Origin of the sequence: Klebsiella sp. B345 (assembly GCF_051131735.1) — a bacterium.
Classification (GTDB): Bacteria; Pseudomonadota; Gammaproteobacteria; order Enterobacterales; family Enterobacteriaceae; genus Klebsiella.
The window spans coordinates 4,584,098-4,641,237 of record NZ_CP180443.1 but is presented as its reverse complement, the minus strand read 5'-3'; the positions used below and the strand labels follow the sequence as shown (position 1 = coordinate 4,641,237).

Genomic DNA, 57,140 nt, shown 5'->3' with positions numbered 1-57,140 from the left:
AACGCCGCTGGTTTCCGGTGCCGCAATCCGCATGGAAGGCCAGATCAGCGTCTTTACCTGGCAGGAAAGCGAGCCGTGCTATCGTTGCCTGAGCCGCCTGTTTGGTGAAAACGCCCTGACCTGCGTTGAGGCGGGCGTGATGGCGCCACTGGTTGGGATTATCGGCGCGCTCCAGGCGATGGAAGCGATCAAAGTGCTCACCCGCTACGGCACCCCGGCGGCGGGGAAAATCGTGATGTACGATGCGATGACCTGCCAGTTTCGCGAAATGAAGCTGCTGCGTGACCCGCAGTGCGAGGTGTGCGGCACCTCTAATTAGCCAACCGGCGGCGCCCGCCGCCGGATAATTTGTGATCGGATCCGCCTTTCCCTCTTCTTCCCGATCAGATCCCTTCTGCTTGTTGATTTGCATCAATGTTACTTTCATTCGAAAGTAATTTAATCTTCATATGCAAAAAGAGGGCAAATCATGATCTTCAACATTCAGCGCTATTCTACTCATGACGGTCCGGGGATTCGCACCGTCGTCTTCCTGAAAGGCTGTTCGTTGGGTTGCCGCTGGTGTCAAAACCCTGAAAGCCGCGCCCGCGGCGCCGACCTGCTGTACGACGCACGTTTGTGCCTCGACGGGTGCGACCTGTGCCAGCAGGCTGCACCAGACGTGATTAGCCGCACTCTCGACGGTCTGATTATCCATCGCGAAAAGCTCACCGACGACCATTATGCCCGGCTGCGCGAATGCTGCCCGACCACCGCCCTCAGCGTCTGCGGTGAAGAGAAAAGCGTGGCGGAGATTATGGCAACCGTGCTGCGCGATAAACCCTTTTACGATCGCAGCGGCGGCGGGATCACCCTCTCCGGCGGCGAGCCGTTTATGAATCCTGAGCTGGCGCAGCAGCTGTTGCAGGCCAGCCATGAAGCCGGGATCCATACCGCGGTTGAAACCTGCCTGCACGTACCGTGGAAATACATTGCGCCTTCGCTGCCGTGGACAGATCTGTTTCTCGCCGACCTGAAACATGTCAACGAGGCCATTTTCAACCAGTGGACCGACGGCAGCGCGCGTCGGGTGCTGGATAACCTGCAACGGGTGGCGCAGGCCGGCAAGAAAATTATCATTCGCGTGCCGCTGATTCAGGGGTTCAACGCCGATGAAGCCGCCATTACCGCCATCACCGATTTTGCCGCCGACCGCCTGCAGGTCGCGGAGATTCATTTCCTGCCGTACCACACGCTGGGCATGAACAAATACCAGTTACTCAATCAGCCCTATACCGCTCCGGATAAACCGCTTGCTGCACCCGAGCTGCTCGCCTTCGCGCAGCACTATGCTCAGAGCAAAGGTTTAACGGCTACTTTACGAGGATAACCCCATGACCACCCTGAAACTTGATACGCTGAGCGCACGCATTCAGGCGCACAAAATGGCACTGGTACATATCGTTAAGCCGCCGGTGTGTACCGAGCGGGCGCAGCATTACACCACCGCTTATCAGCAGCATCTGGATAAGCCGATCCCGGTACGTCGCGCGCTGGCGCTGTCCCATCACCTGGCAGAGCGCACTATCTGGATCAAGCACGACGAGCTCATCGTCGGCAACCAGGCCAGCGAAGTCCGCGCCGCGCCAATCTTCCCGGAATATACCGTCAGCTGGATCGAAAAAGAGATCGATGACCTCGCCGATCGTCCCGGCGCCGGTTTTGCGGTCAGTGAAGAAAACAAACGGGTACTGCATGAAATCTGCCCGTGGTGGCGTGGACAAACCGTCCAGGATCGCTGCTACGGAATGTTTACCGATGAGCAAAAAGCGCTGCTGGCGACCGGCATTATTAAAGCCGAAGGCAATATGACCTCCGGCGATGCGCACCTCGCGGTTAACTATGCGCTGCTGCTGGAAAAGGGTCTCGACGGGATGCGCGCCAAAGTGGCCGAGCGCCGTTCACGCATCAACCTCACCGTGCTGGAAGATTTGCATGGCGAACAGTTCCTGAAAGCCATTGATATCGTGCTGGAGGCGGTAAGTCAGCACAGCAAGCGCTTTGCCGAACTGGCGCGGACAATGGCGGCGACAGAGACGCGAGCAAGCCGCCGGGACGAGCTGCTGGCAATGGCGGAAAACTGCGACCTTATCGCCCACGAACCGCCGAAAACGTTCTGGCAGGCGTTGCAGCTATGCTACTTCATCCAGCTGATCCTGCAGATTGAATCCAACGGCCACTCGGTCTCCTTTGGCCGCATGGACCAGTATCTCTATCCGTTCTACCGTCGCGACGTCGAGCTGCAGCAATCACTGGAGCGTGAGCAGGCCATTGAATTGTTGCACAGCTGCTGGCTGAAGCTGCTGGAAGTGAACAAAATTCGCTCCGGCTCACACTCAAAAGCTTCGGCGGGCAGCCCGCTGTACCAGAACGTCACCATCGGCGGACAAAACCTGATAAACGGCACCCCGCAGGACGCGGTGAACCCGCTCTCCTACGCAATTCTGGAATCCTGCGGTCGTCTGCGTTCTACTCAGCCGAACCTCAGCGTGCGCTACCATGCCGGGATGAGCAACGACTTCCTCGACGCCTGCGTCCAGGTGATTCGCTGCGGCTTCGGGATGCCGGCGTTCAATAACGACGAGATCGTGATCCCGGAATTCATCAAACTCGGCATCGAGCCACAGGATGCCTATGACTACGCGGCCATCGGCTGCATCGAAACCGCAGTCGGCGGCAAGTGGGGCTATCGCTGCACCGGCATGAGCTTTATTAACTTCGCCCGGGTGATGCTGGCGGCGATGGAAGGCGGTCGCGACGCCACCAGCGGCGAAGTGTTCCTGCCGCAGGTGAAAGCGTTGTCCGCAGGCAACTTCACTGACTTCGACGAAGTGCTGGCAGCATGGGATACGCAAATTCGCTACTACACCCGCAAATCGATCGAAATAGAGTACGTCGTGGATACCATGCTGGAGGAGAACGTCCATGACATTCTCTGCTCAGCGCTGGTGGATGACTGCATCGAGCGGGCGAAAAGCATTAAACAGGGCGGCGCGAAATACGACTGGGTTTCCGGCCTGCAGGTCGGGATCGCCAACCTCGGCAACAGTCTGGTGGCGGTGAAAAAACTGGTGTTCGAGCAAGGGGCAATCGGCCAACAGCAGCTGGCGAAAGCGCTGGCGGAAGATTTCGACGGCCTGACCCACGAGCAGCTGCGTCAGCGTTTAATTAACGGCGCACCAAAATACGGTAACGATGATGACAGCGTGGACACCCTGCTGGCGCGCGCCTACCAGACCTACATCGATGAGCTGAAGCAGTACCACAACCCGCGCTATGGCCGGGGGCCAATTGGCGGCACCTACTATGCCGGGACCTCGTCTATCTCTGCTAACGTGCCGTTTGGTGCCCAGACCATGGCGACGCCGGACGGGCGTAAGGCGCATTCACCGCTGGCGGAAGGAGCCAGCCCGGCCTCCGGGACGGACCATCTGGGGCCAACGGCGGTAATCAGCTCGGTCGGCAAGCTGCCTACCGGTTCGATCCTCGGCGGCGTGCTGCTTAACCAGAAGCTGAACCCCGCGACGCTGGAGAACGAGTCCGATAAGCAGAAACTGATGGTGCTGTTGCGCACCTTCTTCGAGGTGCATAAAGGCTGGCATATCCAGTACAACATCGTGTCGCGTGAAACGCTGCTGGAAGCGAAGAAACACCCCGACCAGTATCGCGATTTAGTGGTCCGCGTCGCCGGGTATTCCGCCTTCTTCACCGCCCTGTCGCCGGATGCCCAGGACGATATCATCGCCCGTACCGAGCATACACTGTAAGTCCTGTTCCCGGAGGCGCTCAGCACCGCCTCCGGGTTAGCCGTTTGTCACAACTGCAGGTTATTCCTGAGAGTTTTCTTCTGCACATCGGTGAAAGCAAACTTTCATTCGAAATAAATTTGTGCTTCAGGTCACATTGTAATTAGAATGTTACTGGTCGAAGTTAGCCAGGAGCATTTGTTATGACCGTTAAAGTTATCGTCACTGATATGGACGGAACTTTTCTCAATGACGCCAAGCAGTACGATCGCCCGCGTTTTCTTGCGCAGTTCGCGCAGCTTCAGCAGCAAGGTATTGAATTTGTTGTCGCCAGCGGCAACCAGTACTACCAGCTGATCTCATTTTTCCCGGAAATCCGCGAGCAGATCTCGTTTGTCGCCGAGAACGGCGCGCTGGTTTACGAACACGGCAAGCAACTGTTCCACGGCGAACTGACCCGTCACGAATCCCAGGTGGTGATTGGCGAACTGCTGAAAGACCGTCAACTGAACTTCGTTGCCTGCGGCCTGGAGAGCGCCTACGTCAGCGATAAAGCCCCTGAGGCATTTGTCGCGTTGATGTCAAAGCACTACCATCGCCTGCAGCGCATCAGCGATTACCAGGCCATTGACGACACGCTGTTCAAGTTCTCCCTGAATCTGCCGGATAGCGAAATCCCGCAGCTTATCGATAAATTGCATGTCTCGCTGGACGGCATCATGAAGCCCGTCACCAGCGGTTTCGGCTTTGTCGATTTAATCATTCCCGGCCTGCACAAAGCCAACGGCATCAGCCGTCTGCTTAAGCGCTGGCAAATCTCGCCGCAGGAGTGCGTCGCCATTGGCGACAGCGGCAACGATGCGGAAATGCTGAAGCTGGTAAAATACGCTTTCGCCACGGGCAATGCCGCTGACAGCATCAAAGCCATCTCGTCATACGCCACCGATGATAACAACCATCACGGGGCGCTGAAGGTCATTCAGGCCGTTCTCGATCGGACCACCCCCTTCACCGACTGACCGCTAACCGGGGCATCCTGCCCCGGCTTTTCCATTTTGTGCGCCCACTCTACTTTTTAAACTTGCATTAACTTTATTTTAACTTAAATTATCGTTTGTAAGATTTAATACTTTCGAATGAAAGATGAGTGAGGTCACCATGGCTGCTATCTATACCCACGAAACATTACCCGCCGACCACAAAACGGCGATTCGACACATGAAACAGCATCTGCGCGCGCAGATCGGCGATGTCCAGGCGGTATTCGACCGGCTGAGCGCGCGGATCGCAGCTCGTCTCGAAGAGATCGACACGCTGAAAGCCCGTGGCGAGGATGTTTGGCCGCTGATCCCGTTCAGCGACATTGCTCAGGGTCAGGTCAGCGACGCCCAACGCGAGGCGGTTAAGCGTCGCGGCTGCGCGGTGATCAAAGGCCACTTCGCACGCGAGCGGGCGCTGGCCTGGGATAATTCGATGCTGGAATATCTCGACCGCAACCATTTCGATGAGGTTTACAAAGGCCCTGGTGACACCTTCTTCGGCTCGCTCGATGCTTCCCGCCCGGAAATTTACCCAATTTACTGGTCACAGGCGCAGATGCAGGCGCGACAAAGTGATGAGATGGCGGCGGTACAATCCTTCCTGAACCGCCTGTGGACCTTTAACCACGACGGCAAGCAGTGGTTTGACCCGGACGTCAGCGTGATTTACCCGGACCGTATCCGCCGTCGTCCGCCGGGCACCACCTCTAAGGGGCTGGGCGCACACACCGATTCCGGGGCGCTGGAACGCTGGTTACTCCCGGCCTATCAGCAGGTCTTTGCCAGCGTCTTTAACGGCAATATTGATGCTTACGACCCGTGGGATGCGGCACACCGCACCGAGGTGGAAGAGTACACCGTCGATAACACCACCAAATGCTCGGTCTTCCGGACCTTCCAGGGCTGGACCGCCCTCTCTGACATGATCCCCGATCAGGGGCTGCTGCACGTCGTGCCGATCCCGGAAGCGATGGCCTATGTCCTGCTGCGCCCGCTGCTGGACGACGTCCCGGACGATGAACTGTGCGGTGTGGCGCCGGGAAAAGTGCTGCCCATTTCAGAGAAATGGCACCCGCTGCTGATCAAAGCGCTCAGCTCCATTCCGGCGCTCAATGCCGGTGATTCGGTCTGGTGGCATTGCGATGTCATTCACTCGGTGGCGCCGGTGGAAAACCAGCAGGGCTGGGGCAACGTGATGTACATTCCCGCCGCGCCGATGTGTGAGAAAAACCTCGCCTACGCGCACAAGGTTAAAGTGGCACTGGAAAACGGCGCATCGCCAGGGGACTTCCCTCGCGAAGATTACGAAGCCGACTGGCAGGAGCGTTTTACCCTTGCCGACCTGAACATCCACGGGAAACGGGCGCTGGGCATAGAAGTCTAGTCGTCATACAACCCAGCCTGCACCACGGCGGTATGGCGGTTACCGGAGCGTATCCGCCGTACCGAATCGCGCACCACCAGCGTGCCGTGCAGCAGCAAAGACCCACGCGGTACATCCGGGCGGATCAGCCGCTGTTGCAGCATGTGCACCGCTTCAATCCCCAGTTCATCCCGTGGTACGTGCACCGCCGTCAGCGGCACATCCTGAATCGCCGCCAGATTAAACCCATCGATGCTCATCACCGAAATATCCTGCGGCACCCGTAATCCGCGCTTTTGCAATGCGTTGACCGTACCGGCGACCATGAAATCACCGCCGACCAGAAACGCCGTCGGCAGCGGCTTACCCGCCTGGGCATCGAGCCACTCCTCTACCCGCGCCTGGGTATCTTTGGCACTAAAACTGGCGACGGTGAGCAGATCCCGCCCATCAGCAAACCGCATATTGCGCCCGCGCCAGGCCTCTTTAATACCGGCCAGCCGCAGTTCCATGGTATAGCGGCGCAGGCACATCACATTCAGCACCGCCCGGTGGCCCATTTCGAACAGATACTGCGCGGCAAACTGGCCGATCAGCCGGTGATCCGGCGCAATCGACGCCAGGCGCATCCCGTCGTCACGGCAGTTGATCAGCACGCAGGGTTTCGCCAGATCCGCCGCCAGATCGTGAATATGCGGATCGTCAATGCCCAGCAGGATTGCCGCTTCGGTTTCGGGTTCGTTCATGCGGGCCAGGAACAGGTTGGCATCGCTGTCGTTTTCCTCCAGCGCGCAGGTTCGCAGGCGCACTTCATGGGCGCTCAGCGCCTGGTGGATGCTCTGGATCACCCGGTAGTAGTAGATATCCGAACGTTCATCAAACGCCCGCTGGGGTGCAAAAACCACCAGGCTATTGAGCAGCATGCGCCCGGCGGCAATGCCGTCCATCACCCCCATCTCACGGGCGCAGGTCAACACCGCCTGTCGGGCCTTTTCACTGGTGTTGGCTTTGCCAGCCAGCACCCGGGAGACGGTGCTCGCCGACATTCCGGTGCGGGCGGCGATATCGGCAATTTTTAGCTTTTTATCCATTTTGTGATCCAGCTCCATCTTCAAAATGAAAGAATTTTCATTGGCGGTAATCCCAGTCTATCAAGCAAAGGTTTGGCTCTGCTGTGAGCATTTCGCCACCTTATGAAAAAGCTTTCATAAATAACGCTACTGCCCACCTGTGTTCTACCTTAACCTGAATTGGTCCGATAACTTCCATACTAGTCACGCGGACAGCGATATAAATAAAACAATATTATTCAATATATTACAAGAATTGGTGTGACAACTCAGGGAATGAGCTGGTCATGTCCCCTACATAAAAATCTTGTGGAGAGTTCTATGAGCCAAGGCCTCAACAACGATATGGCCGCCAGCAAATCTCGCCGGGTGGTCAAAAATTTACGCTGGTGGATGCTGGTCCTGTTTTTACTCGGCGTCACCGTCAACTACATCACCCGCAACTCGCTGGGGATCATTGCCCCGGAACTGAAAGATACGCTGGGCATTACCACCGAGCAGTACTCCTGGATCGTCGGCGCGTTTCAGCTGGCCTATACCCTGTTCCAGCCGCTGTGCGGTTGGTTGATCGACGTGATCGGCCTGAAGCTCGGCTTTATGATCTGTGCCACCCTGTGGGCCATTGCCTGTATCGCCCACGCCGGGGCAGGCAACTGGCTGCACCTGGCGATTTTGCGCTTCTTTATGGGGGGCGCGGAAGCCGCGGCTACGCCGGCCAACGCCAAAACCATCGGCGAATGGTTCCCGAAATCTGAACGCCCGATTGCTGCCGGCTGGGCTGGCGTTGGGTTCTCCATCGGCGCCATGCTGGCCCCGCCGATTATCTATTTCGCCCACGCCTCCTTTGGCTGGCAAGGGGCGTTTATGTTCACCGGGGTGCTGGCCCTGCTGTGGGTGGTGCTGTGGTGGGTGTTTTACAACAACCCTGATAAGCACCCTAATCTCAGCAAAAGTGAACTCGAGTTTATTCGTCAGGATAATGAGCCACCGGCGGTGAAGCTGCCCTTTTTCACCGCGCTGAAAACCGTCTCGAAAAATAAGCGCTTCTATGGGATCGCCATCCCGGCCTTTATGGCGGAACCGGCCTGGGCTGTATTGAGCTTCTGGGTGCCGCTCTACCTGGCAAAAGAGCACGGAATGGATCTGAAACAGATCGCCATGTTCGCCTGGCTGCCGTTCCTCGCCGCCGACCTCGGCAGCGTCGCCAGCGGCTATCTGACAAAACTGTATACCCGCTGGTTCGGCTGTACCCGGGTGAACTCGGTGGTCGCCAGCTCGGTCACCGGCGCCTTTCTGATGATTTCGCTGGCCCTCGTCGCCATTACCCGCGACCCGTATATCACTATCGTGCTGATCTCCATCGGCGGTTTCGGCCACCAGATTATCTCCTGCATGCTCAGCGCGCTGGTGGTGGAGTCATTCGATAAAGGCCAGATGGCCACCGTCAACGGCATGCGCGGTTCCGCCGCCTGGATTGCCAGCTTCCTGTTCTCGCTATTAATCGGGGTGACCGCCGACAAGATTGGCTTCAACCCGCTGTTTATCGCCATGGGCTTCTTTGACCTGATTGGCGCCATCTTCCTGGTGACATTTATTGCAGAACGTCGCGCCAAACGCGCCTGAGAGTGGATATAAAGATGAAAACGCTTAAACATTGGACCTTACATCAACAGCTTGCCCATCACGTTGAGCTGACTATCGACGGGCAGCACACGCTGTGCCTGTATGTGCTGGAAGAGAGCCTGTTCCGCGTGCAGCTGAAACGCAAAGGCGGGCTGGCGCTGGACCGCACCTGGAGCATTGCGCCGCAGCAGGATGTTCCGTGGGAGGGGCGTCAACGCGATGACCTGAGCGGCTTTAGCCTTCCCGCCTGGACCCTTGAACAGCAGGGCGACAGCCTGACGATCGCCACCGAACAACTGCGCGTCACCGTCCACCAGCCGCTGTGGCTGGAGTGGAGCTATCGCCACGACGACGGCGAGTGGCAGCCGCTGGTGAGCGACCGTCCAACCAGCGCCTATTTACTCAATACCCACGGCGACGGCGTGGCGCACTACCTGAGCCGCCGCAAAGACGAACGCTTTTACGGGCTGGGCGAAAAGGCCGGCGATCTGCAGCGCAACGGTAAACGCTATGAGATGCGTAACCTCGATGCGATGGGCTATAACGCGGTCAGCACCGACCCGCTGTATAAGCATGTCCCCTTCACCCTCACCCAGCGCAGCGACATCAGCTACGGCCTGTTCTACGACAACCTGAGCAGCTGCTGGCTGGACCTGGGCAATGAAATTGATAACTATCACACCGCCTACCGCCGCTGGCAGGCGGAAGCCGGCGACATCGATTACTACCTGTTCACCGGCCGCCGCGCCCTCGACGTCACCAAGGCGTTTGTCCGCCTAACCGGTAAAACGCTGTTCGGGCCGAAATGGAGCCTCGGTTACAGCGGTTCCACCATGCATTACACCGATGCGCCGGATGCGCAAAACCAGCTGATGAATTTTATCCGCCTGTGTGAGGAGCACGCGATTCCCTGCGACTCGTTCCAGCTCTCTTCCGGCTACACCTCGATCAACGGCAAGCGCTACGTCTTTAACTGGAACTATGACAAGGTGCCGCAGCCCACGGTGATGAGCCAGCGCTTCCATGACGCCGGGATAAAGCTCGCCGCCAACATTAAGCCCTGCCTGCTCCAGGACCACCCGCGCTATGGCGAAGTAGCGGAAAAAGGATTATTTATCCGCGATTCCGAAATTGATGCGCCGGAACGCTCCAGCTTCTGGGATGACGAAGGTTCGCATCTCGATTTTACCAACCCGCAGGCCGTCGCCTGGTGGCAGGAGGGCGTGACCCGCCAGCTGCTGGAGATGGGTATCGACTCCACCTGGAACGATAACAACGAATTTGAGGTCTGGGACGGCGAAGCGCGCTGTCACGGCTTTGGTCAAACTATCGCCATCAAACATATTCGCCCGGTGATGCCGCTGTTGATGATGCGCGCCTCAATGGAAGCCCAGCAGCGTTTCGCCCCGGAAAAACGGCCGTACCTGATCTCCCGCTCCGGCTGCGCCGGGATGCAGCGCTACGTACAGACCTGGAGCGGTGACAACCGGACCAACTGGGATACCCTGCGCTATAACACCCGTATGGGGTTGGGGATGAGCCTCTCCGGCCTGTATAACGTGGGCCATGACGTCGGGGGTTTCTCCGGCGATAAACCGGATGCCGAGCTGTTCGTGCGCTGGGTCCAGAACGGGGTGATGCATCCGCGCTTTACGATCCACTCGTGGAACGACGATCGGACTGTCAATGAAGCGTGGATGTATCCGGCCGTCACGCCGGCTATTCGCAGCGCGATCGAACTGCGCTATCGCCTGCTGCCCTATCTGTACACTCTGTTGTGGCAGGCCCATGCCGACGATGAACCGATGCTGCGTCCGACCTTCCTCGATCACGAGCACGACCCGCAAACGTTTGAAGAGTGCGACGATTTCCTGCTGGGCCGCGATATTCTGGTCGCAAGCGTAGTGGAGCCAGGCCAGCGTCAACGCCGGGTATGGCTGCCGGATAATGCCTCCGGCTGGTACGATTTTTATTGTGGCGAGTGGTTTGCCGGCGGCCAGTGGATCACCCTGGACGCGCCGCTGGAAAAACTGCCACTGTTGGTACGCGCCGGCGCAGGCCTGCCGCTCAGCGAGTGCATCACACATGTGGATGCGGCTGAGGACGACGGCCGCGAGCTGAAGCTGTTCCCGCTCAAAGGCGTCGGAACCACCAGCGGACTGTTGTTTGAAGACGACGGTGAAAGCTGGGGTTATCAAGAGGGAAATGCGCTATGGCTGGCCTGGGAAATGGTCTGCGACGGCCAGACGATTAACCTGAAGGTGACCCCGCGCGGTCATTATCGCCCGGCGTGGCAAGTATTGAACGTCACCCTGCCAGCAGGTGAAAAGCGCCAGTTGCTGATCAACGGCGAAGCCGCCAGCGAGTGGCGTCCGGCATAACCCTCCCGTGCCCTTGCCGTGCGGGAGGGGCACCACGAATTGATGTCTACCTGTAACTAACTACGCCACAATGGTAAACCCGCGTGGCGTTTTTTATGCGTCAGCTATACCGTAAGAATGCCCCTTCCCTTATTCGGACTTCTGACGATGAAAGTAATGACTGCTCTGCTTGTTTCTCTGTCGTTGTGTTCCGCTAGTGCGCTGGCATTTCAGGAAAAGCCATCACCCGAAATGCCCTTACCATCATCGACATCGGCCAAAACCACGGCCCTCAGCCGTTTTGCAGCCGATGAGAACGATACGGCGATTACTCAGGCTTATGGACCCGGAACGTTTACCAGCAGCACCACAACCAGCGGTGGCTTCTTCGCTCCCGTCGTAACCGTACACCATCGCTAAGATAGGGTCTGTTTTCCGGGCGGGCCGTTTTAGCGTACCGGCCCGGCTGCCCGTCACCTCAAACCGCGGCAATCAGAAAACCAATTACCACACAGCACAGCACCAGAATCAGCACGGTCAAAATAATAATCATTGCACGCCTCTCTGTTCAGCTTCACAGCGCCGGGGATACGGTTGTGCCGTGATGCCACATCAGATTGCTATTTATTCACAGCAATGTGCAGTAAAGATGGAAATATGATGGCAATGCGGGCTGGTTGCGGGAAGGTTGAACAAAAGGCGGGAAAAATAACCCCGGCACGCAGGCGCGCCGGGGAAGCTGACATTAGTTGTCGATGCCTTTGCTACGCAGATAATCTTCGTAGTTACCGGTGAAGTCGATCACGCGTTCCGGCGTAATCTCAATCACGCGGGTGGCGAGCGAGCTGACGAACTCACGGTCGTGAGAGACGAAGATCAGAGTGCCCTGATACATCTCCAGCGCCATGTTCAGCGATTCAATCGATTCCATATCCAGGTGGTTGGTTGGTTCATCCATCACCAGAATGTTCGGTTTTTGCATCATCAGCTTACCGAACAGCATGCGACCTTTCTCACCACCGGACAGCACTTTTGCCGGCTTTTTGATATCGTCCTGGCTGAACAGCAAACGACCGAGGATGCTACGCACCGCCTGCTCGTCATCGCCTTCCTGCTTCCACTGACTCATCCAGTCAAAGACCGTCATGTCGTTGTCGAATTCGTACTCGTGATCCTGCGCGTAGTAGCCAATGTGCGCATTCTCAGACCATTTGACGCTACCGCTGGTGGCTTCCAGCTCGCCCACCAGGGTTTTCAGCAGGGTAGATTTACCCACGCCGTTGGTCCCCAGTACCGCCAGCTTCTCACCAACTTCCAGCAGCAGATTAACCCCTTTGAACAGCGGGCCGTTTTCAAAGCCTTTCGACAGCGCTTCCACTTCCAGCGCATTACGGAACAGCTTCTTATCCTGCTCAAAGCGAATGAACGGGTTTTGACGGCTGGAGGCTTTCACTTCATCCAGCTTGATTTTGTCAATCTGGCGGGCGCGCGAAGTCGCCTGACGAGATTTAGAAGCGTTGGCGCTAAAGCGGCTGACGAAGGATTGCAGGTCAGCGATTTGCGCTTTTTTCTTGGCGTTATCGGCCAGCAGGCGTTCGCGCGCCTGGGTCGCGGCGGTCATGTATTCGTCATAGTTACCCGGATAGACGCGCAGTTCACCGTAGTCGAGATCCGCCATATGGGTGCAGACCATGTTCAGGAAGTGACGGTCGTGCGAAATGATAATCATGGTGCTGTCACGCTCGTTCAGCACCTGCTCCAGCCAGCGAATAGTGTCGATGTCGAGGTTGTTCGTCGGTTCATCGAGCAGCAGAATATCCGGGTTAGAAAACAGCGCCTGTGCCAGCAGCACACGCAGCTTCCAGCCAGGAGCCACTTCGCTCATTGGGCCATAATGTTGCTCGACCGGGATCCCGACACCCAACAGCAGTTCACCGGCGCGGGCTTCAGCAGAATAGCCGTCCATTTCGCCGTAAGTGACTTCCAGATCGGCCACTTTGTAGCCGTCTTCTTCGGTCATTTCGGCCAGAGAATAGATGCGGTCGCGTTCCTGTTTCACTTCCCACAGCTCGCCGTGGCCCATGATGACCGTATCCAGCACGGTGAATTCTTCAAAGGCGAATTGGTCCTGACGCAGCTTACCGATACGTTCATTCGGATCGAGGGAAACGTTGCCCAGCGTCGACTCAAGGTCGCCACCGAGGATCTTCATAAAGGTGGATTTACCGCTACCGTTAGCGCCAATCAGGCCGTAACGGTTGCCGCCGCCAAATTTGACGGAGATATTTTCGAACAGCGGCTTACTGCCAAACTGCATGGTGACGTTGCTGGATACTAGCACGGGGTTATCCTGAAAAAGAGAATGAGAAGTGTGATACATCGGACATTATGCCAGCAAAACCATCACTTTTCACGGTTTGCCATAAAATCATAGGCACAGTCTGTGGTACGGTCTCCGTAATATTGCCCAATTTTTGTGCCTGAAACCTGATTTTTCCCTCAATCTGGAAGGAACCTATGACGACATACTCGCGCCATCCGGCATTCTTATCGCTCCAGGGCGGGATCAATTTTCGCGATCTCGGCGGTGTGTCCACCGTCGACGGTCGCCGTCTGCGCCAGGGAAAATTACTGCGCTCCGGCTCGTTGCATATGCTGACCGCCGAAGACCTTGGCCATCTGGACACCCTACCGCTGACTCAGGTTATTGATTACCGCGATCCGCATGAAGCACAGCGCAGCCCCGATAAACTCAATGGCCGCGCCAGCTATCTCAATGCCCCTGCAAATCCACTTACGCCGTATGTTGATGCCAAAGTCACGGAGCTGAATGCCGCCACGCTGAATGCCATAGATGGCGAACAGTTTATGCTGCAACTCTATCGTCATCTGCCGTTCAACAATGCCGCCTACCGCCAGTTGACCGATTGGCTGATGCAGCCGTTCGAGGGGGCGCTGCTGCAGCACTGCGCGGTGGGGAAAGATCGCACCGGCGTAGGCTGCGCGCTGACGCTGTTCGCCCTCGGCTGCGATAGCCATACTGTAATGGAGGAGTATCTGCTGACCCACGGCATGTTAAGCCAGGTCGAAGCCCATCTGCGCGACACGCTCGGCGATGAACTGAACGATCGTGGGCGGCAGAATCTGACGGACATCATCGCGGTACGCGAGTCCTATCTCGCGGCGGCGCTGTCAGCCATTCATGAGCGTTATGCTAGTGTCGACCTCTGGCTGGAGCAGGAGTATCAACTGACGCCACAGGCGCGAGAGGCGCTGCGCTCAAGGCTTCTGGAGGGATAGTCATCCTGTTTTATCGCATCACGCGATCTCAGGATTGATCAGGCCTGCGCACGAGACTTGAAACAACCGGCAAAAAAGTGTGATTTCGTACACATCTGATTTCCCTGTTGGCGGGAATGCACATATAATGCGCTCCCATCTATTAGCTGAATAATCTGACAAAGGCCTGTGTGGCTTTGACACTGCACACGACATAACGAATATGAAAATATCGACACTTTTAGCGGCAGCCTTCGCTCTCGTTGGCTTTTGCAACACTGCCTCCGCAGTGACTTATCCGCTACCGACCGACGGTAGCCGACTGATTGGTCAGAACCAGGTCATTACGGTTCCTGAAAACAATAAACAGCCGCTGGAGTATTTCGCCGCGAAATATCAGATGGGGCTGTCCAACATGCTGGAAGCGAACCCGGGCGTGGACACCTACCTGCCGAAAGGCGGTACCGTCCTGAATATCCCGCAGCAGCTGATTCTGCCGGACACCGTCCATGAAGGCATCGTGATCAACAGCGCGGAAATGCGTCTTTACTACTACCCGAAAGGCACCAATACCGTGATCGTACTGCCGATCGGTATCGGCCAGTTGGGTAAAGATACGCCGATCAAATGGGTCACCAAAGTAGAACGTAAGAAAGCAGGCCCGACCTGGACTCCGACGGCGAAAATGCACGCAGAATATGCGGCTGATGGTAACCCGCTGCCAGCCGTTGTCCCTGCTGGTCCGGATAACCCGATGGGCCTGTACGCACTGTACATTGGTCGTCTGTACGCCATCCATGGTACCAACGCTAACTTTGGTATCGGTCTGCGCGTGAGCCACGGCTGCGTTCGTCTGCGTAACGAAGACATCAAATTCCTGTTTGAAAACGTGCCGGTCAATACCCGCGTTGAATTTATCGATGAGCCGGTAAAAGCAACCACCGAGCCAGATGGCAGCCGCTATGTGGAAGTCCATAATCCACTGTCCACGACGGAAGCACAGTTCCAGGACGGCGAAGTGGTACCGATTACGCTGACCAAAGAAGTTCAGGCGGTCACCGGTCAGCCTGATGTTGATCAAAATGTGGTTGAGCAGGCAGTCCAGAACCGTTCCGGTATGCCGATTCGTCTGAACTAAGCCTTGCCGCAACGGCCTGATAAAGGCGGCTCTGGCGACGGATGCCCGTCCGCTGGCTGATAGAAAAAGGGTTCATGTTAATCATGAACCCTTTTTTAATGGTAGGCGTACAGCGCGAAGCCTCTGCCATAATCTGCTCTTCCCCGTGGGCCAGGGACTGTTCCACCACCAGTTAAGTTTCCATATTGTCAACTTTATGCAAAGTGCCGTATACTGTTTCCATAATGGAAACGGGAGGTAGGGACGTGCACGTTGTATCAAGAGCCCCTTTTGAGGAAGCTGCGAGACAATATCCAAATGATGCGACCGCGCTGGACGATACCTACCGGACGTTGAAGCGGCTCATTGTGGACAGTCCGGATGAGCTAAAAAAGTACTTTGCCAGTCTGGATCGCATGAAATACAGGGAGAAATGGTGGGTTATCAATATCGGCGGTAACCACTTACGGATGATATTTTTTGCTGATTTTGAACGAGGCAAAATATTTGTTAAGCATATCGCCTCCCACCCAGAATATGACCGACTCACCAAATATTATCGGGAGCACAAAGAATGATTTTCAGCGAAGCAATCAAAGCCGCGAATGATCTGGCCAGCATTGTTCCTTTGCTCGGGGGGAGTACTTCCCGCAAGGACTATGACGAAGCGGTCCGGCTGGTTGAGTACCTGCTGGAAAACGAACCTGACAGCCCGCTTGTGGACATGCTGACGGCTAAAATCGATGCCTATGAAGATTCCGCACCGGAATTCGAAGAGTACAACGCCCGAGTCGCAGCAGGTAAACATGGCGTCTCTCTGCTGCGGGTTCTCATGGAGCAGCATGGCCTGTCGCAGTCTGATTTTGAGAACGAAATTGGCAAAAAATCGCTGGTCAGCCGGGTACTCAGCGGCGAGCGGAGTCTGACTCTGGATCATATGAGGGCGCTGGCTAACCGATTTAAAATCCCCGTTTCGATGTTTGTCGATTAACCAGATAAAACCACTGTAAATCCTCGCCCTGGACGGGGCGAGAGTGCGTCCCGCGAAGACAAAATATCGCACGCCTGCTCCGCGAAAAGAGCAGGCTGCGGAACCCACCGCCAAAACCCCATGGTAAACGGCAACATCAGGCCTGATGCCCGCCCTTTTCTACCCGTTGTTGACCAGAATAATCCCGCCATGATCGTAGCGGTAATGGCAGTGGGCGTACTCTAGCGGCGTCCCGTCTTCCAGATAGATCACCTGCTCGACGCCCAGCACCGGGTCGCTCTCAGTACAACAGAGATACTGCTGATCCAGCGTATCCGGCTTCATGGCCCGCACCACCCGATGCGACCCCATCAGTTTCAGCCCCAGCGTCTCCTGGACGTAGCGAAACACCGAGCTTTCCAGATGGCTTTTATTCAGCCCTGGAACCAATGCCACCGGCATCACCGTCATATCCAGCGACACCGGTTCGCCATTCAGCACCCGCAAGCGGACAAAATCATAGACCGGCGCATCAGCATCGATCAGCAGCGAGCTTTGCTCCTTTTCCGTGGCAAAGCGCAGCTCAAAGCGGATGATCTGGCTGGTCACCTCGCCCAGATGCTCCCAGGTTTTGGTGGCACCAAAGTAGTCGCTCCCCGGCAGTTCCCACTGCGTAAGCTGGAGAAAGTTCTTGCGCACGAAGGTCCCCTGCCCCTTGCGGGTATAGATAAGCCCTTCAACGATCAGCTGGCGGATGGCCTGCTGGATGGTCATCCTGCTGGTGTTAAATTCCGCTGCCAGCGCAAACTGGTCGGGTAACGGGGCGCTGGCGGGATACTGCTGGCTGATAATTCGCTTCTTAATTTCCCGCGCGATCGCAAGATACTTCGCCGTCATTCCCCGTCCTTTTATTGATTGTTTTTACTGGTCTTTCTCTGTTCTCAGATGCGAACAAAGGCAGGCCTAAGCATACACCAAATGCCTGCCTGTCGCTCTGCCTCTACATATCCTGACCCTGGCTACGAATCGCCTGTTTTAACCAGGCATAGCTTTTCTTCGGCACCCGCTTCAGGTCTTTCAGGTCATGATTCTCGCGATTCACGTACACAACGCCGTAGCGCTTGCGCATATCGCCCTGCGAACTAAGGATATCAATCAATCCCCATCCCAGATAACCGATCACCTCGGCGCCATCTTCAAACATCGCCTCTTTCATCGCGTTAATGTGATCGCGGTGATAGGCAATACGGTAATCATCTGCCACCGGCGTTTCGCCATCCCAGGACTCAATCACGCCGATACCGTTTTCAATCGGGAACACCGGCAGCCGCCAGTCGTTGTAATAGCGGGTAATGATCATCCGAAAACCGAGCGGGTCGATCTGCCAGTTCCATTCGGTCGCTTTCAGCCAGGGATTAGGCTTGTCGCCGGACAACATATAATAATTCACCGGCGTACCTGCAGGCAGCGGATCGCTGTCGAGAGTGCGGCTGGCATAGTAGCTGAAGGCCAGATAGTCGACTTTCACCGTCGCCATCAGCGCCAGATCGTCCTCGCGATAGATGTCGCTAAACCCCTCTTTTGCCACAAAGTGCATCACTTCCGGACTGTAACCTTCCCCGGCAAAAGCACGCAGCAGGTTCTGATTGAAGAACTCATCCAACTGCTGGGCGCAGAGTACATCCCGCGGTTTACAGGTCGCCGGATAGACCTGGGCATGCGCCAGCATGCCGCCCATCAGGCACTGCGGCTTCGCCTGATGCAAATAGTCAGTCAGCTGCACATGGGCCATCATGACATGGTGCTGAATCTGGTACAGCTCGCGCAGAGTTTTCTCGCCACGCAGGTAGCCGGTGATCAGAAACGCCTCTGGCATATGGTAGAGATTCTGCTCGTTAAAGGTCAGCCAGTACTTCACCTTATCGCCATAGCACGCGATCATCTTCTGCCCATAACGGATGAACGCCTCCATCACCCGACGGTCGGCGAAACCGTTATAGCGCTCCGCCAGCGACAGCGGCATATCGAAGTGATACAGGCAGATCATCGGCTCAATACCGCGGGCGATCAGCTCGTCGATAAACTGATGGTAGAAGGCGATCCCCTCCTCATTAAACTCACCGTCTCCCTCAGGACACACCCGGCTCCAGGCAATCTGGAAGCGATAGCAGTTCATGCCGAGGTCCTGCATCAGATCGAAATCTTCCCGGTAACGATGATAGGAGTCGGTGGCTACCTTCCAGTCAGAGGCAAATTCGGCAGGCTCGCGAATGTCGTACACCGACATCCCTTTGCCGCCTTCATTCCATGCCCCTTCCGTTTGCATGCTGGAGACCGAGTTACCCCACAAAAAATCAGCCGGCAGTGCTTTGTTCATCTCTCGCCCCTATATGACTAGTCATTTAAATTTCATGACTAGTCATATAGCTGAAATCCCTGAGGCTGGCAAATAAAGGATCGTTTTTTGTGAGCGGCACAAATAAAAAACGCCGGATCGGCGTAAACCGATCCGGCGTGCGATCTGCGCCCCCGGCGAGGGCACGACGGTCGTTTATTGTTGCGCGAGCTGATCGCGACGATATTCGCCCTGACGCTCCAGCATCCAACCCGGATATTCCCGCGGCAACGCGCTGACGGCATCGAGCTGCGCCAGCTCTTCCTGGCTCAGACGAATATCGACCGCGGCGAGATTATCCGCCAGCTGTTCGCGCCGTTTGGCGCCGATAATCACGCTGCTGACCGCCGGCTGATGCAGCAGCCAGGCAAGAGCGACCTGGGCCACCGACACCCCTTTGGCTCCGGCTATCTCCCGCATCACATCGATGCAGTCAAACGCTCGCTCTTTTTCCACCGGCGGGAAATCAAAGGTCTGACGACGACCGCCGTCTTCCCCCTGCCCGTCGCGATCGTACTTGCCGCTTAGCAGCCCCCCGGCCAGCGGGCTCCAGACCATCAATCCAAGCCCTTCGCTCTGCATCATCGGCACCAGTTCACGCTCCAGATCGCGCCCGGCAATGGTGTAGTAGGCCTGCAGCGAGGCAAAGCGCGACAGTCCCAGCCGTTCGGAAATCCCCAACGCTTTAACGATTTGCCAGGCCGCCCAGTTCGACACGCCGATATAGCGCACGTGCCCCTGCTGCACCAGATTATCCAGGGCATACAGCGTCTCTTCGATAGGTGTCGCCGGATCAAAGCCATGCAGTTGATACAGGTCGATGTGATCGAGCTGTAGCCGCCGCAGGCTCTCTTTGATGCTGCCCATGATGTGATAGCGGGAACTGCCGCGGGAATTGACGCCGGCGGTACCGGTTTCCCCGAAGACTTTGGTCGCCACCACCACGTTCTCACGCGGGATTTTCAGGTTTTTCAGCGCCTGGCCGGTTAACATTTCCGAACGGCCTTCAGAATAGACGTTTGCCGTATCAATAAAGTTAATGCCTGCATCCAGCGCGCTGCCCACCAGCTGTTCGGCTTCGGCCTGGCGCAGTTGACCGATTTTGCCCCACATGCCGCCTTCGCCGCCAAAGGTCATCGTGCCCAGGCACAGCTCCGAGACAAACAGACCGGTGTTTCCTAGTTTTTGATAACGCATTGCACTCTCCTCATCAGGATGTTTACGCTCAGCGTGTTAGTTATACGCCAGAGTGAGAGAGTGCGAATGTGATGATTCTGTCTGTTTCTTGCCCAATTCTCTGAACATCAGGCAACGCAGTGCAGCAGGAGATACCCCACCAGCGCCGCCCACAGCAGCATCGGCAGAGAATAAAGGTGGAAACGCCACCAGATCCGCCGGTCTGAGGCCATGCGTAGCGCAATAAGATTCGCCAGCGAGCCGGGCAGCAGACCAAAGCCGCCAACGTTAACCGCCCAGGCCAGCAGCGTTGAAGGGGGAACATAGTTGAGCAGCAAAATAGTGGAAGGTACGTTGCTGATAAACTGCGACAGTCCGATAGACGTCAGCCACAGACCGCCCGCTGACAGCTGGCCGACGCCGCTCAGAACCTGGTGCAGAGCGGGAAGCTGAGTCAGCAGGTGAACGTCGATGAACATCACCATAAAGACCAGTAGCAGCGACCAGTCGACGTGGATAATCACCGCGCGCGCCAGCAGCAGGAAGCCGAGGACAATCAGCCCCAACCCCCACAGCTCAAGCTTCATTTCTAATGCTGCCAGGAAGACCAGATAAAACGCCAGGCAGCTCCATACCAGCTTTGGCTGCCACGACGGCGTCCGGTCCGAATGTTGAAAATGCAGTCGGGTAGCGGAAAAACAACACCAGCACAGCACCAGCAGCGTCAACATCATCGCTACCGCCAGCGGCAGCATCTGCCCGATAAAGCCCAGGAAACTGAGGCCCGAACGCCCCCATAACAAGATATTTTGCGGATTACCGATCGGCGTTAACAGCGAGCCGGCGTTGACCGCCAGCGCCTCAAAAATAATCAGCCGGTTCACCGGGATCGCACACCACTTCTTCAGGGTGAGCGTTAACGGTACGACGATAAACAACGCCACATCGTTGGTCAGAAAGGTCGAGAGCAGCGCCGCCGCCAGCACCATAAACAATGCCAGTTGCCGCTCTGTTGCAAACCGGCGCGCCATTTTGCGGCCCAGCACATCAAAATAGCCGCTGAGTTCAATCCCTTTGGTCAGCAGCATCAGCCCGCTGAGCGTGATAATCGTGTGCCAGTCGATGGCCTGAGGCCAGCTTTTGGGCGCAAAGGGCACAAAAAAGCTTAAGCCGCAGGCAACGATCAGCAGCAGATGCAAAAAGCGGTCGCGAGCCAGCGACTGAACAAAGGGCAGGTTCATTCGCCTTGCGACCCGTGTTTCAGGGTGAACTGATGAAATGCTACCAGGGTTTCTTCACTGACGTGGTGCTCCATCCCTTCGGCATCGCGGCGGGCGATCTCCGGGCTGACGCCGAGCACCAGCAGGAAATTTTCGACGATCTGGTGCCGTTCGCGGCTCTCGTGGGCCAGCTTCTCACCTTCCGGAGTTAAGAATACACCCCGCCACGGGATCTGTTCGATCAGGCCAACGCTGGCCAGTCGTTTGAGCATTTTCGCGACCGTCGGCTGCGATACCCCCAGACGTGCGGCCATATCCACCTGACGGGCTTCACCCACTTCACGAATCAGGTCGGAAATCAGCTCGACATAGTCATCAATCAGCTCCCGACGGTGGGCTTCACGCACCTGGCGAAACCCTTCAACGTGTTCTTCGACATTAACAAGCTGCGTCACTTTTTTTGTTATAGGTTTACCCGCGCGACGGTTCATTGTGCTTCCTCATACCAGTGACGCATCAAGCATCATCTCAAAAGATCCCCATTGTAAATGATTGGGCCCGTAGCACAAAAAATTAACGTTTTAGCCATAGCTATAAGATATAGCCTGTGCTATATCTGTATGTAATGCAGACATCCTTCAAGGAGCGAAGGGCGAAACTACAGGAGGTCCCATGAACGAATTTAAGAGGTGTTTACGCGTGTTTACTCATTCCCCATTCAAGGTTCGCTTAATGCTGATTAGCATGCTGTGCGACATGATGAACGGCAAAAATCGTCAGCAAAAACCCAACCAGTAACGCGGCGTCGCGGCACGCCGCTTCATTTTTCCGTCATAATTGGCCGTCATACTGTCTCGTTCCACCTTTTTCCCGCCACTTTTTTCAAGTTTTGTAAGCTTTCTCTCAAAACAATCCGTTATGCCTGGTTGACCTTATCATTTGCAAGCCCTATCGTTTGTCAGCCCTGCCACTACTGCGGCTCACAGAGACCCTCTTCAGGCACTGTCCAGCAGGTTTTACCCCTTGATGCCAGGGGATGCACATGGCGTCTTTTTGATTACTAACTATGAATGTCACCCTGAAAGAAACGCTGGTCGCCCGGGGATTAGTCCCCAATCCATGGACAGGATTTTATTTTTTACAGTCTCTGTTAATTAACCTGGCCCTCGGCTACGAATTTAGTCTGCTCTATACCGTCGCTTTTACATGCGTGCTACATCTGCTGTGGCGCACGTTCCCGCGCGCGCAAAAAGTCGTGGTGGGATGCTATTCCCTGCTCGCCGCACTCTACTATCCATTCGGGCAGGCCTACGGCGCGCCCAACTTCAATACGCTGCTGGCGCTACATGCCACCAACGTCGAAGAGTCGACGGAAATTCTGACCATTTTCCCCTGGTACAACTACCTGCTGGCGGTCTTTATTTTTGCGCTCGGCGTGATTGCCGTGCGCCGTAAACCGGAAGAACCCAAACGCCTGAATAAAGTAGAAATACTCGGCGTGCTGTTCAGTATCGCGATTTTCTTCCTGCAGCCGGTGCAGAATCTGGCCTGGGGCGGCGTGTTTAAAGTGATCGATACCGGCTACCCTGCCTTTCGCTTCGTGAAAGACGTGGTGGTCAATAATAATGAAGTGCGGGATGAGCAGTCGCGTATGGCGCAGCTCGCCAACATGAAAGACAGCTGGCACGTGATGGCGGTCAAACCCAAATACCATCTCTATGTGGTGGTGATCGGGGAAAGCGCGCGCCGTGATGCGCTCGGGGCCTTTGGCGGACACTGGGACAATACACCGTTTGCCAGTTCCGTAAATGGCTACCTGTTTAATGACTACATTGCCGCCAGCGGCTCGACGCAAAAATCACTTGGGTTGACGCTCAATCGGGTCGTCGACGGGAAACCGCTGTATCAGGATAACTTTGTTACCCTGGCGAACCGCGCAGGCTTTCAGACGTGGTGGTTTTCCAATCAGGGGCAAATTGGCGAATACGATACGGCGATCGCCAGCATTGCTAAACGCGCGGATGAGGTACAGTTCCTCAAAAACGGCGATTTTGAAGCCAATAAAAACACTCAGGATGAGCAGCTCTTAAAGCTGACTGAACAGGTGCTCTCGGTGCAGCGCACTCAGCCGCAGCTGATCGTTCTGCATTTGATGGGGTCGCATCCGCAGGCCTGCGATCGTACCAAGGGCAAATATACCGTCTTCGTACAATCGAAAGAAACCTCCTGTTACCTCTACAGCATGACGCAAACCGATGCGCTGCTGGGCAAGCTCTATCATCAACTGCAAAATTCTGGCGATAGCTTCTCGATGACCTATTTTTCCGATCACGGTCTGGCCTTTAAAGAGCGTGGCAAAGAAGTTCAGTACCTGGCGCACGACGACAAGTATCAGCAAAACTTCCAGGTGCCGTTTATGGTGTTATCCAGCGATGATAAAGCGCATAAGGTCATTAAGGCCCAGCGTTCTGCCAACGATTTCCTCGCCTTTTTCTCGCAGTGGACCGGGATAAGCGCCCAGGAGATTACCCCACGCTATCGTTTTATCTCTGAACAGCGTGCCGGACCAACCTTTATCACCAACTTCCAGTTGCAGAAGGTGGAGTATAGCCATCTGGGTACTGACGCCTTCACCATTCGCTAACGCCGCTCGCCGCTAACCGCCTGAAATCAGCCAGATTTCAGGCAAAAAAAATCCGCCTCTGTGAGGCGGATTTTTTATATCACCGAAGTGATTAGAAGCTGTAACCAACGCCAGCGATCCAGGTACCAACGTCAACGTTACGAATACGAGACTGCTCGTAGGAGAAGTCCAGAGCAACGTTTTCGATCGGGTTGAACTGCATACCAGCACCGTAGGAGAAACCGTAGTCGCTCATGTCGTGCTTGTTCGGGTAGCTGTTGTCCTGGAATTTACCGTGGCCAAGACCAACAACACCGTAGATGCTAGCCCAGTCGTTCAGACGGTAAGCCGGACCTGCAGTGATACCGTAGTACTGGCCTTTCTGGTAAACGCCGCCTTCGGTACGATCTTTTTCAGTGTAGGTGAAGGAACCGATAACACCCAGCGGGCTATTGTCTTGCTCGTAACGGTACTTCAGGTTGAAACCGCCTGCTTTGTTGGCTTCACCCTGCATGTCGCTCTGCGCATAACCACCGGTAACGGTAGAAGTTGCAGCGAAAGCGGTACCTACGGATGCTGCCAGTACAACAGCCAGTGCTGAAAAACGTGCAATTTTATTCATAACCACCTCAAATGTGTTTCTAATAAGTCCTAAGCTTTAAATATATCAAAAACTTTCGAGAAACTCTTTTCACTTTACACTGTCTAACAGTGCTTTTCCTGTAACCAAAAGTTTCCGCAATTTTGTAACAATCTGGAAAACAACCGTTTTAATCGAAGACCCTGCTATTAACGCGCATTACTCACAGGGCGTGCATCCAGATAATTCCTAATCTGATAGTCGTTTAATCTACCTGTTACACAGCATTGTACGCATCTCGTCTGCGTTTTTTTCAACAATAGCTAAACCGTATAAGTGTTCTTCATTTACACTGGAACCTTTACCTCATTTGACAAACCCTGACAGGAGAAAGGATGCCCGGCTCGTCCCGCAAAGTACCGGCATGGCTGCCGATATTGGTTATTTTAATCGCGATGGTTTCTATTCAGAGCGGTGCATCGTTAGCAAAATCACTGTTCCCGCTCGTCGGCGCACCGGGCGTCACCGCGTTGCGTCTGGCGCTAGGCACGCTCATTCTGGCGATCGTCTTCAAGCCCTGGCGTCTGCGCTTTACCGCAGAGCAACGCCTGCCGTTGCTCTTTTACGGCATCTCGCTGGGGGCGATGAACTACCTCTTCTATTTATCCATTCAACGTATTCCGCTGGGGATTGCGGTAGCGCTCGAGTTTACCGGCCCGCTGGCGGTTGCGTTATTTGGCTCGCGGCGTCCGCTCGATTTCGTGTGGGTAGTTCTGGCGGTGCTGGGGCTGTGGTTTTTGCTGCCGCTGGGGCAAGATGTCGCCCAGATTGATCTGACAGGGGCATTGCTGGCGCTCGGCGCCGGAACCTGCTGGGCGGTCTATATCCTGACCGGTCAGCGCGCCGGGGAAGAACACGGACCGGCCACGGTAGCCATGGGATCGCTGATTGCATCGGTGATCTTTGTGCCGCTCGGCATGATCCAGGCCAGCGATACGCTGTTCCAGTGGGCCCTGCTGCCGTTGGGCCTGGCTATCGCAATACTCTCTACGGCGCTGCCTTATTCGCTGGAGATGATTGCCCTCACCCGTATGCCCACCCGAACCTTCGGTACCTTGATGAGTATGGAGCCGGCCCTCGCCGCCCTTTCCGGGATGGTATTCCTCGGTGAGACGCTGACGGCAACGCAAACCCTGGCTCTGGGGGCAATTATTCTTGCCTCGATGGGCTCGACCTTAACCATGCGTCGGGACAGCAAAATCGAAAAAGTCGATATCAGCTAACGTTGCCGGCCGCTCTGCATAGCCACAGGAGCCATGCAGAGCGGCAATATTCACAGTTAATCCATTGATTTTATATACTTTATAGAACAGTCAACAACTCTACGCTATCAAACCGATAGAGACTACCGCCCTCCGCGTTGCCCAATCCGTTGTTATAATGAGTCTCATCAGTGACCGACTACACTTACTCCGGTCAATGCAAAATTGATGTATGACGAGTTTCAATATCAAGAGGAATGACACGATGACGACTGCAAAACTGGTTAAAACGAAAGCATCCAACCTGCTCTATACCCGCAACGATGTGGCAGATCAGGAGAAGAAGGCCACCATTGAGCTGCTCAATCGTCAGGTCGTCCAGTTCATCGACCTGTCGCTGATTACCAAACAGGCCCACTGGAATATGCGCGGCGCTAACTTTATCGCCGTCCATGAAATGCTCGACGGTTTCCGCACCGCGCTGACAGAGCATCTCGATACCATGGCAGAACGTGCCGTCCAGCTTGGTGGCGTCGCGCTGGGCACCACCCAGGTGATTAACAGCCAGACCCCGCTGAAAAGCTATCCGCTGGATATTCACACCGTTCAGGATCACCTGAAAGAACTGGCCGATCGTTACGCCATTGTGGCCAATGACGTGCGTAAAGCGATCGCAGAAACTAAAGACGAAGACACCGCCGATATCTTCACCGCGGCATCTCGCGATCTGGATAAATTCCTGTGGTTCATTGAAGCCAATATCGCCTAATATCCGCCTGTCGCCGTCAGCATCGCTGGCGGCTTTTCAGATTATCCTCAGAGATTCGTCTTTTTATCCCCTCCGCCGTTATCCGCACCATTTCAGTGCATGACATTGAACAAAATGCGCACTAAAGTAAATCAATTGTAATAATTACCTCACACAATCGTTACGGCAAGATTGTTTCCACCTGCTGTTTGCGTTAAAAATGCACTTGTTAAGCGATGCGTTAATGACGCACCAAAACGACGCCCCACAACGGTGCATTTGCCGTTCTTTTTACCCTAAATCGTGCAACAGGATTCGCTTCGTTTGTTATAAAACAACAAGTTGTAAAACTGGCACGATTTTTTCATATGGTTACCCGTTCTCGCAGGGGATCGTCCCGTGGATATAAAAGGAAATGCTATGAAGTCTGTATTTAAAGTTTCACTGGCTGCACTGACCCTGGCTTTTGCGGTTTCTTCCCAGGCCGCTGAAAAGCAACTGATTGTTGCAACCGATACGGCGTTTGTTCCGTTTGAATTTAAACAAGGTGATAAATACGTCGGCTTCGACGTTGACCTGTGGGCCGCGATCGCGAAAGAGCTGAAACTGGACTACACCCTGAAGCCAATGGATTTCAGCGGCATCATCCCGGCGCTGCAAACCAAAAATATCGACCTCGCGCTGGCGGGGATTACCATTACTGAAGAACGCAAGAAAGCGATCGAATTCTCCGATGGCTACTATAAGAGCGGTCTGCTGGTGATGGTGAAAGCTGACAACAACGACATCAAAGACGTGAAAGACCTGAACGGTAAAGTGGTCGCAGTTAAAGGCGGCACCGGTTCCGTTGACTATGCCAAAGCCAACATCAAGACCAAAGACCTGCGTCAGTTCCCGAACATCGATAACGCCTATATGGAGTTAGGTACCGGACGTGCCGATGCGGTCCTGCATGACACCCCGAACATCCTCTACTTCATCAAAACCGCTGGCCAGGGCAAATTCAAAGCTGTCGGAAGCTCTCTGGAAGCGCAAGACTACGGTATCGCCTTCCCGAAAGGCAGCGACGAACTGCGTGAAAAGGTGAACGGCGCGCTGAAAACACTGCGTGAAAACGGCACCTACAACGAAATTTATAAAAAATGGTTCGGTACTGAGCCAAAATAATAATCAGCATCTCTTCTTACAGGTCTGCTGAGGTTTGGCTCCCCGGATATCGCCACAATCCGCTATCCGGGCATCATCTCACCGCAGACCTGAGTCATTTTTTCACAGAGGGTGACCTCTGTTGTTCGACACGGTAACAGGAACACATTATGCAGTTTGACTGGAGTGCCATCTGGCCCGCCATTCCAATTTTGCTGGAAGGCGCCAAAATGACGCTGTGGATTTCCGTCCTCGGCCTGGCTGGCGGCTTGATAATCGGCCTCGTCGCCGGTTTCGCCCGCTGCTTTGGCGGTTGGATTGCGAACCACGTCGCGTTAGTCTTCATTGAGATCATCCGCGGCACCCCCATCGTCGTCCAGGTCATGTTTATCTACTTCGCCTTGCCAATGGCGTTTAATGATTTACGTATTGACCCGTTCTCGGCGGCGGTGGTGACGATCATGATCAACTCCGGTGCCTATATCGCAGAAATCACCCGCGGGGCGGTGCTCTCTATCCACAAAGGCTTCCGTGAAGCTGGTCTGGCCCTCGGCCTGTCCCGTCGCGAAACCATCCGCCACGTGATTCTGCCGTTGGCGCTGCGCCGTATGCTGCCGCCGCTGGGTAACCAGTGGATCATCAGCATCAAAGATACCTCGCTGTTTATCGTCATCGGCGTGGCTGAACTGACCCGCCAGGGCCAGGAGATTATTGCCGGTAACTTCCGCGCGCTGGAAATCTGGAGCGCCGTTGCCGTGATTTATCTGATAATCACCCTGGTGTTGAGCTTTATTCTGCGTCGTCTTGAAAGAAGGATGAAAATCCTGTGATTGAATTTAAAAATGTTTCCAAGCACTTTGGCCCGACCAAGGTGCTGCACGATATCGATCTGAAGATCAACAAAGGTGAAGTAGTGGTGATTATCGGGCCGTCCGGTTCCGGCAAATCAACCCTGCTGCGCTGCATCAACAAGCTGGAAGAGATCACCAGCGGTGAACTGATTGTCGATGGTCTGAAGGTCAATGACCCGAAAGTTGACGAGCGCCTGATTCGTCAGGAAGCGGGCATGGTATTCCAGCAGTTTTACCTGTTCCCACATCTGACCGCGCTGGAGAACGTCATGTTCGGGCCGCTGCGCGTGCGTGGTGCCAACAAACAAGCCGCCGAAAAACTGGCGAAAGATCTGCTGGAGAAAGTCGGCCTCGCCGAACGCGCCCACCACTACCCTTCCGAGCTCTCGGGCGGGCAGCAGCAGCGCGTGGCGATCGCCCGAGCCCTTGCGGTGAAGCCAAAAATGATGCTGTTTGATGAACCGACCTCCGCCCTCGATCCGGAGCTGCGCCACGAAGTACTGAAGGTGATGCAGGATCTGGCCGAAGAAGGCATGACCATGGTTATCGTGACCCACGAAATCGGTTTTGCTGAGAAAGTGGCATCGCGGCTGATCTTTATCGATAAAGGGCGAATTGCCGAAGATGGCGACCCACAGGTGCTGGTGAAGAACCCGCCGAGCCCGCGTCTGCGCGAGTTCCTGCAGCACGTCGCCTGATGTCTCCAACGGCTCCCCACCCAGGGGAGCCGCTTTCCAGATTACTCTCACGCCTTTCAACTTCTATACTTAATCGTTTTGAAGAAGAAAGGAGTCTCCCGTGCCGTGGATCCTGTTATTGCTCGCCTCGCTGTTTGCCGCTCCGCTGTCGGCAGCCACGTTGCCAGGCGTTCCGGCGGCCACCGCTGAACAATCACCCGCCAGCAGCGAACCCGACCTTGAGACCAAAAAAGCGGCCTATGCGGCGCTGGCTGACGTGCTGGAAAATGAGCGCGCGCGCAAGGAGCTAATCGACCAGCTCCGCTCCGCAGCCGCCACGCCGCCGCCGGCCAGCACCCCGGCGCTGACGCCGCCGGAAGTGACCGATGAGCGCACGGTACTGGAAAACGTCACTCAGGTTAGCCGCGAATACGGGGAGCGCTTTGCCTCACGGTTCTCGCAACTGTGGCGCAATATCACCGCCTCGACCCACAAACCTTTCCATGCCGACACCTTCCGCAACGCCGCCAGCTACTTCCTGCTGCTGGCCTCGCTGGTATTTGCCTTCTGGTGGCTGGTGCGGCTGGCGGCCCTGCCGTTGTATCGCAAAATGGGCCAGTGGGGACGGCGTAAAAACCACGACCGCAGCAACTGGCTGCACCTCCCGGCAACCATCGCTGGGGCGTTTATCTTCGACCTGCTGCTGCTGGCACTGACGCTGTTTGTCGGCCAGATGCTCAGCGACCGCTTTAACGGCGGTAACCGGACCATCGCCTTCCAGCAAAGTCTGTTTCTCAACGCTTTCGCCCTGATTGAGTTCTTTAAAGCCATACTGCGGCTGATATTCTGCCCGCGGGTAGCGGAACTTCGGCCCTTTGCGATAAGCGATGAGGGGGCAAAATACTGGAACCTGCGCCTGAGCGCGCTCAGTAGCCTGATCGGCTACGGTCTGATCGTGGCGGTGCCGATTATCTCCAACCAGGTCAATGTGCAGGTTGGGGCATTGGCAAACGTGGTCATCATGCTCTGCATCACCTTGTGGGCACTGTACTTAATTTTCCACAATAAAAAGATGATTACCCTGGGGCTTATTCAGCTGGCGGACCGCTCGCTGGCCTTTTTCAGCCTGTTCATCCGCGCGTTTGCGCTGGTCTGGCACTGGCTGGCCTGCGCCTACTTTATCGTGCTGTTTTTCTTTTCGCTCTTCGACCCCGGCAACAGCCTGAAATTTATGATGGGGGCGACGGTGCGCAGCCTGGCTATCATCGGCGCCGCAGCGCTGCTCTCCGGCATTTTGTCACGCTGGATTGCCAAAACCATCACCCTGTCGGCGCAAACGCAGCGTCTTTATCCGGAACTGCAAAAACGCCTCAACGGCTGGATCTCGGTTTCGCTAAAGGCGGCCCGCATCCTGGTGGTCTGCGTCGCTGTAATGCTGCTGTTGAGCGCCTGGGGTCTGTTCGATTTCTGGAACTGGATACAACACGGTGCCGGGCAAAAAGCGGTGGATGTGCTGATCCGCATTGCACTGATCCTCTTTTTCTCCGCCATCGGCTGGACGCTGCTTGCCAGCCTGATTGAGAACCGCCTGGCTTCCGATATTCACGGTCGCCCGCTTCCCGGCGCCCGTGCCCGTACGCTGTTGACGCTGTTTCGCAACGCGCTGGCGGTCATCATCAGCACTATTACGGTCATGATCCTGCTGTCGGAAGTGGGGGTCAATATTGCCCCGCTGCTGGCCGGTGCCGGCGCGCTGGGTCTGGCCATCTCCTTCGGCGCCCAGACGCTGGTGAAAGATATTATCACCGGCATTTTTATCCAGTTTGAGAATGGGATGAACACCGGGGATCTGGTGACTATCGGTCCGTTGACCGGTACCGTGGAGAGAATGTCCATTCGTTCCGTCGGTGTGCGTCAGGATACCGGTGCGTACCATATTATCCCGTGGTCTTCGATCACCACTTTCGCCAACTTCGTACGCGGTATCGGTTCGGTGGTTGCTAACTACGACGTCGACAGACAGGAAGATTTGGATAAAGCCGCTCAGGCCTTGAAAGCGGCGGTAGCGGATGTGATGGATCAGGAGGAGATTCGTGGGCTGGTGATCGGCGAGCCGTCCTATGCCGGGCTGGTCGGCCTGAGCAATACGGCGTTTACGCTGCGGGTCACCTTCACCACCCTGCCGCTGAAACAGTGGACGGTCCGCTTTGCCCTCGACACCCAGGTGAAAAAGCACTTCGACCTGGCCGGGGTTCGCGCACCAGTGCAAACCTATCAGGTGCTGCCGATGCCCGCGGCGATTTCTGCCCCCGGAGCACCGCCGATGCCCTCAGAGCCAACGTAATAGTGTCAGCCCGCCTGGGCTGACCATCGTCGCTGGCTCGCAGGCCAGTATTACAGTGGACGGCGACGTTTGGCCTCATCCATAAAGGTCCAGGCGATAAAGCGACTCTGCTTCTGCCCCTGGGCCATCTCTTTTTTCACCACCTTCACCGCCCCAACGTCGGTCAGTGCACGGTACAACGGCGGCAGGTTATCGCCACGTGAAACCAGCGAGGTAAACCATTTTACCTGGCGACCAAAGACCTGGCTTTCACGGATCATCTGGGTAATGAACGCCACTTCGCCACCTTCACACCACAGCTCCTGCTGCTGGCCGCCGAAGTTCAACACGCTGTCCGTCCCCAGCCCGAGGTTACGGCGCTTGCGCTCACCGCCGGCCTGCGCGCTGGCGGCAGAGTCGTGGAACGGCGGGTTGCATAACGTCGCCTCGAAGGTCTCGTTTTTATGAATAATTCCGCTAAAGATTGCGCCGCTCTCTTTCTGCCGACGCAGACGGATTTGACGACTGAGCCCAGGATTAGCGCTGATGATCGCCTGCGCGCTGGAGAGCGCCTCCTGGCTGATCTCGCTACCGGTGAAACGCCAGCCATACTCATGTACGCCAATCAACGGATAGATTAAGTTGGCACCGGTCCCGACGTCCAGGATGCTGGCATTCTCGGGGATCGTGCCGCTATCCAGCGCCAGCAGGTCGGCCAGATGGTGGATATAATCCGCCCTTCCCGGCACCGGCGGGCATAAAAAGCCGTCCGGAATATCCCAGTGTTTCACCGCGTAAAAGTGCGCCAGTAGGGCCTTATTCAGCGCTTTCACCGCCAGTGGATTGGCAAAATCAATGGTCTGCTCGCCCACGGGATTCAGGGTGATAAAGCCTTGCAGCTCAGGGTGAGCCTGGCATAGCGCGGGCAAGTCATAACGTTGATGGTGACGGTTACGCGGGTGTAATCCCGGTTTCTGGGCTTTCATGGCAATCTCCTTTGAACAGCCGCGTAAGATACCCGTTGACGGCGGCGCGGTAAATAAGGGAGTCTGGATATCTACTCTTCGGTTACGGGTGTTCTATGTATTTCTATCAACCTTCACAGGGACATGGCCTGCCGCACGACCCGCTAAACGCGATTATCGGACCACGGCCCATCGGCTGGATTTCTTCTCTGGACGCCGCCGGGCAACGCAACCTTGCTCCCTACAGCTTCTTTAACTGCTTTAACTATCGGCCACCAATTATTGGCTTTGCCAGCAGCGGATGGAAAGACAGTGTACAGAATATTGTCGAAACCAAAGAATTTGTCTGGAACCTCGCGACCCGCGAGCTGGCCGAAGCCATGAACGAGACCTCGGCCAGCATTCCGCGCAGCGAAGATGAGTTTGCCCGTGGCGGGTTGACCCCCGCAGCCAGCCGCCTCATCGCCGCACCTCGGGTCGCAGAAAGCCCGGTGAACTTCGAATGTCGGCTATCGCAATGCATTCGCCTGACCACCGCCGACGGGGACGCTGTCGATAGCTGGCTGGTTCTGGGTGAAGTCGTGGCGGTGCATATCGACGATACCCTGCTGGAAAATGGCATTTATCAGACCGCAAAGGCCCGGCCGATTCTGCGCGCCGGTGGGCCGAGCGCCTACTACACGATTGATGAGAGCCTGCGCTTCGATCTGATCCGTCCGGACGCACGCTAGCGCCTGCAGCACCTCCATCCTCTGTTGCCCGGCCGGCTGGTCAGGCAACAGTTTTTTCTGCCAGCCTGATGCCCAAAAAAAACCTTTGGTTTCGCTGATTTATCCCACCGCTGCTGCCAGAAAGACCTAAACTTAAAGTATGTCCCATGCTGTTAATGAGGATATGCTCATGAAAAGACATCCGCTGTTACTCATCCCCTTCGTCTTTGCCACCCTCTCTTTTATTGCCCATGCCGGGACGCTCCCACCGTCGGTCAGCGACGAGAGCGGCCCGTTACGCCCGGTCGGTAGCGTATCGGCTTCCGGCGCCAGCAATCTCGATGATTTAGAAGCGAAACTGGCGGAAAAGGCCCGGGAACAAGGAGCTGTCGCCTGGCGCATCAACGCTGCCAACGGCAGTAATAAAATGTCGGGCACCGCCATTATCTATAAGTAATGTTCATGTTTACGGGCCAGCCCGACTAGCTCGCTGGCCCTGACATAGCCCACAGGCCCGCCGCGGTTCGGTATCTCTATTTATGTAGAAAAATGCAGTTCATGTAAATAAATGTGTTTATTTTTCTATTAATGAGTGATAAAAATTCGCCGTCATTTGATAATAGTTATCAAAATCATTATCAAACGCATTGTTATTTTAACAAATCACCTGCAGTGGACACCACGAAGCATTGCTTTGCTAGTGGTCATAATGACTAATTAAAACAATAAGTTGCTCATTGAAAATGGATAAAAAACATCAGCTACCGTTCAGTAGCTTTAGCTCGCTGACAATTTTCACCGGCCTGTGTCTCAGCCTTTCTCCAACAGGTCAGGTACTGGCAGCCGACAGCACTGAACAACATGCCGACGAAACGCTAGTTGTTGAAGCGCAAACCCCGTCGTTATATGCCCCGGCACAATCCGCCGATCCGAAGTTTTCCCGCCCGATCGTTGACACGACCCGAACGGTTACGGTGGTCTCCGAGCAGGTGATGAAAGATCAAGGCGTCACTAACCTGACCGATGCGCTGAAAAACGTCCCGGGCGTCGGGGCCTTCTATGCCGGTGAAAACGGCAACTCATCGACCGGTGATGCGATCTACATGCGCGGGGCCGACACCTCCAACAGCATTTACGTTGACGGTATTCGCGATATCGGCAGCGTCACCCGCGACACCTTCAATACCGAGCAGGTTGAAGTGATCAAAGGCCCGTCCGGTTCCGACTACGGACGCAGCGCGCCAACCGGCTCGATCAATATGATCAGTAAACAACCTCGTCTTGCCTCCGGCATTGATGCCTCCGTCAGCGCAGGTAGTGCCTGGTCCCGCCGCGGTACACTGGATATTAACCAGGAAATTGGCGACACCAGCGCCGTGCGCCTGAATTTGATGGGTGAGAAAAACCACGATGCCGGACGGGATCGTGTCGAAAATGAGCGTTACGGCGTGGCGCCTTCAATCGCCTTTGGCCTCGACACCGGGACGCGCCTGTATCTTAACTATCTGCATGTCACCCAGCACAATACGCCTGACGGCGGCATCCCGACCATTGGCCTGCCGGGATATTCCGCACCGTCCGCTGGTACCGCCGCCCTCAACAGCTCCGGTAAAGTTGCCACCAGCAATTTCTACGGTACGGATTCCGATTACGACGACTCCACTACCGATACCGTGACCATGCGCTTCGAGCACGATCTTAACGACACCACCACGATCCGCAACACCACCCGCTGGTCACGCGTGAAGCAGGATTACCTGATGACCGCCATCATGGGCGGCGCGTCCAACATCACCCAACCCGATCCGAATGACGTGGGTACCTGGACCTGGTCGCGCAACATGAACACCAAAGACGTCAGCAATAAAATCGTCACCAACCAGACCAACCTGACCTCGAACTTCTACACCGGCACGGTGGAGCATGACGTGAGCACCGGCATCGAGTTCACCCGCGAAACCCAGGTCAACTATGGGGTTTACCCTATTACCGCGCCACCGGTGAACATCTACCACCCGAACAGCGGCGTTTCCGTGGGTGGTCTGAACCCCAGCGGCGCCAATGCCAACGGGCAGACGGATACCTTCGGCGTATATGCCTTCGACACGCTGCAGATCACCCGTGATTTCGAGATTAACGGCGGAATCCGTCTGGACAGCTACCAGACCAAATACGACAGCTCAAGCCTGTGTGGCGGTACCGGCCGTGGTGCCATAGCCTGCCCGACCGGCGTGGCGAAAAATACTCCGGTAACCACCGTCGATACGTCCACCAGCGGCAACCTGGTTAACTGGAAAGCCGGGGCGCTGTATCATCTGACCGATAGCGGCAATATCTACGTCAACTACGCTATCTCGCAGCAACCACCGGGCGGCAACAACTTCGCCCTGGCGCAGAGCGGTACCGGCAACAGCGCCAGCCGCACTGACTTCAAGCCGCAAAAAGCAAAAACCAGCGAAGTGGGCACCAAGTGGGAGCTGTTAGATAAGCGTCTGCTGCTGACGGCGGCGATTTTCCGTACCGACATTGAGAATGAAGTCGAGCAAAATGACGACGGTACTTACTCGCAGTACGGTAAAAAGCGGGTAGAAGGCTATGAGCTGTCTCTGGCCGGCAATATTACCCCGGACTGGCAGGTCATCGGCGGCTATACCCAGCAGCGTGCCAGCATCAGTGAAGGGGCTAACGTGGCCCAGGACGGTACCAGCGCGTTACCGTACACCCCGGAACACGCCTTTACCGTCTGGAGCCAGTACCAGGCCACCGATGCGATTGCGCTTGGCGCAGGCGCACGTTATGTTGGCAGCATGCGTCGCGGAAGCGATGGTGCCGTCGGGACGCCGTCCCATACCGAAGGTTACTGGGTGGCCGATGCCAAAGTTGGCTATCGTATCAACCGTAACGTCGATCTGCAGCTGAACGTCTATAACCTGTTTGATACCCATTACGTCGCCTCCATCAACAAGAGCGGCTATCGTTATCACCCGGGCGAGCCGCGCACGTTCCTGCTAAGCGCCAATGTGCATTTCTGATCCGATACGGGGCGTTAACGCCCCGTTTTCTCTGGAGAAACAAAGATGATGTACCATATTCCTGCCGTCCTCAGCCCGCAGGACGTTGCCGCGTTTAACCAGCGCTTGCAGCAGGCCGAATGGGTAGACGGTCGCGCCACTACCGGCGATCAGGGCGCGCAGGTGAAGAAAAACCAGCAGGTGGATACCCGCAGCCCGCTGTATGACGAACTGCAGAACCACGTGCTGGCGGCGTTAAATCGCAGCGCGCTGTTTTTCGCGGCAGCGTTGCCGAAAACGATCTCCAGCCCGCTGTTTAACCGCTACCAGCAGAGTGAAACCTACGGTTTTCACGTTGACGGCGCGGTACGCAGCCACGCCCAGAACGGCTGGATGCGCACCGATCTTTCCGCCACGCTGTTCCTGAGCGCCCCGGAAAGCTATGAAGGCGGCGAACTGGTGATTAACGACACCTACGGTCAGCATTCGGTCAAACTGCCGGCCGGCGATCTGGTGCTCTACCCTTCCAGCAGCCTGCACTCGGTCATGCCGGTCACTCAAGGCGTGCGCGTGGCCTCTTTTCTGTGGGTACAGTCGATGATTCGCGACGACAAACGGCGCGGCATGCTGTTCGAGCTGGATCGCAATATTCAGACCCTGAAAAGCCGCCACGGCGAAAGTGACGAAGTGCTGTCGCTGCTCAACCTCTATCACAACCTGCTGCGGGAATGGTCAGAAATCTGACCCATATTGATACTTTTTCTGCGCCCACTGTTCTATAGACTGAATCATGCAGGTTGCATGACAACGACGTGTTAGACGTTGTTGAACTTACCGTATGATCAACACGTTGCATGATTGACTAACAATTTTTAGTCGTAGAAATGAAAAAGCCCCAGCAATAAAACACCGGGGCTTTTAAGATACTTTCAAATTAATATTCAAAATTAATCAACTTAATTATTTAATACTACTACTAAGATGTACATGTTTTACAGGATATATCGGTACCTCAGATGCTGCTATCCTCCTGAAATCCTGTTAGATCAACTTCTATCCTGTGTATTTCATCGAGAATTATCCTTACGACATTTCTCAACAAGTACATCGCCCGCGCGATATATACTCTTTGATGCGTTGCCTTACTATCTTCGCTGTTTTTCCGATGTCGTGCCTGTTACCTATCGGACTGCGAAATAACATTCAACAACAAGACCTTACATCATCGCGCCATCGTCCACATTATGCGATTGTAGAGCTTTACTACGCGGCCTTAAATCCTCTTCACACGAGCCTGAACTTTTTGCTCAATGCACAAGAACCCAAACAAAAATACTTCGTGGCCTTTATCGCATCTAACTTACTTAACCTACTAAATCACCGGTTAATAAACTTCTGACTTGATTCCACACCGGTGATAAGGTCAATCTACTCGTTATTAATCATCTGTCAACACTGTATTTTTAAACAGTTCACTTGAGATTATCCTAACCCTGAACAGAGGTGTTTAATCAGTCAACTCAGGGTCAGCGTGATAACGCCAGGAATACTGCAGGGTATATACTGTACATAAGCAACATAGTGTGGAGGTACAGCATGGCATCAGGCTGGACAAACGACGGCGCAGTACAGGATCAAATCGACAGTACCATCGACGATGCGGTCGCGCGGGCGAGAAATGCGCTTCCCAGCGGCGAGAGCCACAAATTTTGTGATGAATGCGGAGAGCCGATTCCGGAGGCCCGCCGTAAGGCGATCCCGGGGGTCAGATTCTGCGTGAAGTGCCAACAGGATAAAGATTTACATAACAATACATTTTCAGGATATAATCGCAGAGGATCCAAGGACAGCCAGCTTCGCTGACTCTCCTTTACCGTTCATTACCGCAGAAGGCGTTATCTTTTCGCGCACGTTTTTTGGCGAATAAAGTAGCAATCTGTGCCCTTCAAAGTTTCTTCACGCCGCTATCGCCTTTGCGGTGACTGTCGTGGAAAATAATTTATTAATATTCAATAAATTAATAATGATTCAAAAAATTTGATGGAGACTGTTAATTTCCTTCGATTTTATATCTCGCAAAAAAACGTGATACTTATCACATCGACGGAACATCGTCCCCTTAACAAAATAACCTGCGAGAGATTGACTATGAAAACCATTAAATATGCTGCCGCTGCTATTGCTCTGTCTGCCCTGTCCTTTGGCGCTTTTGCCGCTCAGCCGGTAACGTCGGCTCAGGCTGAAAGCATGAACAAAATCGGTGTTGTTTCTGCGGAAGGCGCAACGACGCTGGACGGTCTGGAAGCAAAACTGGCTGAGAAAGCAAGTGCTGCTGGCGCAACCGGCTACAGCATCACTTCTGCGAACAGCAACAACAAATTGAGCGGTACCGCGGTTATCTATAAATAAGCGCGACGCACAGTCATACAGTATTACCCCCTGAAAAACCCTTGAAATACCCTTGTTTGCCCGTCCGTGCCACCGGACGGGCTTTTTTTTGCGTGCTATCCGCAAGCGACCAACAAGAGACCCGCGAGCTACCAGTGCTCTGCGACTTTCGCCAGCCCCTGCTCAAGCGTGGCCGATTCGCCAGTCGCAACCAGGCAGCATGCCAGCTGAATACGCAGCGACGGCGGCAGCGGTTCGCTCCCTGCCATGCAGCGCTCGATCCAGCGAGCGGTCACCAACGGATCTTTCGATTCCGGAAGTACCACAGGCGCATCCGCGGCCTCAGTTTGCCGTTCATACAATACCTGCGCTTGCGCCCCCGCGATCAGGCTAATCTGCGGACAACGCTGCGGGTTGGCATACACTTCACCCTCCGTGCCGTGCATCAATAACGCCCGGCCGCCGGTCTCGGCAAAAAAGGCGGCAACCCGGCCGACATACTCCGGATGCGAGACGCTCGACAGACGCAGCGCAGCATCTTCGGCAAACGGCGTCGCCAGTTTCGCCAGAGTATGCGCACTGTTACGCACCCCCATCCGCCAGCGCAGGGCAAGTTGCTTTTCCAGCGGTGGGCAGAATGCGCCGACCGGAATATAGACCGGCTCGTGGCTGTCCAGCCGGGCCTGCGCCTGGCCGGCATGTCTCGTTGCCGGGATACCCATCAGCTCAAAAATCGTTTCGGTCAGTACCCGGGTTGGATCGTGGCTGACGCCATGAACCACCACCGGGAAGCCGAGCTTATGCAGCAGCACCGCCAGCAGCGGCGTCAGGTTGGCCTGTTTACGCGCGCCGTTATAGCTGGGGATCACGATCGGCATCGGCCTGGCGACGGGTGGCGTCAGACGCAAGGTCTTCTGCTGCATGGCTTCATAGAAGCCTTTCATTTCCGCTTCGCCTTCGCCTTTAATGCGCAGGGCGATTAAAATCCCGCCCAGCTCCAGCTCGGCTACGTCGCCGTCGAGCATTCGCGAGTAAAGCGCGCGGGCAGTATCCACATCCAGGTCACGCGCGTGATTTTTCCCGCGCCCGACTTCTTTAATGATCTTGCTGTAGTCCATCGAAGACTCCTGTTAGCTGCTCACATCGCCGACATCGCATTATTATCGCCGTTTACGGCGGGTCTGTTTGGCTTTCGTTTTGCCGGTAACCTCAGGGACGGCAGGCTGTTCTATTGGAAAAACGGGTAATGCATTCAGTAGACGCTTACCATAATTTTTGGTCAACAGACGCTTGTCATAAATCACCACTTCGCCCCAGCAGCTATGACTGCGGATAAGGCGGCCGACCTGCTGAATCAGATTGAAAGAGGCGCTGGGCAGACTTTGCACCTCGAACGGGTAGCGATTCAGGCTTTTGAGCCATTCCCCTTCGGTAATCACCACCGGACTGTCGATCGGCGGAAACGCGATTTTATGAATATGTACCTGGCTGAGCAACTCACCTTTAAGATCCAGCCCTTCGGCAAAGGACTGAAGCCCCACCAGCACGCTGCGTTCGCCACCTTCAACCCGCTTGCGGTGCAGTTCCACCAGCCGGTAACGCGGTTTATCGCCCTGTACCAACAGGAGTAAACGCAGGTCGGTGACGTGCTCCAGAAAACGTTGCATCGCCCGGCCGCTGGCAAACAGCACCAGCATCCCGAGATGTTTTTTACTCTCGACCTGCTCACGGAAATAGGCCGCCATTTCGGCGATATGCTGCTCTTCGGTATCGATCAGCGGCTCGTAGTGCATCTGCGGGATAATGATTTTGCCCTGCTCGACGTGGTTGAAGGGGGAATCCAGCGCCACAAAACGGTCGCCCGCTTTCTCCTTCAGCCCGCTCATCTCCTGCAGACGTGAAAAACTGTTCAACGAGCGCAGCGTCGCGGAGGTGACGACAATATGCGGCACGCTGCGCCACAACAATCTTTCGAGCTGATCGCTGACGCGAATGCCGACGCAGTGGAACCAGATATGCGCCTGCCCGTCACGCATATCGCGCGTGACCCATTTTGTCACCGGCGCACCGGAAGATTGGGCCAGCGATGCCAGCCGCCACAGCTTGCTCTGGCTTTCGAACATCCCCAGCGCGCGGTTCATCTGCAGCAGTACCCGGTGCAGACGGACCACATCGTGGCTGCCGGTTTTCTCACCAAGATCGTTAAGGAACAGCTCTGCCAGCCCGCGCAGCATTTCGGTGAGTTTTGCCAGCCGCTGGCAAATGTCCATCACCTCCTGCGGCAGCTCGCCCATCGGGAAGCGATGCTCGGCTTCCTGAGCGGCGGGCAGATACAGAGAAAGAATGTTATTCAGCGAGGCGATCAGCTCATACAGCTCTTCACAGTGGCTGGTCAGACGCTCGGGGTTCGCCAGCGGCGGCGTGGTTTTAGGGCGGAACTGCTCCATGCAGGTCGCCACCAGCTTGCTGAACAGGTCCAGCTGCAGCCGGTACCAAGGGGCCGTCATCTCGGCGCTCATCTCCAGCGCATCGCGGGCGACGTCCGGGAGATGATGGCCTTCATCAAGCACCAGCAGCAGGTTTTTCGGTTCCGGCAGCACCGCTTCGCTCTCCATCGCCGCCATCACCAGCGCATGGTTAGCCACCACCACTTCCGCCTCCTGGATTTCACGCCGGGCGACGAAAAATGGACATTCGCGATAGTAGTGACAGTTGCGGTTCAGGCAGCTGGCTTTATCAGTGCTCAGACGGCTCCACAGCGCATCGTCGACGGGTTTATCGGTATGATCGCGCAGGCCGTCCCACCGGTAGCTGTCGAGATCGCTTTTCAGCGTAGCGCACAGCACCTGCTCGGCCTGATTCTTCGGCGTCAGGTCGTCATCCAGAAACGCCAGCAGGTCCTGCTGCGTGGGCTCGGTGCTGGCCAGCGCAGTCAGGTTACGCGGACACACGTAGCGACCGCGCCCAAAAGCGGCGGTAAAACGCAGGTCGGGGATGATTTTGCGCAGTAGCGGCAGATCTTTGCTGTAAATCTGATCCTGCAGCGCCACGTTGGCGGTACTCACCACCAGCGTTTTCTGCTCCTCGCGTGCGATAGCAATCCCGGGGATCAGATAAGACAGGGTTTTCCCGACGCCGGTGGGGGCTTCAATTGCCAGGTGTCGCCCTTCTTCCCCGGTGAGCGTTTTCGCCACATCAGCAATCATCTGCCGCTGCGGTGGACGGGGAATAAAGTCCGGAATCTGTTCCTGAAGCGCCTTATACCAGGCGGCGATTTGCGTTTTTAGCGCAGTGGTCAAAGCCATGAGAAAACCTGAATACTGTATAAACAGCCACTATTGTGACACTTTTTGCCTGCCGGGAGGAATTTCTTTCTGCGTAATGTGGAATGAGGCTCGGGATTTGACAACGCCCGAGCGCGAGTCGCAGGGCAAGCAGGAAAACGCCCTGGATGACGGCGTAATTGCCACCATCCAGGGGACGTTTACTTCACCAGGCAACGACCCGATGAAGTAAACTGCGGGAGGTGCCGTTACTCAGCCGCCGCGGGTTTACGCGGACGACGGCGACGCTGCTGCTCGCCGGTCGGCTTCGCATCACCGATACGACGAGAAGGCTTAGCCCCGGCTTTCGGCGCCTCGCCATCCTGACGACGTGGAGCAGACTGCTGGCTGCGGCCCTGACCCTGAGCGCTACGCCCCTGGCCCTGACCACCGCGGCCCTGGCCCTGACCACGACCACCGCCGCCACGTTGCTGGCGACCGTTCTGAATCGGCTCGGCTTTGATCGACGGATCCGGCGCATAGCCCGCAACCGCGATACGGGGGATCTCTTTTTTCAGCAGACGTTCGATGTCATGCAGCAGCTTATGCTCGTCGACGCAGACCAGCGACAGCGCTTCGCCGGTGGCGGCAGCACGACCGGTACGACCGATACGGTGAACATAGTCTTCCGGTACGTTTGGCAGCTCGTAGTTCACCACGTGCGGCAGCTCTTCGATATCCAGACCGCGCGCGGCGATATCGGTAGCCACCAGCACGCGAATGCTGCCGGATTTAAAGTCGGCTAAGGCACGGGTACGGGCGCCCTGGCTCTTGTTACCATGAATGGCTGCGCTGCGAATGCCGTCTTTATTCAGTTGCTCGGCCAGATGGTTGGCGCCGTGCTTGGTGCGGGTGAAGACCAGCACTTGCTGCCAGTTACCTTCGCCGATCATCTGTGACAGCAGTTCCCGCTTGCGCTTCTTATCAACGAAATGCACGTGCTGCGTCACCTGCTCGGAAGCGGTGTTACGGCGAGCCACTTCGATCTCCAGCGGGTTATGCAGCAGCTTTTCCGCCAGAGCCTTAATATCGTCAGAGAAGGTGGCGGAGAACAGCAGGTTCTGCCGTTTGGCCGGCAGCTTCGCCAGTACGCGACGAATATCGTGGATAAAGCCCATGTCCAGCATGCGGTCGGCTTCGTCCAGTACCAGCACTTCAACCTTATCGAGGCTGACAGCATTCTGGTGCTCAAGATCCAGCAAACGCCCAGGAGTCGCCACCAGCACATCAACGCCGCTGCGCAGTTTCATCATCTGCGGGTTAATGCTCACGCCGCCGAAGACCACCAGCGAACGGATGTTCAGGTACTTGCTGTAGTCGCGTACGTTTTCGCCGATCTGGGCAGCCAGCTCACGGGTTGGCGTGAGGATCAGCGCACGCACCGGGCGACGGCCTTTAGCATGCGGCTCTTTCTGGATCAGATGCTGCAGCAGCGGCAGCGTAAAGCCCGCCGTTTTGCCGGTGCCGGTCTGGGCGCTGGCCATCAGATCGCGACCCTGCAACACCGCAGGGATCGCCTGCTGCTGAATCGGGGTTGGCTCAAGGTAACCTTGTTCGGCGACGGCGCGCAGGATATCAGGGTTCAGGCCAAGGGAATCAAAAGACATAACAACTCCAAACCGCCCCGGCCCATGACAGGCGTAGTTTTCGGGGAGATTATTGCAAAAGAGATGGCAAAAACCACAATGCCATGAAGGGGCGCAGTCTAGCAGGTTTTGTGACGTAGCGCATAAAATATCCCCTCGGGGTTTTTCCGCCGGATAATCCTCGTCACCCCTGCCTGGCAACGTCGGATGTCACAGAAGTTCATTGAGAGTATTCACCATTCTGGACAGTTCCGCGAACCGGATATACTCTTAATCAATCGATTGATTAATTCTTTGATGCCGCGATGAATACGACACCTGCAACCACCAAAGGCGAACAAGCCAAAAGCCAGCTGATTGCCGCCGCGATCGCCCAGTTTGGTGAATACGGCCAGCATGCCACCACTCGTGATATTGCCGCGCTGGCCGGGCAAAATATCGCCGCGATCCCCTACTATTTCGGCTCGAAAGATGACCTGTATCTCGCCTGCGCGCAGTGGATTGCCGATTTCATCAGCCATAATTTTCATCCTCATGCCGACGCGGCAGAAGCGCTGCTGAATACCCCATCACCGGATAAGGCCGCCATTCGCGGGCTGATCCTACGCGCCTGCCAGAACATGATTTTACTGCTGACCCAGGACGACACGGTGAATCTCAGCAAATTCATCTCTCGCGAGCAGCTCTCGCCAACCCCGGCCTATCAGCTGATCCACAGCCAGGTGATCGCCCCACTTCACCGCTACCTGACCCGCTTAATCGCCGCGTTTACTGGTCTGGACGCCGATGACACACAAATGATTCTGCACACCCACGCGCTGTTGGGGGAGATTCTCGCGTTCCGTCTCGGACGGGAAACCATTTTGCTGCGCACCGGATGGGTGCAGTTCGACGAAGAAAAAACCGAGCAAATTTATCAGGTTGTCGCCTGCCATATTGATTTTGTTCTGCAAGGGTTATCGCAAAGGAGTCTGGGATCATGAAAAAACCCGTCGTTATCGTGTTGGTAGTTTTGCTGCTGATCGCCGCATTCGGCGGCGGCTGGTGGTGGTATCAAAGCAGTCAGCATCGGGAGCTGACCCTGTATGGCAACGTCGATATTCGGACCGTCAACATGAGCTTCCGCGTCGGCGGGCGATTGGCATCGCTGAACGTTGATGAGGGCGATAAGATTCAGGCCGGGCAGACGTTAGGCCAATTGGATCGCGCCCCTTATGAAAACGCCTTACAGCAGGCTCAGGCCAATGTCTCCACCGCCCAGGCGCAATACGACCTGATGATGGCAGGCTACCGGGCGGAAGAGATAGCCCAGGCCGCCGCCGCGGTTAAACAGGCGCAGGCCGCCTATGACTACGCGCAGAACTTCTATCAGCGCCAGCTGGGGTTGCGCCAGAACAGCGCTATCTCGGTGAACGATCTTGAAAACGCGCGTTCCTCCCGTGACCAGGCGCAGGCGACGCTGAAGTCCGCCCAGGACAAACTGCGTCAGTATCGCGCCGGTAACCGCCCGCAGGAAATTGCCCAGGCCAAAGCCAGCCTTGAACAAGCGCAGGCCGCTTTAGCGCAGGCGAAACTTGATCTGCACGATACGACGTTAGTCGCCCCGTCCGATGGCATGCTGATGACCCGCGCCGTCGAGCCGGGCAGCATGCTTAGCGCCGGCGGCACGGTCATGACGCTGTCGTTGACCCATCCGGTGTGGGTTCGCGCCTACATCGATGAACAAAATCTCGGTCAGGCAACGCCCGGTCGTGAAGTGCTGCTGTATACCGATAGCCGCCCGAACCAGCCCTGGCACGGCAAAATCGGCTTCGTCTCACCGACGGCTGAATTTACGCCGAAGACCGTAGAGACGCCGGATTTACGTACCGACCTCGTCTATCGTCTGCGTATTATCGTGACCGATGCCGATGATTCGCTGCGCCAGGGGATGCCGGTTACCATCACCTTCAGCAACGGGAACGGACATGAATGAGGATGTCATCACCCTCAGCGGGCTGACCCGCCGCTTTACTGGCATGGACCGCCCCGCCGTGGCGCCGCTTAACTGCACCATCCACGCCGGTTACGTGACCGGGCTGGTCGGCCCTGACGGCGCGGGGAAAACCACCCTGATGCGCATGCTGGCTGGGCTATTGAAGGCCGACGACGGCAGCGCCAGAGTGCTCGGTTTCGATCCGATTGCCGACGACAGCGCGCTGCACGCGATCCTCGGCTACATGCCGCAGAAATTCGGCCTGTATGAAGACCTGACGGTAATGGAAAACCTCACGCTGTATGCCGATCTGCGCAGCGTCACCGGAGAGGCGCGCAAACAGACCTTCGCCCGGCTGCTGGAGTTTACCTCCCTCGGCCCCTTTACCGACCGGCTGGCGGGGAAGCTGTCCGGCGGGATGAAACAGAAACTGGGCCTCGCCTGCACCCTGGTGGGCGAGCCGAAAGTGCTGCTGCTCGATGAGCCTGGCGTTGGCGTTGACCCGATCTCGCGCCGTGAGCTGTGGCAAATGGTGCACGAACTGGCGGGGGACGGGATGCTGATCCTCTGGAGCACCTCCTACCTTGATGAAGCGGAGCAGTGCCGCGACGTGCTGCTGATGAACGAAGGCCAGCTACTGTACCAGGGCGAGCCGAAAGCCTTGACCCAGACCATGGCCGGGCGCAGCTTCCTGGTCTCCAGCCGCGAGGAGAACAACCGTCGCCTGCTGCAGCGCGCGCTGAAGCTGCCGCAGATCAGCGATGGCGTAATCCAGGGGAAATCAGTCCGGCTGATCCTCAAAAAAGAGGCCACCATTGACGAGGTGCAGCACAACAGCCAGATGCCTGCGCTGGAAATAGCCGAAACCACCCCACGCTTTGAAGATGCTTTTATCGACCTGCTGGGCGGCGCCGCCACCGCCGAATCACCGCTGGGCGAGATAATCCATCGTGTCGAGGGAAACCACGATGAAACGGTTATCGAAGCCCAAAGCCTGACCAAAAAATTTGGCGACTTTGCCGCCACCGACCACGTCGATTTCAGCGTTAAGCGCGGGGAAATTTTCGGCCTGCTCGGCCCCAACGGCGCCGGGAAATCCACCACCTTCAAGATGATGTGCGGCCTGCTGGTGCCGACCTCAGGCAAGTCGCTGGTGCTGGGCATGGATCTGAAAGTCGGATCCGGCAAGGCGCGCCAGCACCTGGGCTATATGGCGCAGAAGTTTTCGCTGTACGGCAACCTGACCGTGGAGCAAAACCTACGCTTCTTCTCCGGCGTATACGGCCTGCGTGGCCGGGCGCAGAACGAGAAAATCGCCCGCATGAGCGACGCCTTTGGCCTTCAAAGCATCGCCAGCCATGCCGCCGATGAGCTGCCGCTCGGTTATAAGCAGCGTCTGGCGCTGGCCTGCTCGCTGATGCATGAGCCGGATATTCTGTTTCTTGATGAGCCGACATCCGGCGTTGACCCCCTCACCCGCCGTGAATTCTGGCTGCATATTAATAGCATGGTGGATAAGGGGGTCACGGTGATGGTCACCACCCACTTTATGGACGAGGCCGAGTATTGCGATCGCATTGGCCTGGTGTACCACGGCAAACTGATCGCCAGCGGCACGCCGGATGCCCTGAAGGCGCTGGCGGCGAACGATGAACAGCCCGATCCCACCATGGAACAGGCGTTTATCACCCTGATTCACGACTGGGATAAGGAGCATGCCCGTGAGCGCTAAGATCCTGTCATGGCGACGCGTCCGCGCCCTGTGTGTCAAAGAGACGCGACAGATTATCCGCGACCCCAGCAGTTGGCTGATTGCGGTGGTCATCCCCCTGCTGCTGCTGTTTATTTTTGGCTACGGTATTAACCTCGACTCCAGCAAGCTGAAAGTCGGCGTTCTGCTGGAGCAGCGCAGCGAAGAGGCGCTGGACTTCGTGCATACCATGACCGGCTCGCCCTATATTGACGCCACGGTCAGCGACAATCGTCAGCAGTTAATTCAGTTGATGCAGGCGGGGAAAATTCGTGGTCTGGTGGTTATCCCGGTCGATTTTGACCAGAAGATGGCGCGCCCCGGCGACGATGCCCCGATTCAGCTCATTACCGACGGCAGCGAGCCCAATACTGCCAACTTTGCCCAGGGCTACATCGAGGGCATCTGGCAAATCTGGCAGCAGCAGCGGGCGGAGGATCGCGGGGAAACCTTCGAACCACTGATTGATGTCCAGATGCGCTACTGGTTCAACCCGGCCGCCATTAGCCAGCACTTTATTATTCCCGGGGCGATTACCATCATTATGACGGTGGTCGGTGCCATTCTGACCTCGCTGGTGGTGGCTCGCGAATGGGAGCGCGGCACTATGGAGGCGCTGCTGTCGACCGAGATCACCCGCGCCGAACTGCTGTTATGTAAGCTGATCCCCTACTATTTCCTTGGCATGCTGGCAATGCTGCTGTGCATGCTGGTGGCGGTCTTTATTCTCGGCGTACCGTTTCGTGGTTCGCTGGTGATCCTGTTTTTGATAACCAGCCTGTTTTTACTCAGCACGCTGGGAATGGGGCTGTTAATTTCGACCATCACCCGCAACCAGTTTAACGCCGCGCAGGTGGCGCTCAACGCTGCCTTTCTGCCGTCGATTATGCTTTCCGGGTTTATTTTCCAGATCGACAGCATGCCGGCGGTGATCCGCGCGGTGACCTACGTGATCCCGGCGCGCTATTTTGTCAGCACACTGCAGAGCCTGTTTCTGGCGGGCAACATTCCGGTAGTGCTGTTGGTGAACACGCTGTTTTTAATTGCCTCGGCGGTGATGTTTATCGGCCTGACGTGGCTGAAGACCAAACGACGTCTGGATTAACATGACGCGCCAACCTGAAATAACAGGCCGTTTACAGGGAGACTGACTATGTTCCATCGCCTATGGACATTAATCCGCAAAGAACTGCAATCGCTGTTGCGCGAACCGCAGACGCGGGCGATTTTGATTATGCCGGTCCTGCTTCAGGTGCTGCTGTTTCCCTTCGCCGCCACCCTGGAAGTCACTAACGCCACCATTGCCATCTACAACGAAGACAACGGTCGTCATGCGGTAGAACTGACCCAGCGTTTCGCCCGGGCCAAGGCATTCACCCACGTGCTGCTGCTGAAAAGCCCGCAGGAGATCCGCCCGACCATCGATGAGCAAAAAGCGTTATTGCTGATCCGCTTCCCGGCGGATTTCTCGCGCAACCTCGACACCAACCAGACCGCGCCGCTCCAGCTGCTGCTCGACGGGCGCAACTCGAACAGCGCGCAGATCGCCGCCAACTATCTGCAGCAGATCGTCAAAAACTATCAGCAGGAGTTGCTGGAAGGGAAAGCGAAACCCAACAACAGCGAGCTGATCGTCCGCAACTGGTACAACCCGAACCTCGACTACAAGTGGTTCGTGGTGCCGTCGCTGATCGCCATGATCACCACTATCGGGGTGATGATCGTCACGTCGCTGTCGGTCGCCCGCGAGCGCGAGCAAGGTACCCTCGATCAGCTACTGGTGTCGCCGCTGGCCACCTGGCAAATTTTCGTCGGTAAAGCGGTACCGGCGCTGATTGTCGCCACCCTTCAGGCCAGCATCGTGCTGGCGATCGGCATCTGGGCCTATCAAATCCCCTTCGCCGGATCGCTGATGCTGTTCTACTTTACGATGGTGGTTTACGGATTGTCGCTGGTGGGCTTTGGGCTGTTGATTTCATCCCTGTGCTCGACGCAGCAGCAGGCTTTTATCGGCGTCTTCGTCTTTATGATGCCGGCGATTTTGCTCTCAGGCTACGTTTCGCCGGTGGAGAATATGCCGCAGTGGTTGCAGGACGTGACCTGGATAAACCCGATTCGTCACTTTACCGACATTACCAAGCAGATTTATTTGAAGGATGCGAGTCTGGATATTGTGTGGGGAAGTTTGTGGCCGTTGCTGGTGATTGCCGCGACTACCGGCTCGGCGGCGTACGCGATGTTTCGCAGAAAAATAGCCTGAACGCTTTAGGGGCTTGCCGTCATCGTTCAGGCTGTGGCTGGGTTGGCTAGCCTGACCAACCCGGCCACACCGCTATCTGTGTTTATGCGGATTTGCGGGGTTGCTACCCTGATGCAGTCCGAACGCTTTAGGGTAGCGGCTTTTATCTTTCGCCAGCAGTGATACCACCGCCGGGCCTGCCAGAATCGCGAGGCCAGCCACGGCCAGCAGCAGATTGTTATGCAGCACGCGAGACAGCAGCCACAGCACAATTACCGCTACGCCAAAGTACCAGGTGGTGGTGAGCTCCTCAAGGAAGTCACCGACGTCACGCCAGCGTGAATCATGGTGACGCTGTAAAAACAGCATCGACAGTAACGTGACACCATACAGCACGCACAGCCCTAATCCGACGTGCACCAACACGCCACTCATCCAACCCATCACCAGTACTGCCACGACCAGTAGATGCAACATAATCTGCCAGCAACTGAGTCCAGTTGCGACGCGTACACGTTGTTGCCACTTCATGGCTTCTCTCCTGAAGGATCTTTATCTATAGCTCAGAGTACCGCACTTTACGGAAAATTCCGTAACACCGCATCTTTTTGTGACACCTACTACACTATTTCATTCAGGAAAGTGACATTGACTGGATAAATATGATCGATAAATCGCACGGATGGTCATTCAATGTACTGACCCTTAACATTCATAAAGGGTTTACGCCGTTTAACCGACGCTTCATGCTGCCGGAGCTGCGTGACGCCGTCAGAAGCGTCAGCGCTGACATCGTGTGTCTGCAGGAAGTTACCGGCGAGCATACTATTCACCCACAGAATGTCGATAACTGGCCAGACGACCCCCATTATGAATTTCTGGCCGATTCGCTGTGGAGCGATTACGCCTACGGGCGCAATGCGGTTTACCCGCAAGGGCATCACGGCAACGCCGTTCTCTCGCGCTTTCCCATTGAATATAATGAAAATATCGATATTTCCGTGGGCGACAGTGAAAAGCGCGGCCTGCTGTACTGTCGGATAGCGGTGCCGCAAAGCACCGTGGCGCTGCACCTGCTCTGCGTGCACCTTGGCCTGAGCGCCCGACAGCGGCGCGCCCAGTTGGCGATGCTCACCGGACGGGTTAATCGCCTGCCCACCGCAGAACCGGTGGTGGTTGCCGGGGACTTTAACGACTGGCGCCAGCAGGCTAATCATCCGCTGAAGGCCCAGGCCGGGCTGGAGGAGATCTTCACCCGCGCCCACGGTCGCCCGGCGAGAACCTTCCCGGCCGGTTTTCCGCTGCTGCGCCTGGATCGGATCTACGTGAAAAATACCCGTGCCAGCCGCCCAACCGCGTTGGCGCGTCATCCCTGGCGTCGCCTGTCGGACCATGCTCCGCTGAGCGTGGAGATTCAGCTATGAAATGCCGTTGGCAGGAAGGAAACCGCATCCGCCTACTGGAAAATGGTGATAACTACTATCCGGCCCTGTTCGCCGCCATTGCGCGCGCGCAGCGCAAAGTGATCCTCGAAACTTTTATCTGGTTTGAAGATGACGTCGGCTGGCGGCTCCACGCGGCGCTGCTCCAGGCCGCCCGGCGTGGGATCCAGGTGGAAGTGCTGCTCGACGGCTACGGCTCACCCGACCTTAGTGCGGGTTTCGTCGATGAACTGAGCGCCGCTGGTGTGATCTTTCGCTACTACGATCCGCGCCCACGACTGCTCGGTATGCGCACCAATCTGTTTCGCCGCATGCATCGCAAAATCGTGGTGATTGATGAAACGACGGCATTCGTCGGGGGTATCAACTACTCCGCCGAACACATGACCGATTACGGCCCGGAAGCGAAACAGGATTATACCGTACAGGTCGAAGGGCCGGTGGTTCTGGATATTCTGCAGTTTGAGCTGGAAAACCTGCCGGATAACGCCTCAACCCGTCGCCGCTGGCTGCGCCGCCGACACCCACCGGAAGTTAACCGCAGCCCCGGAGAAGCCCAGGCGCTGTTTGTCTGGCGGGATAATCACGAACATCGTGATGATATTGAGCGACATTATTTGAAAATGCTGACCAGCGCCCGCCGGGAGGTCATTATCGCCAATGCCTACTTTTTCCCCGGCTACCGGCTGCTGCATGCGATGCGCAATGCCGCCCGCCGCGGCGTGCGGGTAAAGCTGATTGTGCAGGGCGAGCCGGATATTCCCATTGTTAAAGTCGGCGCCCGCCTGCTGTATCGCTATCTGGTCAAAGGGGGCGTGCAGATATTTGAGTACCGCCGCCGCCCGCTGCACGGCAAAGTGGCCCTCGCGGACGATCACTGGGCCACCGTCGGCTCCAGCAATCTCGACCCGCTGAGCCTGTCGTTAAATCTCGAAGCGAACCTGATAATCCACGATCGCGAGTTTAATCAGATCCTGCGCGACAACCTTGATGGACTTATTGCCCGGGACTGCAAGCAGGTGGATAAATCGATGCTGCCCACCCGCAGCTGGTGGAACCTGGGTCAGAGCGTGATTGCCTTCCACTTTTTACGCCACTTCCCGGCCTGGGTCGGCTGGCTGCCGGCCCATACGCCACAGCTGGCGCGGGTCAACCCGCCGGTTCAGCCGGAAATGGAAACCCAGGATCGGCTGGACGCACAAAATCAGGAAGTGTAATAACAGGCAATGATGTGAAGGAGATATCGCCCCGGTCACCTGATAGGTCCCGGGGCGGATAACGGTGGTGGGCGTCTCTTAACGGCGGTTGCCGAAAATACGCAGCAGCATCAGGAACAGGTTGATAAAGTCCAGATACAGCGTCAGGGCGCCGAGAATGGCGTACTTGCGTAGCGTTGAACCGTCGCGGGTATCGATCTGCTCGCCGATGTTTTTCAGCTTCTGGGTGTCATAGGCGGTCAGGCCGACAAAGACAATCACCCCGATGTAGGTAATCACCCACATCAAGGCTTCACTCTTCAGCCAGAAGTTGACCAGTGACGCCAGCACAATACCAATCAAGCCCATAAACAGCATGTTGCCGAAGCCGCTGAGATCGCGTTTGGTGGTATAGCCGTACAGGCTCATGATGCCAAACATCCCGCCGCTGATCACAAAGGTGCTGGCAATCGACGAGTAGGTGTAGACCAGAAAAATGCTGGATAGCGTCAGCCCGGTCAACGCCGAATAGAGCATAAACAGCGTGGTCATCATCCCTGCACTCAACCGCTGTATCATCCCGGAGAGCACGAAGACCAGCGCCAGCTGGGCAATAACCAACCCGATAATGACCAGTTGGCTGGAGAAAATAAACATCCTCACCGCCGGAGTATTGGCGGCAAACCAGGCAACAAAGGCGGTCAGCAGCAGGCCGACCGTCATCCAGCCGTAAACCTGAGCCATATACGTTTGCAGGCCGCTTCGCACCTGAACGATGGAATCTGAACGTGGGAATCTGTCCATGGCTATCTCCTGATTAACACGGTATCTCTGATTAAGAGCCTGGCCCATTAGGCTATTTTATTTGCCATTTTGGTCCTGGGCAGTGCTCACAATCCTCACGTACTGCGTGTACGCTCCGGTTGTTCCGCGCTGTCCGTGCCCAAACTAGCTGCAACAATCTACGCCTACTGGGATAGGCTTTAAGCGTATCACACTACCAGCGCTCTGCCGCCTGACGATCGCTATCGCGGGCGTCCACCCAACGTTCGCCTTGCGGTGTTGCTTCACGCTTCCAGAACGGCGCACGGGTTTTCAGGTAGTCCATAATGAACTCCCCGGCCTCAAAAGCACTGCTACGGTGCGCGCTGGTCACGCCGACAAACACAATCTCTTCGCCCGGCCACATTTCGCCGATGCGGTGAATCACCGTCACCCGACCCAATGCCCAGCGCTCCCGCGCCAGTTCGACGATTTCCGCCAGCGACTTTTCCGTCATCCCCGGATAGTGTTCAAGGGTCAGCGCCTTCACGCTATCGCCAAGATTGTGGTTACGCACTTTGCCGGTGAAGGTCACTACCGCGCCGTCTTCATCGCGTTCGGCCAGCCATGGGTATTCGTCACCCACGCAAAAGCGTGCAGGGCTGACGACAATGCGGGTCTGCGTCATCTTAACCCCCCGTGACCGGTGGGAAAAACGCCACTTCGTCACCGGAAGCCACCGGGTGGTCAAAGCGGGTCAACGTCTGATTGACCGCCGCCAGCAGCTTGCCCGCTTCCAGCGCCAGCGCCCAGCGATCGCCCTGGCTGGCGAGCTGCTGGCGAATGGCTTCCACCGTCAGCGGCGCGTCGGCCTCAAGCGTCAGCGCATCGGTACCGACCAGTTCGCGCACCTGAGCAAAAAACAGAACCTTAATCATGGGTCTCGTCCGCCTTGAAATCACCGGATTTGCCGCCGCTTTTCGCCAGCAGGCGAACCGGGCCAATCACCATATCTTTTTGCACCGCTTTGCACATATCGTAAATCGTCAGCGCCGCAACGGAGGCAGCGGTCAGCGCCTCCATCTCGACCCCGGTTTTCCCAGTCAGGCGACACAGCGTCTCGATGCGTACCCGGTTCTGTTCCGGCAGCGCCTGCAGGTTAACTTCAACCTTGCTCAGCATGAGCGGGTGGCACAGCGGGATCAGCTCCCAGGTCCGTTTGGCGGCCTGAATACCAGCAATACGGGCGGTGGCGAAAACATCGCCTTTATGGTGGCTGCCGTCGACGATCATCGCCAGCGTCGCTGGCTGCATCTCGACCCAGGCTTCGGCCCGGGCTTCACGTACGGTTTCCGCTTTGGCGGAGACGTCCACCATGTGTGCTTCGCCAGCGGCGTTAATATGCGTCAGTTGTGACATCGCTTATTTCTTAAGATGAGAGATAAAGTTGCACGGGCGCGTGCGCGCATCCAGCTGCGGGGCAATGATGTTGTCCCATGCGGTACGGCAGGCTTTGGTTGAACCCGGCATGGCAAAAATAAGGGTATGGTTCGCCACCCCGGCAATGGCCCGGGATTGCAGAGTCGAGGTGCCAATTTCCTCGAAGGAGAGCATACGAAATACTTCACCAAACCCTTCCACTTCGCGATCGAACAACGGCCGGAGCGCTTCCGGCGCCTGATCGCCATCGGTAAAACCGGTCCCGCCGTTAATCAGCACCACCTGGACGTCATCGCTGGCAATCCACGCCGACACCTGGGCGCGAATGGCATAACGGTTCTCTTTCACGATAGCCTTATCGGCGATGTGGTGGCCCGCCTCCTGCGCCGCGTCACGCAGCCAGTGGCCAGAGGTGTCGTCCTCTTCGCCACGACGGCTGGATACGGTGAGAATAGCAATACGGGTCGGGGTAAACTCAGCGCTGGTCTGACTCATCTGTTTGCTCCTTTATTCCCGTCATACTTCAAGTTGCATGAGCGTTGGCTTTCCTCGTTCACCCCAGTCACTTACCTGAGTAAGCTCCTGGGGATTCCCTGCGTCGCCGCCTTCCTGCAACTCGAATTATTTAGGGTATAGAATCAATTATCCGCCAATATACGACAGGTTTTGCGTAATACCGGTGTTGCCCTGATGCAGGAAATGTGTTTGCTTTTTATGGGTTAAGGCTTCAGAAATGCGTGCTTCCAGCGCCGCCTGCTGCTGGTCTTCGGCAAGCAGGTCGCGTAAATCCACGCCACCGTCGCCAAACAGACACAGATGCAGTTTACCCACCGATGAGACACGAAGCCGGTTACAGGTGGCGCAGAAATCTTTCTCGTACGGCATGATAAGGCCAATTTCACCAGCATAATCCGGGTGGCAAAACACCTGCGCCGGACCATCACTGCGCTGGCTAATCTGGTGGATCCAGCCACGGCGCAACAGCTCATCGCGCAGGACCATGCCGGAGATATGGTGACGACGAAACAGATCGCTGCCTTCACCGGTTTCCATCAGTTCAATAAAGCGCAACTGGATGCGACGAGGTTGGATCCACGCCAGGAAGGTGTCGAGCTGATGATGGTTCACATCACGCATCAGCACGGTATTGACCTTCACTTTTTCGAAACCGGCGGCGAAGGCCGCGTCGATACCGTCCATCACCTGCTGAAATTTATCCTGGCCGGTAATCGCGTGAAACTGACGCGCATCGAGGCTATCGACGCTGACGTTAATCGCCGTCAGCCCGGCGTCACGCCACTGCTGCACGTCACGCGCCAGGCGGTAGCCGTTGGTGGTGACTGCAATCTGGCGAATAGCGCTGTTTTCACGCACGGCGGCAATAATGTCAGCAAAATCACGACGTAACGACGGTTCACCGCCGGTCAGGCGCACTTTCTCCGTACCGAGGGACGAAAAGGCACGCGTCACGCGACGCACTTCGTCAACGCTGAGAAAGCCTTTGTTGGTGACCGCGCCAGGCTTGTAGCCATCCGGCAGGCAGTAGGTGCAACGAAAGTTACACACATCGGTAATTGACAGGCGCAAGTAATAAAACTTACGCGCAAACGCGTCGGTAAGCTGGGAAGCCATATACACCTTTCCAAATACGGGAGACGCGGTCATTTCTTTCCACGCCCTGGTGACAGGCGGAGCCGTCACGGCCAAAGCACCATATCTTGCGACACAGGTACAGGGGCTAGAGTGTTAACAGGTTAATGCCGATAGTAGCGCGGATACGACGGTTTCGCCATTTTCCATTTCGTTATATAATTATGTATATATCGATACGATCGTGCATTTTCGTTACAGAATAGCCAAAAACCAGGCTTTTGCATTGATATCGGTCAGTTTGTCAGGATCTGCCCATCGTCTTTTAGGGGTAGATCGGTTACTGTGAGCCCGTTTAATTGATATTAAGGAATCTCTATGCGTACTCGTACGTTCGCCGATCTCGATCGCGTGGTGGCACTGGGCGGCGGGCACGGTTTGGGCCGGGTGATGTCATCGCTCTCTTCGCTCGGATCGCGCCTGACTGGTATTGTCACAACCACCGATAACGGCGGTTCGACGGGTCGTATTCGTCGCTCCGAGGGCGGTATTGCCTGGGGTGATATGCGCAACTGTATTAACCAGTTGATCGCCGAACCCAGCATCGCGTCGGCAATGTTTGAGTATCGTTTTGCCGGTAATGGCGAACTTTCAGGACATAACCTCGGAAATCTGATGTTAAAGGCGCTCGACCACCTGAGCGTGCGGCCTTTAGAGGCCATCAATTTGATCAGAAATCTGCTGAAAGTGGACGCCTTTTTGATCCCGATGTCGGAACAACCGGTGGATTTGATGGCCATTGACCATGAAGGCCATGAAGTTTACGGCGAGGTCAATATTGACCAGTTGCCCTGCGTCCCGCGAGAACTGATGCTTTTCCCACCGGTGCCCACCACTCGTGAAGCAGTGCAGGCCATTGCACAAGCCGATTTAATCCTGATTGGGCCGGGTAGCTTTTACACCAGCCTGCTGCCTATTCTTCTGTTGGATGAGATGGCCCAGGCCCTGCGCCGCACGCCCGCCTCGATGGTGTTTATCGACAACCTTGGCAAAGAGCACAGCCCGGCCGCCAGCCTGACGCTGGCAGACCGCGTCGGGATTATGGAACACTACATCGGCAAGCAGGTGATTGATGCACTGATCGTCGGGCAGAAC

The 57,140-nt window shown here is 56.1% G+C and carries 53 protein-coding genes and 1 riboswitch (2 of these 54 running past the window's edge); of the genes, 34 read left to right on the top strand and 19 right to left on the bottom strand.

Annotated features, from left to right (window positions below; translation table 11 throughout):
• The 5 genes from moeB to ACMYSO_RS21780 all read left to right on the top strand — a co-directional run.
• Window positions 1-319 carry the end of a molybdopterin-synthase adenylyltransferase MoeB gene (moeB, locus tag ACMYSO_RS21800; RefSeq protein WP_434667787.1) on the top strand. Its footprint begins 440 nt before the window's first position, so the window shows 319 of its 759 coding nt (coding positions 441-759); its start codon lies beyond the left edge, outside the window; the stop codon is at window positions 317-319.
• A 150-nt stretch (window positions 320-469) separates the two neighbouring features.
• Window positions 470-1,369, top strand: a complete 900-nt coding sequence (locus ACMYSO_RS21795) for a glycyl-radical enzyme activating protein (protein WP_434667784.1) — start codon at window positions 470-472, stop codon at window positions 1,367-1,369.
• A gap of 4 nt (window positions 1,370-1,373) precedes the next feature.
• Window positions 1,374-3,806, top strand: coding sequence for a formate C-acetyltransferase/glycerol dehydratase family glycyl radical enzyme (locus ACMYSO_RS21790; protein WP_434667782.1), 2,433 nt, complete (start codon window positions 1,374-1,376; stop codon window positions 3,804-3,806).
• Between the two features lie 182 nt (window positions 3,807-3,988).
• A complete protein-coding gene (locus ACMYSO_RS21785; RefSeq protein WP_434667779.1) occupies window positions 3,989-4,804 on the top strand; it encodes a Cof-type HAD-IIB family hydrolase in 816 nt (271 codons plus the stop codon).
• A gap of 139 nt (window positions 4,805-4,943) precedes the next feature.
• A complete protein-coding gene (locus ACMYSO_RS21780) occupies window positions 4,944-6,209 on the top strand; it encodes a DUF1479 domain-containing protein (RefSeq protein ID WP_434667776.1) in 1,266 nt (421 codons plus the stop codon).
• On the opposite strand, the gene ACMYSO_RS21775 is transcribed toward ACMYSO_RS21780, so the two are convergent.
• Window positions 6,206-7,297 (bottom strand): LacI family DNA-binding transcriptional regulator, encoded by a 1,092-nt coding sequence (locus tag ACMYSO_RS21775; RefSeq protein WP_434667773.1) that lies wholly within the window; start codon window positions 7,295-7,297, stop codon window positions 6,206-6,208. The genes ACMYSO_RS21780 and ACMYSO_RS21775 overlap by 4 nt on opposite strands.
• Window positions 7,298-7,579: 282 nt before the next feature.
• On the opposite strand from ACMYSO_RS21775, the gene ACMYSO_RS21770 reads away from it, so the two are divergent.
• The 3 genes from ACMYSO_RS21770 (at window position 7,580) to ACMYSO_RS21760 (ending at window position 11,661) form a co-directional block, all read left to right on the top strand.
• Window positions 7,580-8,881, top strand: a complete 1,302-nt coding sequence (locus ACMYSO_RS21770; protein WP_123756087.1) for an MFS transporter — start codon at window positions 7,580-7,582, stop codon at window positions 8,879-8,881.
• 14 nt (window positions 8,882-8,895) lie between these two features.
• Window positions 8,896-11,262 (top strand): TIM-barrel domain-containing protein, encoded by a 2,367-nt coding sequence (locus ACMYSO_RS21765; RefSeq protein ID WP_434667770.1) that lies wholly within the window; start codon window positions 8,896-8,898, stop codon window positions 11,260-11,262.
• A gap of 156 nt (window positions 11,263-11,418) precedes the next feature.
• Complete coding sequence (locus ACMYSO_RS21760) at window positions 11,419-11,661, top strand: hypothetical protein (protein ID WP_434667767.1); 243 nt, start codon at window positions 11,419-11,421, stop codon at window positions 11,659-11,661.
• Between the two features lie 325 nt (window positions 11,662-11,986).
• On the opposite strand, the gene ACMYSO_RS21755 is transcribed toward ACMYSO_RS21760, so the two are convergent.
• A complete protein-coding gene (locus ACMYSO_RS21755; RefSeq protein ID WP_123756085.1) occupies window positions 11,987-13,582 on the bottom strand; it encodes an ABC-F family ATPase in 1,596 nt (531 codons plus the stop codon).
• A 176-nt stretch (window positions 13,583-13,758) separates the two neighbouring features.
• On the opposite strand from ACMYSO_RS21755, the gene ACMYSO_RS21750 reads away from it, so the two are divergent.
• The 4 genes from ACMYSO_RS21750 to ACMYSO_RS21735 all read left to right on the top strand — a co-directional run bounded on the left by ACMYSO_RS21750 (window position 13,759) and on the right by ACMYSO_RS21735 (window position 16,628).
• On the top strand, window positions 13,759-14,541 hold the full coding sequence (locus ACMYSO_RS21750; protein WP_434667764.1) for a tyrosine-protein phosphatase: 783 nt from the start codon (window positions 13,759-13,761) through the stop codon (window positions 14,539-14,541).
• A gap of 202 nt (window positions 14,542-14,743) precedes the next feature.
• Window positions 14,744-15,658: a L,D-transpeptidase gene (ldtB, locus tag ACMYSO_RS21745; protein ID WP_434667761.1), complete on the top strand. Its 915-nt coding sequence runs from the start codon at window positions 14,744-14,746 to the stop codon at window positions 15,656-15,658.
• Between the two features lie 245 nt (window positions 15,659-15,903).
• Window positions 15,904-16,215 (top strand): type II toxin-antitoxin system HigB family toxin, encoded by a 312-nt coding sequence (locus ACMYSO_RS21740; RefSeq protein ID WP_434667758.1) that lies wholly within the window; start codon window positions 15,904-15,906, stop codon window positions 16,213-16,215.
• A complete protein-coding gene (locus ACMYSO_RS21735; RefSeq protein WP_434667755.1) occupies window positions 16,212-16,628 on the top strand; it encodes a helix-turn-helix domain-containing protein in 417 nt (138 codons plus the stop codon). The genes ACMYSO_RS21740 and ACMYSO_RS21735 overlap by 4 nt, the downstream gene beginning before the upstream one ends.
• Before the next feature lie 159 nt (window positions 16,629-16,787).
• On the opposite strand, the gene ACMYSO_RS21730 is transcribed toward ACMYSO_RS21735, so the two are convergent.
• The 5 genes from ACMYSO_RS21730 to mntR all read right to left on the bottom strand — a co-directional run bounded on the left by ACMYSO_RS21730 (window position 16,788) and on the right by mntR (window position 21,889).
• On the bottom strand, window positions 16,788-17,504 hold the full coding sequence (locus tag ACMYSO_RS21730) for a GntR family transcriptional regulator (RefSeq protein ID WP_434667752.1): 717 nt from the start codon (window positions 17,502-17,504) through the stop codon (window positions 16,788-16,790).
• A gap of 103 nt (window positions 17,505-17,607) precedes the next feature.
• Entirely contained in the window at window positions 17,608-18,984 is a 1,377-nt protein-coding gene (locus ACMYSO_RS21725) for a glycoside hydrolase family 1 protein (RefSeq protein ID WP_434667750.1), read from the bottom strand.
• Between the two features lie 174 nt (window positions 18,985-19,158).
• Window positions 19,159-20,199 (bottom strand): aldo/keto reductase, encoded by a 1,041-nt coding sequence (locus ACMYSO_RS21720; RefSeq protein ID WP_434667747.1) that lies wholly within the window; start codon window positions 20,197-20,199, stop codon window positions 19,159-19,161.
• A 107-nt stretch (window positions 20,200-20,306) separates the two neighbouring features.
• The gene (locus ACMYSO_RS21715) at window positions 20,307-21,419 is read right to left on the bottom strand and encodes an anion transporter (RefSeq protein ID WP_434667744.1); all 1,113 of its coding nucleotides are present in this window, start codon (window positions 21,417-21,419) and stop codon (window positions 20,307-20,309) included.
• A complete protein-coding gene (gene mntR / locus ACMYSO_RS21710) occupies window positions 21,416-21,889 on the bottom strand; it encodes a manganese-binding transcriptional regulator MntR (protein ID WP_434585812.1) in 474 nt (157 codons plus the stop codon). Before mntR ends, ACMYSO_RS21715 begins: the two co-directional genes overlap by 4 nt.
• 181 nt (window positions 21,890-22,070) lie before the next feature.
• On the opposite strand from mntR, the gene mntS reads away from it, so the two are divergent.
• Window positions 22,071-22,196, top strand: coding sequence for a manganase accumulation protein MntS (gene mntS / locus ACMYSO_RS21705; RefSeq protein ID WP_434585813.1), 126 nt, complete (start codon window positions 22,071-22,073; stop codon window positions 22,194-22,196).
• A 268-nt stretch (window positions 22,197-22,464) separates the two neighbouring features.
• A complete protein-coding gene (locus tag ACMYSO_RS21700) occupies window positions 22,465-24,042 on the top strand; it encodes a phosphoethanolamine transferase (protein WP_434667741.1) in 1,578 nt (525 codons plus the stop codon).
• Window positions 24,043-24,133: 91 nt separating this feature from the next.
• Here ACMYSO_RS21700 and ompX read toward each other — a convergent pair whose 3' ends face one another.
• Entirely contained in the window at window positions 24,134-24,643 is a 510-nt protein-coding gene (gene ompX / locus ACMYSO_RS21695) for an outer membrane protein OmpX (protein ID WP_123756074.1), read from the bottom strand.
• A gap of 353 nt (window positions 24,644-24,996) precedes the next feature.
• Here ompX and rhtA point away from each other — a divergent pair, with 353 nt between their 5' ends.
• The 6 genes from rhtA (at window position 24,997) to ybiO (ending at window position 31,629) form a co-directional block, all read left to right on the top strand.
• Window positions 24,997-25,884: a threonine/homoserine exporter RhtA gene (gene rhtA / locus ACMYSO_RS21690; RefSeq protein WP_434667738.1), complete on the top strand. Its 888-nt coding sequence runs from the start codon at window positions 24,997-24,999 to the stop codon at window positions 25,882-25,884.
• 244 nt (window positions 25,885-26,128) lie between these two features.
• Window positions 26,129-26,632, top strand: coding sequence for a DNA starvation/stationary phase protection protein Dps (gene dps / locus ACMYSO_RS21685; protein ID WP_123756072.1), 504 nt, complete (start codon window positions 26,129-26,131; stop codon window positions 26,630-26,632).
• 399 nt (window positions 26,633-27,031) lie between these two features.
• Window positions 27,032-27,778: a glutamine ABC transporter substrate-binding protein GlnH gene (gene glnH, locus ACMYSO_RS21680; RefSeq protein ID WP_123756071.1), complete on the top strand. Its 747-nt coding sequence runs from the start codon at window positions 27,032-27,034 to the stop codon at window positions 27,776-27,778.
• A gap of 149 nt (window positions 27,779-27,927) precedes the next feature.
• Window positions 27,928-28,587 carry a glutamine ABC transporter permease GlnP gene (glnP, locus tag ACMYSO_RS21675; RefSeq protein WP_100684049.1) on the top strand — a complete coding sequence of 220 codons (660 nt, stop codon included), beginning with the start codon at window positions 27,928-27,930 and terminating at the stop codon, window positions 28,585-28,587.
• Window positions 28,584-29,306, top strand: a complete 723-nt coding sequence (gene glnQ, locus ACMYSO_RS21670) for a glutamine ABC transporter ATP-binding protein GlnQ (protein ID WP_434585816.1) — start codon at window positions 28,584-28,586, stop codon at window positions 29,304-29,306. The genes glnP and glnQ overlap by 4 nt, the downstream gene beginning before the upstream one ends.
• Before the next feature lie 100 nt (window positions 29,307-29,406).
• Complete coding sequence (ybiO, locus tag ACMYSO_RS21665; RefSeq protein WP_434667735.1) at window positions 29,407-31,629, top strand: mechanosensitive channel protein; 2,223 nt, start codon at window positions 29,407-29,409, stop codon at window positions 31,627-31,629.
• A 50-nt stretch (window positions 31,630-31,679) separates the two neighbouring features.
• Here ybiO and rlmF read toward each other — a convergent pair whose 3' ends face one another.
• The gene (rlmF, locus tag ACMYSO_RS21660) at window positions 31,680-32,594 is read right to left on the bottom strand and encodes a 23S rRNA (adenine(1618)-N(6))-methyltransferase RlmF (protein ID WP_434667732.1); all 915 of its coding nucleotides are present in this window, start codon (window positions 32,592-32,594) and stop codon (window positions 31,680-31,682) included.
• Between the two features lie 95 nt (window positions 32,595-32,689).
• Here rlmF and ACMYSO_RS21655 point away from each other — a divergent pair, with 95 nt between their 5' ends.
• The 6 genes from ACMYSO_RS21655 (at window position 32,690) to ybiJ (ending at window position 38,703) form a co-directional block, all read left to right on the top strand.
• On the top strand, window positions 32,690-33,304 hold the full coding sequence (locus tag ACMYSO_RS21655; protein ID WP_434667729.1) for a flavin reductase family protein: 615 nt from the start codon (window positions 32,690-32,692) through the stop codon (window positions 33,302-33,304).
• A 169-nt stretch (window positions 33,305-33,473) separates the two neighbouring features.
• Window positions 33,474-33,740 carry a YdgH/BhsA/McbA-like domain containing protein gene (locus tag ACMYSO_RS21650; protein WP_434667726.1) on the top strand — a complete coding sequence of 89 codons (267 nt, stop codon included), beginning with the start codon at window positions 33,474-33,476 and terminating at the stop codon, window positions 33,738-33,740.
• A gap of 286 nt (window positions 33,741-34,026) precedes the next feature.
• Window positions 34,027-36,315: a catecholate siderophore receptor Fiu gene (locus ACMYSO_RS21645; protein WP_434667723.1), complete on the top strand. Its 2,289-nt coding sequence runs from the start codon at window positions 34,027-34,029 to the stop codon at window positions 36,313-36,315.
• Between the two features lie 45 nt (window positions 36,316-36,360).
• Window positions 36,361-37,038 (top strand): PKHD-type hydroxylase YbiX, encoded by a 678-nt coding sequence (gene ybiX / locus ACMYSO_RS21640; protein ID WP_123756064.1) that lies wholly within the window; start codon window positions 36,361-36,363, stop codon window positions 37,036-37,038.
• 852 nt (window positions 37,039-37,890) lie between these two features.
• Window positions 37,891-38,157: a DksA/TraR family C4-type zinc finger protein gene (locus ACMYSO_RS21635; RefSeq protein WP_434667720.1), complete on the top strand. Its 267-nt coding sequence runs from the start codon at window positions 37,891-37,893 to the stop codon at window positions 38,155-38,157.
• A 285-nt stretch (window positions 38,158-38,442) separates the two neighbouring features.
• Window positions 38,443-38,703 (top strand): DUF1471 family protein YbiJ, encoded by a 261-nt coding sequence (gene ybiJ / locus ACMYSO_RS21630; RefSeq protein WP_434585822.1) that lies wholly within the window; start codon window positions 38,443-38,445, stop codon window positions 38,701-38,703.
• A gap of 128 nt (window positions 38,704-38,831) precedes the next feature.
• On the opposite strand, the gene ybiB is transcribed toward ybiJ, so the two are convergent.
• The 3 genes from ybiB to rhlE all read right to left on the bottom strand — a co-directional run bounded on the left by ybiB (window position 38,832) and on the right by rhlE (window position 43,612).
• Window positions 38,832-39,800, bottom strand: a complete 969-nt coding sequence (gene ybiB, locus ACMYSO_RS21625; RefSeq protein WP_434667717.1) for a DNA-binding protein YbiB — start codon at window positions 39,798-39,800, stop codon at window positions 38,832-38,834.
• A gap of 42 nt (window positions 39,801-39,842) precedes the next feature.
• Window positions 39,843-41,987: an ATP-dependent DNA helicase DinG gene (gene dinG, locus ACMYSO_RS21620; RefSeq protein ID WP_434667714.1), complete on the bottom strand. Its 2,145-nt coding sequence runs from the start codon at window positions 41,985-41,987 to the stop codon at window positions 39,843-39,845.
• Between the two features lie 227 nt (window positions 41,988-42,214).
• Window positions 42,215-43,612 carry an ATP-dependent RNA helicase RhlE gene (gene rhlE, locus ACMYSO_RS21615; protein ID WP_434667711.1) on the bottom strand — a complete coding sequence of 466 codons (1,398 nt, stop codon included), beginning with the start codon at window positions 43,610-43,612 and terminating at the stop codon, window positions 42,215-42,217.
• 284 nt (window positions 43,613-43,896) lie between these two features.
• On the opposite strand from rhlE, the gene cecR reads away from it, so the two are divergent.
• From cecR to ACMYSO_RS21590, 5 genes are read left to right on the top strand one after another with little or no spacing between them, the layout of a single operon-like run.
• Entirely contained in the window at window positions 43,897-44,574 is a 678-nt protein-coding gene (gene cecR, locus ACMYSO_RS21610) for a transcriptional regulator CecR (protein WP_434667708.1), read from the top strand.
• On the top strand, window positions 44,571-45,566 hold the full coding sequence (gene hlyD / locus ACMYSO_RS21605) for a secretion protein HlyD (RefSeq protein ID WP_434667706.1): 996 nt from the start codon (window positions 44,571-44,573) through the stop codon (window positions 45,564-45,566). The genes cecR and hlyD overlap by 4 nt, the downstream gene beginning before the upstream one ends.
• Window positions 45,559-47,298 carry an ATP-binding cassette domain-containing protein gene (locus ACMYSO_RS21600; protein ID WP_434667703.1) on the top strand — a complete coding sequence of 580 codons (1,740 nt, stop codon included), beginning with the start codon at window positions 45,559-45,561 and terminating at the stop codon, window positions 47,296-47,298. Before hlyD ends, ACMYSO_RS21600 begins: the two co-directional genes overlap by 8 nt.
• Window positions 47,288-48,421 (top strand): ABC transporter permease, encoded by a 1,134-nt coding sequence (locus ACMYSO_RS21595; RefSeq protein WP_174508437.1) that lies wholly within the window; start codon window positions 47,288-47,290, stop codon window positions 48,419-48,421. Before ACMYSO_RS21600 ends, ACMYSO_RS21595 begins: the two co-directional genes overlap by 11 nt.
• Before the next feature lie 48 nt (window positions 48,422-48,469).
• A complete protein-coding gene (locus ACMYSO_RS21590; protein ID WP_434585830.1) occupies window positions 48,470-49,576 on the top strand; it encodes an ABC transporter permease in 1,107 nt (368 codons plus the stop codon).
• A 72-nt stretch (window positions 49,577-49,648) separates the two neighbouring features.
• Here ACMYSO_RS21590 and ACMYSO_RS21585 read toward each other — a convergent pair whose 3' ends face one another.
• Entirely contained in the window at window positions 49,649-50,086 is a 438-nt protein-coding gene (locus tag ACMYSO_RS21585) for a YbhQ family protein (RefSeq protein ID WP_434585831.1), read from the bottom strand.
• A gap of 131 nt (window positions 50,087-50,217) precedes the next feature.
• Here ACMYSO_RS21585 and ACMYSO_RS21580 point away from each other — a divergent pair, with 131 nt between their 5' ends.
• Window positions 50,218-50,979: an endonuclease/exonuclease/phosphatase family protein gene (locus ACMYSO_RS21580; RefSeq protein WP_434667700.1), complete on the top strand. Its 762-nt coding sequence runs from the start codon at window positions 50,218-50,220 to the stop codon at window positions 50,977-50,979.
• Complete coding sequence (gene clsB, locus ACMYSO_RS21575; protein ID WP_434667697.1) at window positions 50,976-52,214, top strand: cardiolipin synthase ClsB; 1,239 nt, start codon at window positions 50,976-50,978, stop codon at window positions 52,212-52,214. Before ACMYSO_RS21580 ends, clsB begins: the two co-directional genes overlap by 4 nt.
• Before the next feature lie 78 nt (window positions 52,215-52,292).
• Here clsB and ACMYSO_RS21570 read toward each other — a convergent pair whose 3' ends face one another.
• The 6 genes from ACMYSO_RS21570 to moaA form a co-directional block, all read right to left on the bottom strand.
• Window positions 52,293-52,997 (bottom strand): Bax inhibitor-1/YccA family protein, encoded by a 705-nt coding sequence (locus tag ACMYSO_RS21570; protein ID WP_434667694.1) that lies wholly within the window; start codon window positions 52,995-52,997, stop codon window positions 52,293-52,295.
• 193 nt (window positions 52,998-53,190) lie between these two features.
• Window positions 53,191-53,643 carry a molybdopterin synthase catalytic subunit MoaE gene (gene moaE / locus ACMYSO_RS21565; RefSeq protein WP_434667691.1) on the bottom strand — a complete coding sequence of 151 codons (453 nt, stop codon included), beginning with the start codon at window positions 53,641-53,643 and terminating at the stop codon, window positions 53,191-53,193.
• A gap of 1 nt (window position 53,644) precedes the next feature.
• The gene (moaD, locus tag ACMYSO_RS21560) at window positions 53,645-53,893 is read right to left on the bottom strand and encodes a molybdopterin synthase sulfur carrier subunit (protein WP_434667688.1); all 249 of its coding nucleotides are present in this window, start codon (window positions 53,891-53,893) and stop codon (window positions 53,645-53,647) included.
• Complete coding sequence (gene moaC, locus ACMYSO_RS21555; RefSeq protein WP_434585837.1) at window positions 53,886-54,374, bottom strand: cyclic pyranopterin monophosphate synthase MoaC; 489 nt, start codon at window positions 54,372-54,374, stop codon at window positions 53,886-53,888. Before moaC ends, moaD begins: the two co-directional genes overlap by 8 nt.
• A gap of 3 nt (window positions 54,375-54,377) precedes the next feature.
• On the bottom strand, window positions 54,378-54,890 hold the full coding sequence (gene moaB / locus ACMYSO_RS21550) for a molybdenum cofactor biosynthesis protein B (protein ID WP_434667685.1): 513 nt from the start codon (window positions 54,888-54,890) through the stop codon (window positions 54,378-54,380).
• 147 nt (window positions 54,891-55,037) lie between these two features.
• A complete protein-coding gene (gene moaA / locus ACMYSO_RS21545; RefSeq protein WP_434585839.1) occupies window positions 55,038-56,027 on the bottom strand; it encodes a GTP 3',8-cyclase MoaA in 990 nt (329 codons plus the stop codon).
• A riboswitch (molybdenum cofactor riboswitch) is annotated at window positions 56,015-56,153 on the bottom strand. Its footprint overlaps the gene before it by 13 nt.
• A gap of 210 nt (window positions 56,154-56,363) precedes the next feature.
• Here moaA and yvcK point away from each other — a divergent pair.
• Window positions 56,364-57,140 carry the 5' portion of a uridine diphosphate-N-acetylglucosamine-binding protein YvcK gene (gene yvcK / locus ACMYSO_RS21540; protein ID WP_434667682.1) on the top strand. 129 nt of this gene lie beyond the right edge of the window, so 777 of the gene's 906 nt are visible here — the first part of the coding sequence; it begins with the start codon at window positions 56,364-56,366; its stop codon lies beyond the right edge, outside the window.

Excerpts from the sequence above, each read along its gene's own strand:
- ACMYSO_RS21795 (WP_434667784.1), top strand. The coding sequence starts at position 470 with ATGATCTTCAACATTCAGCGCTATTCTACTCATGACGGTCCGGGGATT.
- ACMYSO_RS21790 (WP_434667782.1), top strand. The coding sequence starts at position 1,374 with ATGACCACCCTGAAACTTGATACGCTGAGCGCACGCATTCAGGCGCAC.
- ACMYSO_RS21785 (WP_434667779.1), top strand. The coding sequence starts at position 3,989 with ATGACCGTTAAAGTTATCGTCACTGATATGGACGGAACTTTTCTCAAT.
- ACMYSO_RS21780 (WP_434667776.1), top strand. The coding sequence starts at position 4,944 with ATGGCTGCTATCTATACCCACGAAACATTACCCGCCGACCACAAAACG.
- ACMYSO_RS21775 (WP_434667773.1), bottom strand. The coding sequence starts at position 7,297 with ATGGAGCTGGATCACAAAATGGATAAAAAGCTAAAAATTGCCGATATC.
- ACMYSO_RS21770 (WP_123756087.1), top strand. The coding sequence starts at position 7,580 with ATGAGCCAAGGCCTCAACAACGATATGGCCGCCAGCAAATCTCGCCGG.
- ACMYSO_RS21765 (WP_434667770.1), top strand. The coding sequence starts at position 8,896 with ATGAAAACGCTTAAACATTGGACCTTACATCAACAGCTTGCCCATCAC.
- ACMYSO_RS21760 (WP_434667767.1), top strand. The coding sequence starts at position 11,419 with ATGACTGCTCTGCTTGTTTCTCTGTCGTTGTGTTCCGCTAGTGCGCTG.
- ACMYSO_RS21750 (WP_434667764.1), top strand. The coding sequence starts at position 13,759 with ATGACGACATACTCGCGCCATCCGGCATTCTTATCGCTCCAGGGCGGG.
- ldtB (WP_434667761.1), top strand. The coding sequence starts at position 14,744 with ATGAAAATATCGACACTTTTAGCGGCAGCCTTCGCTCTCGTTGGCTTT.
- ACMYSO_RS21735 (WP_434667755.1), top strand. The coding sequence starts at position 16,212 with ATGATTTTCAGCGAAGCAATCAAAGCCGCGAATGATCTGGCCAGCATT.
- ACMYSO_RS21730 (WP_434667752.1), bottom strand. The coding sequence starts at position 17,504 with ATGACGGCGAAGTATCTTGCGATCGCGCGGGAAATTAAGAAGCGAATT.
- ACMYSO_RS21725 (WP_434667750.1), bottom strand. The coding sequence starts at position 18,984 with ATGAACAAAGCACTGCCGGCTGATTTTTTGTGGGGTAACTCGGTCTCC.
- ACMYSO_RS21720 (WP_434667747.1), bottom strand. The coding sequence starts at position 20,199 with ATGCGTTATCAAAAACTAGGAAACACCGGTCTGTTTGTCTCGGAGCTG.
- ACMYSO_RS21715 (WP_434667744.1), bottom strand. The coding sequence starts at position 21,419 with ATGAACCTGCCCTTTGTTCAGTCGCTGGCTCGCGACCGCTTTTTGCAT.
- mntR (WP_434585812.1), bottom strand. The coding sequence starts at position 21,889 with ATGAACCGTCGCGCGGGTAAACCTATAACAAAAAAAGTGACGCAGCTT.
- mntS (WP_434585813.1), top strand. The coding sequence starts at position 22,071 with ATGAACGAATTTAAGAGGTGTTTACGCGTGTTTACTCATTCCCCATTC.
- ACMYSO_RS21700 (WP_434667741.1), top strand. The coding sequence starts at position 22,465 with ATGAATGTCACCCTGAAAGAAACGCTGGTCGCCCGGGGATTAGTCCCC.
- ompX (WP_123756074.1), bottom strand. The coding sequence starts at position 24,643 with ATGAATAAAATTGCACGTTTTTCAGCACTGGCTGTTGTACTGGCAGCA.
- rhtA (WP_434667738.1), top strand. The coding sequence starts at position 24,997 with ATGCCCGGCTCGTCCCGCAAAGTACCGGCATGGCTGCCGATATTGGTT.
- dps (WP_123756072.1), top strand. The coding sequence starts at position 26,129 with ATGACGACTGCAAAACTGGTTAAAACGAAAGCATCCAACCTGCTCTAT.
- glnH (WP_123756071.1), top strand. The coding sequence starts at position 27,032 with ATGAAGTCTGTATTTAAAGTTTCACTGGCTGCACTGACCCTGGCTTTT.
- glnP (WP_100684049.1), top strand. The coding sequence starts at position 27,928 with ATGCAGTTTGACTGGAGTGCCATCTGGCCCGCCATTCCAATTTTGCTG.
- rlmF (WP_434667732.1), bottom strand. The coding sequence starts at position 32,594 with ATGAAAGCCCAGAAACCGGGATTACACCCGCGTAACCGTCACCATCAA.
- ACMYSO_RS21655 (WP_434667729.1), top strand. The coding sequence starts at position 32,690 with ATGTATTTCTATCAACCTTCACAGGGACATGGCCTGCCGCACGACCCG.
- ACMYSO_RS21650 (WP_434667726.1), top strand. The coding sequence starts at position 33,474 with ATGAAAAGACATCCGCTGTTACTCATCCCCTTCGTCTTTGCCACCCTC.
- ACMYSO_RS21645 (WP_434667723.1), top strand. The coding sequence starts at position 34,027 with ATGGATAAAAAACATCAGCTACCGTTCAGTAGCTTTAGCTCGCTGACA.
- ybiX (WP_123756064.1), top strand. The coding sequence starts at position 36,361 with ATGATGTACCATATTCCTGCCGTCCTCAGCCCGCAGGACGTTGCCGCG.
- ACMYSO_RS21635 (WP_434667720.1), top strand. The coding sequence starts at position 37,891 with ATGGCATCAGGCTGGACAAACGACGGCGCAGTACAGGATCAAATCGAC.
- ybiJ (WP_434585822.1), top strand. The coding sequence starts at position 38,443 with ATGAAAACCATTAAATATGCTGCCGCTGCTATTGCTCTGTCTGCCCTG.
- ybiB (WP_434667717.1), bottom strand. The coding sequence starts at position 39,800 with ATGGACTACAGCAAGATCATTAAAGAAGTCGGGCGCGGGAAAAATCAC.
- dinG (WP_434667714.1), bottom strand. The coding sequence starts at position 41,987 with ATGGCTTTGACCACTGCGCTAAAAACGCAAATCGCCGCCTGGTATAAG.
- rhlE (WP_434667711.1), bottom strand. The coding sequence starts at position 43,612 with ATGTCTTTTGATTCCCTTGGCCTGAACCCTGATATCCTGCGCGCCGTC.
- cecR (WP_434667708.1), top strand. The coding sequence starts at position 43,897 with ATGAATACGACACCTGCAACCACCAAAGGCGAACAAGCCAAAAGCCAG.
- hlyD (WP_434667706.1), top strand. The coding sequence starts at position 44,571 with ATGAAAAAACCCGTCGTTATCGTGTTGGTAGTTTTGCTGCTGATCGCC.
- ACMYSO_RS21600 (WP_434667703.1), top strand. The coding sequence starts at position 45,559 with ATGAATGAGGATGTCATCACCCTCAGCGGGCTGACCCGCCGCTTTACT.
- ACMYSO_RS21590 (WP_434585830.1), top strand. The coding sequence starts at position 48,470 with ATGTTCCATCGCCTATGGACATTAATCCGCAAAGAACTGCAATCGCTG.
- ACMYSO_RS21585 (WP_434585831.1), bottom strand. The coding sequence starts at position 50,086 with ATGAAGTGGCAACAACGTGTACGCGTCGCAACTGGACTCAGTTGCTGG.
- ACMYSO_RS21580 (WP_434667700.1), top strand. The coding sequence starts at position 50,218 with ATGATCGATAAATCGCACGGATGGTCATTCAATGTACTGACCCTTAAC.
- clsB (WP_434667697.1), top strand. The coding sequence starts at position 50,976 with ATGAAATGCCGTTGGCAGGAAGGAAACCGCATCCGCCTACTGGAAAAT.
- ACMYSO_RS21570 (WP_434667694.1), bottom strand. The coding sequence starts at position 52,997 with ATGGACAGATTCCCACGTTCAGATTCCATCGTTCAGGTGCGAAGCGGC.
- moaE (WP_434667691.1), bottom strand. The coding sequence starts at position 53,643 with ATGACGCAGACCCGCATTGTCGTCAGCCCTGCACGCTTTTGCGTGGGT.
- moaD (WP_434667688.1), bottom strand. The coding sequence starts at position 53,893 with ATGATTAAGGTTCTGTTTTTTGCTCAGGTGCGCGAACTGGTCGGTACC.
- moaC (WP_434585837.1), bottom strand. The coding sequence starts at position 54,374 with ATGTCACAACTGACGCATATTAACGCCGCTGGCGAAGCACACATGGTG.
- moaB (WP_434667685.1), bottom strand. The coding sequence starts at position 54,890 with ATGAGTCAGACCAGCGCTGAGTTTACCCCGACCCGTATTGCTATTCTC.
- moaA (WP_434585839.1), bottom strand. The coding sequence starts at position 56,027 with ATGGCTTCCCAGCTTACCGACGCGTTTGCGCGTAAGTTTTATTACTTG.